We start from the raw sequence: 53886 nt of genomic DNA on the forward strand, positions 1-53886 counted from the left end.
ATCATAGCCGCGGCGGATAAATGGTCGGCTGAAAACCCCTCTAATTAATGCATACGCCATCATCAGCGATGGCGTATGCCACCGCGTTGGTGCGTTTGCTCCATAAGGCCGGGTATTTGCTCAATCGGTGTCTGTGTCGTCCCCGTCGAACCATGCGAGGAACTGTTCAACGTCGCGGCACCACCGCGCCCAAGCACGGTCAACCTCTTCCGGTGTCATGGTTTCTTCCTCCATGTCCGTTACCCTGTCCGCCAATCAATGAGCGCCAGCGCGAGGGATCGACGCCGGGACGGTCGAAACCCGTAGGGGTTCGATCCGAAGGACGAGAGCCCGGTGGCGGAGCCACGCGCCCATCAACCGTCTTCATCTCATTCCTCCCGCACTAAGGGGGAGGGGGAAGAGACGTCTCTGAAGGCAGCCAAAGCCCGGAACGCTTCGTGAGCCTCCTCGCGCGACTCGTAGACGGCACGCGCGCAATTTTCTTCCGCCGTCGTTAGCTGACCGATCCATTTTGCGCGCTTCAGGATCTTGCGCAGAGTCCGGCTAGTGGCTGGTTCTTGCTGGCGCCGGCTTCGTGCTTGAGCAGCCATGTACCCGCGAATGATGGGGCCGAACTTCCGCTCCATCTGCGCAACCTCGTGAATGAAGCCGGGCTCGTGTTCGCTAGCGTCGTGATGCGTGACCGACATCGCCGTTTCGGCCAGTCGGCGCACGAGATGCTGGAACGGGGTTTTGGGCTCACGAAGCTCAGTGGCCTCGTTCGCGTCGATCCACTCAGCCATCACGCGATCCCCTGCGTATGAGTGAGGGAACGAGACGCGAGGGGACTAGGCTCAAGCACTTGCAGGATCGCCCTCCGCAGCTTCGGGCAGGTCTTCCGTGCCTCCATGACAACGACAGCGTTGCGCAGTACGGCTGCGTAGTGATCCCGCTGGCGTTCGGCATCGGTCGGGGCCGGATCGTTCTCAGCGGCGTCGAGTGTCTGCCAGCGCAGGAGCCGGGTCAGTGCACTGACGACGAACCGGGCCGAAGCGCCCGAGTGGCGCTGCGCGTCGAAGAGACCGACCAGAGCCACCACATCGCGCTCAAGCATGATGCGGTCGCTATCGCGTCGGCCGGGCAGGGCGCGTAGCTCGCGTTCGGCGAATTCAATGAGATTGCTCATAGCGTGAACCTCTCTCGGTCGCAGTCGAGGCAAGGCTTGCCGTCGCCATCCTCACGGGCCGACTTGCAGAATTCGGCGCATTCCTGCGGGTTGGCCGGGCCATCTGTGAGCAGGCGCATCAAGCGAGCGTTCTCAGCCTCAACCGCAGCCTTGTCCTTCAGGACGAGGCGATAGAACTCGTCGTGGCGCGCGGCGCTGTTCACCCGGTGCCACACCTGCCAGATCAGAACGTCGGCGGCGTCAGAATGCCCGGCCGCGTCCAGCGCATCGATCACACCGCGCAAGTAGCCCCAATGGGTCGCGGTGTGCTTATCGACCTTCGTCTTGCGGTCGAAGGCGCCGAGCTTCTGAAGGGTGTCATTGGTCGGATGCTCGGTGAAGCCATCCATGACAGTGAGCAGGCGGCGGACGCCATCTTTGCTCAGCGAGTTGGAGAAGCCGCCGACAAGAGGCTCCTCCACGCGGCACATCTGGTCAGCAAGCCACTTGAGGGCGGCATTGGCTTCGGGGCCCATCCCTCAAGCCCCCTGCGTATGAGTGAGGGAACGGGGCGGGGTGGGATCGGACAACCGATTTGCGACCAGCGCCCCGCCGGCTGGCGTAGCTAAGATGCCGAAGCCTGCCGATGATGCTTGGCGGAGAGCGAAACACCCTCGGCCTCCAACGGCCCACAAGGCAGTGCCATTGCTCGGCGAGACGCCTTCGGAGCCGTCTGGCCGCAGGAACCGAATTTTGCGCGTGAACAGCACGAGGTCGGCGCGGACCCATGCTCGCCAGAACCACGGCGCCGACGTGCGATCAGGGGTGAGTGCGATGCCGTCGCCGTGATCGAAGAACCGATCCAGCCACGGCGCAATGCCGTTTCGACCCCCGAAGGGCGGGTTCATCCATACGAAGCCGCCCCACAGCGCAGCGAGGCCATCGCCATGTAGTCTCTCGTCGGCGGGAACATGGTCTTGGCCGAAGCGAGCCGGGGCAACGTCGAGATCGAAGCGGCAGCCTAGCGCCCCGAAGACGGCAGGCGGCGTGTACCATTCGTCCGACTGGCCAGGCGTATCCCAATACCCCATCCCTCAACCCTCCTGCGTGCGAGCAAGGGAACGGGGCGGGGCGAAGGCGTCAGCAGCACGATCCTGAGAAGCGGCCTTACGATCTTGGTGAGATGCGATGCCCGCGCGCTCAAGCGCTCGATACCAAGCATAGCTATCGAGCCGCTGGCACAGGAACGCGGCATCAGCCGCGGCCAGATCATCGCCGGCCGCCACGATGTCCATCAGTTCGTCGATCTTGCTCATGCGACAAGCTCCAACTGCTCGGGACGGCGTTCCCAGCCGCCGGGGGTCTGCATGGCGTCCCAGCGGTCGGCCATGGCGCGAGGGGTGTTCTGCGGGCGGTTGTGGTTCTGCGCGATGTCGGTGCTATCGACCGAGGCAAACGGCCAGCCCATGCCGCTCAACTGCATGCCCCGGAGCATGTGGACGTTCGGCAGATGCCGATGCTCGCCAGCTAGCGCGTTCCAACACTCGTCCATGCGGCGCCGCCACGGGTCCGACAGCACAACGGCATACTCAGCGGTCGAACCGATGCAGACGCGCGGCCAGTCGGCGCAGAGTTTCAGGAGCCGGTGCAGCGGTTCGTCCATGTGCCAGACGGGCGCGCCGCGATGGCCGAAAGGCCATTCTCGGATAAGAGCGTCCTGCAACTGCGAGCCGCCGTCGATCACGTCGGGGATTACCGCCCACGTGGTCGGGTAGCCGAGCCATTTGTCAGCCCACGCATAGTAGGCAGGCCAGTCGGTGTCCTTGTTGTGCTTCCATTTCGAGAAAGCGCCGTTGTCGAGCATCACGCTCTGGCCGATCTGGTGACAGCGCGCGACATCCTGCGGCGCCGCGTGCGACACGCAGAAGTGCCGGCCTGCGAGTTCGTACAGCGCGGAGACCGGAGTGATCGGCGTGCCGTGATAGTGGATCACGGGCGCACCAAATGGGGTGATACCGGGTCCCACTTTTCGCTAGGCGTGCGGGTCCCACCGGCAAGCCGGTGTTGATTTGATGGGGGTTTTAGGCCGGACTGGCGTCCCCGGGAGGAATCGAACCTCCGACCCCAGGTTTAGGAAACCTGTGCTCTGTCCGGCTGAGCTACGGAGACGTTGCCCCGACACCTAACATCGAAGTGGGACAGCGCCAACCCGATGGTCAATCGACCGAGAGGCGCGATACCGCCGATCGCGCTGGAAAAACGGCCGGGTTCCGGAGAATCGGCCCCGGATCTGCAGGCGGACCGCGGTGAGGCCCTGAAGGCCGCCATGCGATCTGCCAGAGTGGGGCGGCGTCGGGCCCGAAACTCAGACCGTGCGCTCGATCATCATCTTCTTGATCTCGGCGATGGCCTTGGCCGGGTTGAGGCTCTTCGGGCAGGTATTGGCGCAGTTCATGATCGTGTGGCAGCGGTAGAGCCGGAACGGATCATGCAGCGCGTCGAGGCGCTCGCCGGTGTTCTCGTCGCGCGAATCGATCAGCCAGCGATAGGCCTGGAGCAGGGCCGCCGGGCCGAGGAACTTGTCGCCGTTCCACCAATAGCTCGGGCAGGAGGTGGTGCAGCAGGCGCACAGGATGCACTCGTAGAGGCCGTCGAGACGGGCGCGGTCCTCCGGCGTCTGCTTCCACTCCTTCTCGGGGGAGGGCGTCTCGGTCTGGAGCCAGGGCTCGATCGAGGCGTGCTGAGCGTAGAAGTTCGTCAGGTCCGGCACGAGATCCTTGAGGACCGGCATGTGCGGCAGCGGGTAGATCCGCACCGCCCCGTCCTTGTCCTTGCGGGTCAGGAAGGGGAGGGCGTTGTCGGGAGTCCGGCACTCGTCGATGCCCATGGTGCAGGCGAGCGCGTTCTGGCCCTCGATGTTCATGGCGCAGGAGCCGCAGATGCCTTCGCGGCAGGAGCGGCGGAAGACCAGCGTCGGATCGACCTTGTTCTTGATCCACAGCAGCGCGTCGAGCACCATCGGCCCGCAATCGTCGCGATCGACCCGGTAGGTGTCGATGCGCGGATTCTTCCCGTCATCGGGGTTCCAGCGGTAGATGCGGAACACCTGCACGTTCTTGGCGCCGTCCGGAGCGGGCCAGGACTTGCCCTCGGTCAGCTGGGAGTTCTTGGGAAGGTTGAACTGGGCCATATCCCTGTACCTTTGAGGTGCGGCGAAGATGCGGTGACCTGCGCCGGCTACGGCTCGTCTCGAAAACTCGTCATGGGCGGCCGAGCCGGTCGGCCACCAAGCGCTCGGCCTCGGCGCGGGACGGCGGCTTCCCGCCCGGTCCCGCTCGGCGGAACCGCACGGGCTCGACCCTGGGGTCGATCAGGCGGAGCCGACCCTCGGTGGCCGCGCGTGCCGATCGGTCGATCCCGCGCTGGACCATCCTCCCGAACTCGCGGCGCGCTTGTTCGACCCGCTCCGGAGCAGCGGCCGCGGCGAGCGAGGCATGGCCGAGATCGGAGCGCCCGAACATCAATACACGCGTGCCTTCGGCTCGATGTACTGGATCTCGTTCGACATGGTGTAGGTGTGCACCGGGCGGTAATCGATATTGACCGCGTGGGCATTCGGATCGAGCCACGCGAGCGTGTGCTTCATCCATTCCTTGTCGTCGCGCTCGGCGTAGTCCTCGCGGGCATGCGCTCCGCGGCTCTCCTTGCGGTTGGCCGCGGAATCCATGGTGACGACCGCCTGACCGATCAGGTTGTCGAATTCGAGCGTTTCGAGAAGGTCGGTGTTCCAGACCAGCGAGCGGTCGGAGACCTTCACGTCGGCGACGCCGCGCCAGACATCGTGGATCAGGCCCTGGCCCTCTTCCAGCACCTCGCCGGTGCGGAAGACCGCGCAGTTGTTCTGCATCGTCCGCTGCATCCGGTCGCGCAGTTCCGCCGTCGGCGTGCCGCCATCGGCGTAGCGGAAGCGGTCGAGGCGGCCGAGCGCCTTCTCGGCCGAATCCCGCGGCAGCTCCGGCTGGCGGGCGTTCGGCTCGACGATGTCGGCGCAGCGCAGGCCCGCGGCGCGGCCGAACACCACGAGGTCGATCAGCGAGTTGGAGCCGAGGCGGTTGGCGCCGTGCACGGAGACGCAGGCCGCCTCGCCGAGCGCCATCAGGCCCGGCACCACCGTATCCGGATCGCCGTTCTTCAGGGTGAGCACCTCGCCGTGATAGTTCGTCGGGATGCCGCCCATGTTGTAATGGACCGTCGGCAGGACCGGGATCGGCTCCTTGGTGACGTCGACGCCCGCGAAGATCTTGGCGCTTTCCGAGATGCCGGGCAGGCGCTCGTGCAGGATCTTCGGGTCGAGATGGTCGAGGTGCAGGAAGATGTGATCCTTGTTCTTGCCCACGCCGCGGCCGTCACGGATCTCCATGGTCATTGAGCGGGAGACCACGTCGCGGGAGGCGAGATCCTTGGCGGAAGGGGCGTAGCGCTCCATGAAGCGCTCGCCCTCGGAGTTGGTCAGGTAACCGCCCTCGCCCCGGGCGCCCTCGGTGATAAGGCAGCCGGCGCCGTAGATGCCGGTCGGGTGGAACTGCACGAACTCCATGTCCTGCAGCGGCAGGCCGGCGCGCAGCACCATGGCGTTGCCGTCGCCGGTGCAGGTATGGGCGGAGGTCGCCGAGAAATAGGCACGGCCGTAGCCGCCGGTGGCCAGAATGGTCTGCTGGGCGCGGAAGCGGTGGATCTCGCCGGTGGCCTGATCGATGGCGATGACGCCGCGGCAGCGCCCGTCATCGTCCATGATCAGGTCGAGGGCGAAGTACTCGATGAAGAACTGAGTCTTGTTCTTCACTGCCTGCCCGTAAAGCGTGTGCAGCATGGCGTGACCGGTCCGGTCCGCCGCGGCGCAGGTGCGCTGCGCGGTGCCCTTGCCGTAATCGGTGGTCATGCCGCCGAAGGGCCGCTGATAGATCTTGCCTTCCTCGGTCCGCGAGAACGGCACGCCCCAATGCTCCAACTCGTAGACCGCCGCGGGCGCGTTCCGCACGAGGTACTCGATCGCGTCCTGGTCGCCGAGCCAGTCCGACCCCTTCACGGTGTCGTACATGTGCCAGCGCCAGTCGTCCGGGCCCATATTGCCGAGCGAGGCCGAGATGCCGCCCTGGGCCGCCACCGTGTGGGAGCGGGTCGGGAACACCTTGGTGATGCAGGCGGTGCGCAGACCCGCCTGCGAGCACCCGACGGTGGCGCGCAGGCCGGCGCCGCCCGCGCCGACGATCACCACGTCGAAGGTGTGGTCGGTGATGGCGTAGGCCGGGGCGCCGCTGCCGTTCGATCCGTTGGAAGCCATTGGAGTCGTCCTCAGCTGAAGGATGCCGTCAGGCGAGCCCGCCCAGGCTCACGCGGATGATCGCGTAGAGACAGGCGGCGGCGACCGCGACGGCGTAGAAGGTGTTGGCGATGAGCGCCGCGTATTTGAGACCGTGGCTGTGCACGTAGTCCTCGATGACGACCTGCATGCCGAGGCGCATGTGCAGGGCCACCGAGACGACGGCGAGGATCAGGATGATCGCCACGAGCGGATGCGCCACGAGGGCGACCGCCTCCGGATAGGTCCGGCCGGCCATCTTGGCGATGATCACCACGAAGGCGAGCATCAGGAGCGCGTTGGCGGCACCGGTGACGCGCTGCATCCAGAAATGCTCGGCGCCGTGGCCGGCAGCCCCGAGGCCCTTCACCCGAGCCCGGGGGGTGCGCATCGAGAGCGCGGTGTTCTGGCGGTTGTCGACCTGGGACATGGCAGCGGCTCTCAGCGCAGGACGAGGGCGAGCGCCCAGATGACGACGGTGAGGATCACCGATCCGATCAGCGTCGCGCGGGCGAGGCCGAGGCGCCGGTCGCGGTCGAAGCCGTAGCCCGCATCCCAGACGAAGTGGCGCAGGCCGCCCAGCATGTGGTGCATCAGCACCCAAGTGTAGCCGAACAGGACCAGACGCCCGATCCACGAGCCGAAGAACCACGCCACGAAGTCGTAGGCCCTCGGGCCGGAGGCGAGCGCCACCAGCCAGATCGCCACCAGGGCGGTGCCGCCATAGAGCGCCGTGCCGGTGACGCGGTGGAACACCGACATCGCCATGGTCCAAGTCCAGCGGTAGATCTGGAGATGGGGCGAGAGCGGCTGAGCGACCGTCGGTCTCACGGTTGGGGCCATCGCGATCAGTTTCCTCGCGTCCGGGACAGGTTCGAAGACGAGCTCGAACTTTGGATTGTTTCGAAAGAAGGGTTAGGGCGCCCGGCATCGGCGGGCAATGCCCCGTGCTGCGCTGCAGCATGAGACGAAATAACGAACAGGCCGATCTGTCTCATGCTCACGCCAGCCTCCCGGTCAGGCGAAACCAGAGATAGGCCAGAGGCGCGGCAACGATCAGGGAGACGAGACCGCTCGCCGCGGTCAACTTGGTCGCATCCCGCAGGGAGAGTCCGGCGAGATCCATGGTCATGACGATCGGCGGCGCCTGATAGGGCAGGAACAGCGTCGAGTAGCCGACCACCTGCACCATCAACACGCTCAGCAGGTCGAGGCCGCTGCTGCCCGCGAATTCTCCGGCCAGCGCGGTGTAGAGCGCGGGTGCGCCGTTGGCCGTGCCGACAAACAGGAAGCCGATCGACAATCCGACGAGCGTCGCGAAATTGGTTGCATCCGCCCCCGGCTGCAGCGGCGCGACCGCGAGCAAAGCGTGACCGATCCGGGCCCCGAGCCCGGTCTCGTTGACGATGGCGGTCAGCCCGAACAGGGCGGCGACGTAGAAGCAGGTCCGCAGCGGGATATCCGAGAAGCTGGTGCTGGGAAGCATGCCGATTCTCGGCATCAGACAGATCACCGCGGCGGCGAGTCCGATCCAGGCCGGGGCGATGCCGTGCCAGCCGTCGGTGAGCCACAGGCCGAGCATGAGGGCGAGGACGACCGCCAGACGCCGCTCCTCACCGGACATCGGGGGAAGCGACACGGGTGCGGGCCGGGTGCCGTCGAGCCGGTCGGGAAACAGCACCACGGTGCAGGCAACGAGGATCGCGCCCTTCACGAGGCCGAGAACGGGTGTGTGCAGGAAGAGGTAGGGCAGGTAGGCGAGGTGGATGCCGAAGAGGGTTTCGGCGGTGCCGGCCATGACGAGGTTCGGCACGTTGGCGGGCAGGATGGCGGCCGAGAGAACCGGCGTGGCGATCCCGAAGGCCAGGATCGCCCCCCTGCGCCCCGGACGTCCGGCCGTGAGGCCGAAGGCGTCGCAGAGCGCGATCAGCACCGGCACCATCACGGCGATGCGCCCGAGATTGGACGGCATGATGAAGGCCAGGGCGAAGGAGAAGGCGACGAGGCCGGCGACGAAGCCCGGATAGGAGGCCGGCAGCCGCGCCGCGAGCATCCGGGCGAGCCGGTCGCCGAGCCCCGTACGGTTCATGGCCAGCCCCACCACCATCCCGCTCGTCACCAGCCAGAAGGCGGAGGAGGCGAAGCCCGAGAACACCGTCTGGGCCGGCGCGAGCTTGAGAAGCATCGCCGCCGCGAAGAACAGCAGGGCGGTCACGACCTCGGCGACGAGACCGGTGGCCCACAGGCCCATGCACAGCACGAGAAGGGCCGCAGTCGCCGCAACCACACCGGTTGCCGCGACCGTGCCCTGTCCCCCCATGATCTGTGCCGCCGCAGCGCTCATGGGCCGCGTTCAAACGTGAATTTGAATCGTTCGCAATTCGGCTTTCGTGGTGGATGCCTTCGCCAAATGCGAAGGCTAGCGATCGGCTCGCGCTCTTGTGAAGTCCGGGAAGGCCGGCATTCGCTGTTTCAACGGCGAACGCGGACGGTTCCACGTGGCCGCGTGAGCCCGTTTCGGCCGCGCTATCGATCACCCGTGCAGGCGATCCGGCCGAGGACTTGGCCGCAGGGAAGCGATTCCCGGAAGGAATCGGGCAGGTCGTCCCGTCGGGATCGGCGCGGCCTCCTTTCCCTCGGAGGGGAGAGAGGGCAGCGTGGCGGCCACCCATGATGCGATTCGATCTCGTCGACCTGAACCTGTTCCGCCATATCGTCGAGGCGGGCTCCATCACCCATGGCGCCGAACGGGCGAATCTCGCCCTGGCCGCCGCCTCCACCCGCATTCGCGCGATGGAGGTCTCCCTCGGCGCCGCTCTGCTCGTGCGCGGGCGCCTCGGCGTCAGCCCGACCCAGGCCGGCCGCACCTTGCTGGGTCATATCCGCGACATCTTGGGCCAGATCGAGCGGATGCAGGGCGATCTGTCGGTCTTCGCCGGCGGCGCCGTCGGCCAGATCCGGGTCCTGTCGAACACCAACGCGCTCACCGAATTCCTGCCCGAGGCGCTCTCGGCCTATCTCGCCCTCCACACCGGCGTGAGCGTCGACATCGAGGAGCGCACGTCGGACGAGATCGTCGGGATGGTGGCCGACGGCGCCGCCGATCTCGGCATCGTCGCGGGCACGGTCGATACCGGACGGCTCCAGACCTTCCCGTTCCGCCACGACCGCTTCGTCGCCGTGGTCGCCCCCGATCACCCGCTCGCCCGGCGGACGGACATCGATTTCGCCGAGGTCTTGGAGCACGACCTCGTCGGACTCGACCGGCCGAGCGCCCTGACCCGCTTCCTCGCCGACAAGGCAGCCCGGATCGGGCGGCCGATGCGGCTGCGGGTGCAGCTCAGGAGCTTCGACGCGGTCTGCCGCCTCGTCGAATGCGGGGTCGGCCTCGGCATCGTACCGGAGACGACGGCGCGCCGGGCCAAGCGCATCACCGACATCGCCCTCGTGCCCCTGCGCGACCCCTGGGCCGTCCGCGACCTGATGCTGTGCCTGCGCGATCTCGACGCGCTCCCGCCCTTCGCCCAGGATTTCGTGGCGCATCTGCGCGCGGTGGGGACCTAGAGCATCGTGTCGGATATCGGATCCGGCACGATGCTCTCGGTTATTGTGACGCATCGGCTTTTTCCGAAAGCCGGCTCCCACCTTTCGGGCCGATGCTCTACGGATCAGCCGAGAATCGTATCGACCAGAAGCTTCCCGTTGAGCACGACGATCAATCCGGCGATGGCCCAGGACAGCACGCCGAGCCAGCGCGGGACCGTGAACGCCCCCATCAATCCGCGGTCGGAGACGAAGCGCACCAGCGGGATGACCGCGAAAGGCAGCTGCATCGACAGCACCACCTGACTGAGCACGAGGAGCTTCGCCGTTCCCTGATCGCCGTAGAGCGCGGTCACGGCGACCACCGGGACGATGGCGATGCCCCGCGTCACGAGGCGGCGCGCCCAATCCGGCAGGCGCAGGCGCAAGAAGCCCTCCATGACGATCTGGCCGGCGAGCGTCGCGGTGACCGTCGAGTTGAGGCCGGACGCCAACAGGGCCACGGCGAACAGCGTCGAGGCGAGGCCGACGCCGAGCAGCGGGGACAGCAGCTCGTGGGCCTGCTCGATCTCCTCCACATCGGTGCGCCCGGTCGCGTGGAACACGGCGGCCGCCAGGATCAGGATCGCGGCGTTGACGAAGAGCGCGAGCATCAGGGCGATGGTCGAGTCCGCAACCACGAAACGCAGGGCTTCGCGGCGCCCGCCCTCCGTGCGGGGATAGGCGCGGGTCTGCACGATGGCCGAGTGGAGGTAGAGATTGTGGGGCATCACGGTGGCGCCGATGATGCCGATGGCGATGTAGAGCGCGGCCGGGTTGGTCACGATCTCCCGGGACGGCACGAAGCCGCCGAGCACCGCCTGGACCGGCGGCGCGGCGAGGACGATCTGGACCGCGAAGCAGACGAAGATGATCGTCAGGAGCCCGATCACGAAGGCTTCGAGGGCGCGAAACCCCTTCCGCAGAAGCAGGAGCACCACGAAGACGTCGAGGGCGGTGATGACGGCGCCGAGAGTCAGCGGAATGCCGAACAGGAGCTTGAGGGCGATGGCGGTGCCGATGACCTCGGCGAGGTCGCAGGCGATGATCGCCGCCTCGCAGATCAGCCAGAGCGCGAAGCCGACCGGACGCGGGTAACGTGCGCGGCAGGCCTGGGCGAGGTCGAGGCCGGTGGCGATGCCGAGCCGGGCGGCCAGCGCCTGCAGCACGATCGCCATGAGGTTCGACAGCAGGATGACGGCGAGCAGGGTGTAGCCGAACTGGGCGCCGCCCGCGATGTCGGTGGCCCAGTTGCCGGGATCCATGTAGCCGACCGAGACCATGTAGCCCGGGCCGAGGAAGGCAAGGAATCGCCGCAGCCACGATCCACCGGCGGAGACCGGCACGCTGCCGTTGAGCGCGCCGAGACTCGGCCCCAGGGCGGGCGCCTCCGGTGCGGGCCGTCGAACTCGATCCATCACGGTGTCCACGCGCATCGCGGCCCTCGGTCTTCATCCACCCCGCGCCGCGGATCCCCGGCCCGGCCGCCGCCGGGCGGAAGAGATGCGGGTCGAGCGCGACGCGGAAGCAGGGAAGCGGCCCGGCACGCAGGCCGAGCCCTCTTATAGCCAAAGCTATAAAGCTGCGCCGGTGCTTTCATCAAGGGGGCGAACGAAAGCGCCGCAGGATTCCCGCTTCGCCCCGGCTTGGGGTAGAGAGGGCTGAGATGCGGCATCCGTGCCGCTGCGGATCCGGCCCCGAGCGAGGAGAGCGCCGTTCATCATGCAGGAATCGCCGCGCGAGTCCGCTGGGCCCGACGACGGGGCACCGCTCGTCGATCCGGAGGTCCATGTCGAAAGCTTCCGCCAAGCGCGCGAGGCGCGACGACTGGAACTCGTGGAGGATTACGTCGAGCTGATCGCCGATCTGATCGGCGATGGCGGCGAGGCGCGGCAGGTCGACATCGCCGCCCGGCTCGGCGTCGCCCAACCGACCGTCGCCAAGATGCTCAAGCGTCTGGCCGAGGATGGGCTGGTGCAGCAGCGGCCCTATCGCGGCGTGTTCCTCACGGCGGCGGGACAGGCGCTGGCGGCCCAGTCGCGGGAGCGCCACCGCATCGTCGAGCGATTCCTCTGCGCCCTCGGCGTCAGCACGGAGACGGCCCGCCGCGACGCGGAGGGCATCGAACACCATGTGAGTGCCGAGACCCTGGACGCATTCCGCCGCTTCGCCGACGCGCGCCTCGGGTCGTGAGGAAAGAAACCGGATGGAACTGAACCAGCAACTGGCGGCACTCGCCGCCGTCAGCGCCCGCCACGATGCCGCAGTGACCAACCTCGCCGAGAGCGTGGCCGATCTCGGAGCCAAGCAGGTCGCCCATCAGATGGCGGTGGGCTTCCTGGCCAGCGTGCTGCGCTCGATCGATTCCGACCATTACGACGAGCGATTGGAGGGCTACCTCGCCATGCTGCGCGACGCCCTGTTTCGCGACGATCCCGACGCGGTGCTCGCCAACACCGTGCTGGAAACCCTGGAACGGTCGCTGCGCCCCGCGCAGGAATCGGACGAGTCGTGAGAGCCGCCGACCGATCCGCATGATCGGCGCGGGATCGTGATCGGTCCGCGATCCCCGTTCGTCTCGCCCTCGCTTGGTCCGGGCGCGACGGCGTGGCACAACCGCCCCATGGCCGATCGGACCACCCATCCCTATTCCATCGACGTCAGGCCCTGCTGGCGGGCGCCGGACCGCTACGTCTGCTCGATCCGCGAGAAGGGGACGCCGCGGCGCTACGGCCCACAGACCTACGCCACCTTCGACGAGGCGCGCCGGGCCGCCCAGGAACGGCTGCGTCAGCTGGTCTTCGAATGGCAGCTCGTCGGGCCGGAGCCGCGATAGACGATCAACCGGAGCTCGCTCCGTCGCCGCCGGATCCATCGCCACTCGAGCCGTCGCCGCTGGCATCGCCACCGAACTCGGCTCCGCCACCGATCCGGATCTCCTCGTCGTCGATCCAGGCGAAGAGCAGGCCGAAGGCGCCGTGCAGCGCCATCAGCGCGACGGTCGCGATGAGCCATGACACGCTCACCGGCACGCCGGGAGCGCCGAGCAGGAGCGCGGACAGCACCTGCGCCGCGAGCAGGCACAGCGCGTTGACGCAGAGAACAGAGTGGATGAGCAGGCAGAGCGGACGCTCCATGACGGCGTCGCCGCCGGTCCAGATCGTCAACCACACCGGCGCGCTTTCGCGCTGACCGCGCCGAGGCCGAAACGGTCCCTAGGCCCGCTCGCCGTCGGCGGACTGGGCATACTGGACCAGGGCCGCCATCTGGGCCGGTGCGCGAAACACGCGGCCATCCTCCGTCTCCACATAGACGTCCGAGGCGCCCATGCTGGCGAAGGTCATGGCCCGCTCCGCCGCCCGGACGCCGACGGCGTGCGGCTCGGCGGACGACGATCCGGCTGGGCCGGTCCAATGTACAGTGTAGCGCATGGTTCGCTGCTCCTCTCATCACGAGCATACGCGAGGAAGACCAGACGCGCGAGAGCGCTACCAGGATCGCGAACCGGCAGCCTGAGCAAGAAACCGTCAATTACCGTTCATACGGACACGGAAAGTATCATCTATTGTCGATGCGGTTGCGCCGCCTCAAACCAGCACTCGGCCACTGAATGCACTGCACAATACACGCTTCAGACTGCTGAAGATTGATTCTTCCACTTGATGCCGGGCCACATCTCTGCAACCATTAGAACAACGCATATTAACCGTAGCCAGGGGAGATTACCGTGTTGATCGTTGTCTACTGCGTTGCCGTCTTCGCAGCCTTCATCCTGATGCGTTTGGTTAGAGAGATCAGCAAAACATTCCATCATGACAGCAACGGCGCAGATCTCATGCTGGCTGAAATCGGCCGGAAGCGGCTGGAATTTTCATAAACCGCCGCTCGTAGGCAGCGGCACTCGAATTCTGCGAGGTCTTCACCAAGACAGCCCCGGCCTCGAAGCGGTCGAGCCGGCCTCGGAAGCGTGCGGCCCCGAAGACCGCACGCTTCGCGGCGATCAGTACACGTCGGCCTGATAGCGGCCCGCCTTCTTGAGCGCGGCGAGGTAGGCCACCGCCTCGTCGGGGTTCTTGCCGCCGTGGCTCGCGGCGACGTCGATGATCGCCCGCTCCACGTCCTTGGCCATGCGCTTGGCATCGCCGCAGACGTAGAAATGGGCGCCGCCCTCCAGCCACTTCCACAATTCGGCGCCGTTCTCGCGCATCCGGTCCTGAACGTAGGTCTTCTCGGCACCGTCGCGGGACCAGGCCAGCGACAGGCGCGTCAGCACCTTGTCGTCCTTCAGCCCGTTCAGCTCGTCCTTGTAGAAGAAGTCCGAGGCCTGCCGCTGATGGCCGTAGAACAGCCAGTTGCGGCCCGGCGCCTGCGTGGCGGCGCGCTCGCGCAGGAAGGCGCGGAACGGGGCGATGCCGGTGCCCGGCCCGCACATGATGACGTCCTTCGAGAGATCCTCGGGCAGGGCGAAGCCGTGCGCCTTCTGAAGGTAGATCTTGACCTTCGTCTGCTCGGAAAGCCGTTCGCCGAGATGGGTCGAGGCCACACCGAGGCGCAGCCGCGAGCGGTGGTTGTAGCGCACGGCGTCGACCGTCAGCGAGACGCGGCCGGTATCCATCTTCGGCGAGGACGAGATCGAGTAGAGCCGCGGCTGCAACTCGTCGAGCGCTTCGAGGAAGACTTCCGCGTCGGGTCGGGCGCCGGGGAATTTGTGAAGCGCACCGAGCACGTCGAGATAGGCGGCGTCGCCGTCCGGATCCTCGCCGGCGGCGAGCGCCTGCGCCTTCTTGCGCTGCTCGCCGGAGGTGAGGAGCGAGAGGAGCTGGTAGAGATTGTCCGGCGCCGCACCGAGCGCGTACTCGGTCAGCAGGCGATCCCGCAGGGTCTTGGACCCGATCTTCCGTTCGGGACGGGCGCCGAGCTCGGCGATCACCGCATCGACCAGAGCCGGCGCGTTGGCCGGAAACAGCCCGAGGGAATCCCCGACCACGTACTCGATCGGCGTGTCCTTCAGGTCGATCTCGATATGCCACGTCTCCTTCTCGCCGCCCGGTGCATTGAGGCGGGTGCGCGAGAGGAAGGTGGCCTCGACGGGGTTCTCGCGGCAATAGCCCAGCGGCCCGAGCTCCGGCTCCTTCTTGTCCGAAGCCTCGCCGGCGCCTTTCGCGGCGGGTGCGGCTCCACCGGCGCTGCCGAATTCCTCGTCGAGCTTCTTGAGCATGCGCATCGTCTCTTTGCCGCCCGGCTGGCAAAGGTTCAGGCGCTCCTCGCTCTTGAGGAAGATGGCATTGGCGTAGTCCGCGCAGTTGTAGCCGCATTGGCCGCAATCCTGCTGCGCCATGGCGGCCATCAGCTTCTGCGGCTCGGACTTGTCCTTGGCGAGGTCCATGCGGTCGGTGATCGGCATCGACGGGTCGTGCCAGGGCGCGTCGTCGTTGTCGGCGAGCCGGGGACCGGTGGCCGGGGCCTCGCCCGGTGCGAGGGCGGTCGCCCCCTCGACGGCGGGGCCGAGCAGGGCGGCGAAGTAGCCCGACAGCCAGGAGCGCTGGTCGGCACTGAAGGGGGCGCTCTCGGGGATCAGGACGAGCGGGGGCGTGACGTGCTGGGTCATGGCGATTACCGGATGAACGGACGAAATGCGTATCGGACGGCGCCCTTCCCACCGGCGGGGCGAGGGGTCGGCGCCGTCCGCGTCATGCGGCGGCCTTCAGGACCGGCTGCTCCTGCGCCGCGTCGCGCAGGGCCTCGGGCCCCTTGCGGGCGGTGAAGGTCTGGAAGCTCTCGTCCTTGCTCTCGCGCAGGGCGAGATAGGTCTTGAGCAGGGCCTCGACGCGGGTTGGCGCGTCCTCGGCCTTCACGGCCTTCCAAATCTCGGTGCCGATCTTCGGGTTCTCGGCGAAGCCGCCGCCCACGACGATGTCGTAGCCCTCGACGGTGTCGCCTTCTTCCGAGACCACGACCTTGGCGCCGATCAGGCCGATATCGCCGATGTAATGCTGAGCGCAGCTGTGGTGGCAGCCGGTGAGGTGAACGTTCACCGGCACGTCGAGGCCCGGCACCGCCCGCTCGACATGGTCGGCGATGATCATCGCGTGGCCCTTGGTGTCGGAAGCGGCGAACTTACAGCCGCGCGCACCGGTGCAGGCGACGAGCCCGGAGCGGATGCCGGCGGCCTTCGTGGTGAGGCCGAGCGCTTCCACGCGGGCCTCGACCTCGGCGACCTTGTCGTCCGGCACGCCCGAGAAGATGAAGTTCTGCCAGACCGTCATGCGGAACTGGCCGTCGCCGCACTCGGCCGCGACCTTCGCCAGCCCCCGCATCTGGTCGCTGGTCATCTTGCCCACGGGGAGCACCACGCCGACCCAGTTCAGACCGGGCTGCACCTGGGCGTGCACGCCCACATGACTGAAGCGGTCGGTCGGCCGGCGGGGCGCGACATGGGCGGCCTCGACCCGGTCGAGCTTGCGCCCCAGCTTCTCCTCGACGGCGGCGAGGTACTTGTCGAAGCCCCAGGCGTCGAGGACGTACTTCATCCGCGATTTGTTGCGGTTGGTGCGGTCGCCGTTCTCGATGAAAACCCGGATGATCGCATCCGCCACCTTGTTGCAATCCTCGGGCTTGAGGACGATCCCGGTGTCGCGGGCCAGGTCCTTGTGACCCGAGATGCCGCCGAGCACGAGGCGCATCCAGACGCCCGGCGCGACCGCAGCCCCCTCCAGCACTTCGATCGCCTGGAAGCCGATGTCGTTCGTCTCCTCCAGAGCCGGCGTCACGCCGCCGCCGTCGAAGGAGACGTTGAACTTACGCGGCAGGCCATAGAGCGAGCGATCGTTGAGGATCCAGTTGTGCCAAGCCTTGGTAAGGGGCCGCGTGTCCAACAGCTCCTGCGCGTCGATACCGGCCGCCGGCGAGCCGGTGACGTTGCGGATGTTGTCGGCGCCCGCACCCTGCGCCGTCAGGCCGAGATCGGTCAGCCCGTCGAGGAAGGGCTGTGCATGCTCGGGGGCGATCTCACGCACTTGCAGGCCCGCGCGGGTGGTGACGTGGCTGTAACCGCCGCCATGGGCGTCCGCGAGATCGGCAATTCCGGAGACCTGCCAGTGCTGGAGGATGCCGTTGGGCACCCGGATCCGGCACATGTAGGAGACCTGGTTCGGCGCGACCCAGAACATGCCGTGATAGCGCCAGCGGAAATTGTCCTCTGGCTTGGGCTGCTTGCCGGTGGCGGCCTCCGCCTTCAGGCGATTGTGCCCGTCGAACGGATTCTCGGCCCGCTTCCACTTCTCCTGGTCGCACAGCTTGCCGCCGCCCTTCACGGTGCGGTCCTGCGCCTTGATGTGGATCGCGTCCGGGCCGGTCGGCTCGGTGACGGTGGCGCCCTGAGGCTGCCCGATCGCCAGACCGCCGGTCATCCGGGCGGCGGCGATGCCCGAGGCGAAGCCTTCGAGATAGCGCTTCTGCTCGGCGTTGAAGTCGTCTTCCATCGCTGCCTCACTCACGCTGCGAGGGTTTTCGGGGCCGGGCCGAACATCAGATCGTCCCGGTCGTTCGGATCGAGCGGCGTGCGGTCGCGGATCAGTGCCTTGCAGCGCGCCTGCTCGGAGATGTCGCCGACGAAGACCGCGCCCGCGAGGCACCCGTCGGCGATGATCAGCTTGCGGTAGAGCCCGGCCGCCGCATCGTGCATCACGACCGCTTCCGCGCCCTCGGGGGTATCGACAATGCCAGCGGAGAAGACCGGCAGGCCCGACACCTTGAGGCTCGTGGCAAGCGACGTGCCGGGATAGGTCGCGGCCTCGCCGAGAAGGTGGCGCGCCAGCACGTCGGCCTGCTCGTAGGCCGGCTCGACGAGGCCGTAGACCATGCCGCGATGCTCGGCGCATTCGCCCAACGCGAAGACGTCGGGATCCGAGGTGGTCATGCGGTCGTCGACCGTGATGCCGCGCCCGCAGGCGAGCCCGCAGGACTGCGCCAGGGCCGTCGAGGCCCGGATGCCCACCGACATCACGACGAGGTCGGCGGGGATCACGCTGCCGTCCTTCATGCGCAGACGCTCGACACGACCGTCGCCCTCGATGGCGGCGGTGTTGGCCGACAGCACCATCTTGACCCCGCGCGCCTCCATCGCGGTGCGCACGAGGCGGGCCGCGGCGTGGTCGAGCTGGCGCTCCATGACCCGGTCCATGACGTGGACCAGCGTGGTGTCGACGCCGAGCCGGGCGAGCCCGACGGCGGCCTCCAGCCCGAGCAGGCCGCCGCCGATGACGACGGCCTTCGCATGCTCCACGGCGGCCTTGCGGATCGCCGCGACATCGGAGAAATCGCGGAAGGTCAGCACCCCGGGCAGGTCGATGCCCGGCAGCGGCAACCGGATCGGCAGCGAGCCCACCGCCAGCACCAGCCGATCGTAGGGCAGGACATGGGCGGAGCCGACGACGGCCAGGCGGTTCGCCCGGTCGATCTCGGTGACGGGTGCCCCGGTGATGAGGCGCAGGCCGTGCTCCTCGTACCAGGGGAGGGGGCGGAAACCGCAGGCCGCCTCGTCCACCTCCCCGCCGAGCAGCGAGGACAGCAGGACCCGGTTGTAGGCCGCCACCGGCTCGGCGCCGACCACCGTCACGTCGAACCGCCCCGGCGCCCGCTCGGTCAGGCGCTCCAGGAAGCGCAGCGAGGCCATGCCGTTGCCGACGACGACGAGCCTTTCCTTCGGTTTTTGAGTTTCTGTCGGCATCGCGATGCTTTTTTGGATGTCCTGCCCTGGCCCTCATCCCGAGGTGCCGGAGAGAAGCGGAGGCCTCGAAGGAGGCCACCAGATCTCGCGGTGATCCCCGGAGCCCTCCTTCGAGGCCCGCCCGGAGGCGGGCATCTCAGGATGAGGGGACCCGGTCGGATGGGGCGCGGCTCAAGCCGCCATGGCCGGCTTGGCGTGGCGGGCGTAGAGGAATTCGAGCACCGCGGCGCGGGCATGGACGTAGGTGGTGTCCTCCACGAGATCGAGGCGGCGGCGGGGACGGGGCAGGGGCACCGGCAGGATCTCGCCGATGGTGGCCGAGGGACCATTCGTCATCATCACGATGCGGTCGGACAGGAGTACGGCCTCGTCCACGTCGTGGGTGATCATGATGACGGTGTTCCGCAGCCGCGTCTGGATCTCCATGAGCTGATCCTGGAGATGGGCGCGGGTCAGCGCGTCGAGCGCGCCGAACGGCTCGTCCATCAAGAGCACGGTCGGCTCCATGGCGAGCGCGCGGGCGATGCCGACGCGCTGCTTCATGCCGCCGGAGATCTCCGCCGGGCGCTTGTCGGCAGCGTGCATCATGTTCACCAGGGCGAGGTTGTGCTCGATCCACTCAGCCCGCTCCGTGCGGGACTTCTTGCCCTTGAGCACCTTGTCGACGGCGAGCGCCACGTTCTCGCGCACCGTCAGCCAGGGCAGGAGCGAGTGGTTCTGGAACACCACGGCGCGGTCGGGACCGGGGGCGTTCACCTCCTTACCGTCGAGGAGCACGCCGCCGGTCGAGGCCTTGAGCAGGCCGGCGACGATGTTGAGCACCGTCGACTTGCCGCAGCCCGAATGGCCGATGATCGAGACGAACTCGCCCTTGGCGATGTCGAGGTTCACGTCGCGCAGCACTTCCGACGTCTTGCCGCCGCGGCGGAACGAGATGCCGACCTGGGAGAGGGAGAGATGGGCCATGGCGACGCTCCTCAGGCTGCGCTGGTGCCGCGGGTGACGAGCACGCCGACGCCGGCGACCAGACGGTCGAGGACGAAGCCGATGAGCCCGACATAGACCAGGGCGACGATGATCTCGCTGATATGCGACGAGTTCCACGCGTCCCAGATGAAGAAGCCGATTCCGACGCCGCCGATCAGCATCTCGGCCGCGACGATGGCGAGCCAGGACAGACCGACGCCGATGCGAAGACCGGTGAAGATGTACGGCGCCGCCGAAGGCAGCATGATCTTGTAGAAGAACTCGATCGGGTTCAGCCGGATGACCGCCGAAACGTTGCGGTAGTCCTGCGGAATGTTGCGGATGCCGACCGCGGTGTTGATGATGATCGGCCAGATCGAGGTGATGAAGATCACGAAGATCGCGCTCGGCTGGCCGTCGCGGAAGGCGGCCAGCGAGAGCGGGAGCCATGCCAGCGGCGGGATCGTGCGCAGCACCTGGAAGATCGGGTCGAGGCCGCGCATCGCCCATTCGGACTGGCCGACCAGAGTGCCGAGCAGCACGCCCGCGATCACCGCCAGCGAGAAGCCCAGAGCCACGCGCTGGAGGCTGGCCGAGATGTGCCAGAAGAGGCCCTTGTCGGTGCCGCCGTTGTCGTAGAACGGATCGACGATGATGTCCCAGGCTTCCGTGACCACCCGGGAGGGCGGCGGCAGGCCGGCGGTGGGGGAGGAGCACAGCACCTCCCAGAGAAGCAGGAAGCCCGCGAGCACGACGAGCGGCGGTACGATGCGGGCCGCGACCCCGCGAACGCTCGCCATGGTGACGAGCGGCGTGCGGGCCTTGGTGGCGGCCCGCGCGCGCGAAGCGGTGGAGAGGGTTGCTCCGGTGGCCATCACGCGACCTTCTTGATGCCGAGACTGGAGAGGTAGGCGGCGGGGTTCGCCGGATCGAAGACCTTGCCGTCGAACATCGTCTCGACGCCGCGGGAGGTGGAGGTCGGGATGCTCGCGACACCGAGCGCCTTGGCGGCCTCGCGCCACAGATCCTCGCGGTTGACCTTGCCGATCAGGGCCTTGGTGTCGGTGGCCGGATCGAACTTGCCCCAGCGGATGTCCTCGGTGAGGAACCACAGGTCGTGGGACTGGTAGGGGTAGGACGCGTTGTCGGCCCAGAACTTCATCGTGAAGGGGCTGTTCTCGACGACCTTGCCGGTGCCGTAATCGAACTTGCCCTTCATGCGGTCGATGACGTCGGCCACCGGCACGTTGATCCATTGGCGCTTGGCGACGATGGCGGCGAGCTCGTCACGGTTCTCCGGCTTCTCGCACCATTGCTGGGCCTCCATCACCGCCATCAGCAGGGCCTTGGCGGCGTTGGGATACTTGTCGACCCAGGCCGCGCGCATGGCGAAGGCCTTCTCGGGATGGTCCTTCCAGAGTTCGCCCGTGGTGACGGCGGTGTAGCCGATGCCCTGGTGGATGAGCTGCTCGTTCCACGGCTCGCAGACGCAGAAGCAGTCCATCGTGCCGACCTTCATGTTCGCCACCATCTGCGGCGGCGGCACCACGATGGTCTCGATGTCCTTGTCGGGGTCGATGCCGCCGGCCGCGAGCCAGTAGCGGATCCAGAGATCGTGCGTGCCGCCGGGGAAGGTCATCGCGGCCTTCACCGCCTTGCCGGAGGCCTTCTTGGCCTCCAAGGCGACTTTGAACGGCTTGGTGTCGAGGCCGATCTTCTGGTCGATGTATTCCTTGGAGATCGAGATGCACTGACCGTTCAGGTTCAGGCGGGCCATGATGTACATCGGCACCGGGACGTTGTTCTGCGTCACGCGGCCGGCGGAAATCAGGTAGGGCATCGGCGTCAGGATATGCGCGCCGTCGATGCCGTTGCCCTCCGAGCCCAGCACGAGATTGTCGCGGGTGGTGCCCCAGGAGGCCTGCTTGAGCACCTCGGTGTCCGGCATGCCGTACTTGGCGAAGATGCCCTTCTCCTTGGCCACGAAGAGCGGCGCCGCGTCGGTCAGCGCGATGAAGCCGAGCTTGGCGCCCTTCACCTCCGGCCCCGCGCCCTGCGCGAAGGCACCACCCGGAAGCGCCGCGCGGGCCGCGCCGGCGAGCGCGAGCGCGGCGGCCGCGCCCTTGATGATACCGCGGCGGGTCGTGTTGCCGTGATCGATCGTCATCCGCTTCCTTGTCCCCAGCGCGCCCTCGGCGCATGAAAAAAGCCGCCGTCCGGGATCGCCTGCGCGATCGAATCGTCGCGTGCGAAAAATCCGGATCAGCGGCTCTGCTGACGGTCGGGCCCATCGCCTTTGACGGGCCCATGCGGGAGGACTTGCAGGGACCGTGCCAAGCGGGCCGGAGGCCTGTTCACAAGTCTCATGACGCGAGGCGGCCGTTGACGTGGCAACCGGGGTTTTCCCGTTTCCCCGCACCCGCCTAGGAGGTCTGCACGATGCGATCGCCACGGAGACCTGCGCCACGCCGATCGCGTGGGGGTGAAGCCTCACACGGGGCCCCACCCAATTGCTCAGTTTAGAGGCATTCAATTTGCACTGCACAAAATGCAGGCGGTTGGAGGCGAGGCACCGAGGGGCTCGGCAGCCTGCCGGACAAGGCGCAGAACTCCGCGCGTGAAAAAATCGTCAGATGCCGGTCGCCGCGTCGAACAGATCCGGCCGATAGAGTGCGGCCGCGCGTTCGGCGAGACCGCTGTCCGGCGCCTGTCCGCTGGCCACCATCTGTGCCGCGAACCAGCGGGCATGGTCGGGGTTCGGTCGATGAACTGCCGCGTCGAGGCGCAGATAGTCGGGCGCGGTCCGCACGGTGCCGGCCGCGTCGAGGATCATGGTGCCGCCGAGGGTGCGGGCGAGGAGGGCCTTGTCGGGACCGAGGCCGGCCCGATCGGCGAGGAGGGCGGCCAGAGCCGGGCGGTTCTCCGGGTCGGCACACCATAGCCCGGCCCGGTGGACGGCACGGATCAAAGCGGGGGCGAAGGCCGCATCCCGTTCGGGCAAAGCGAGCACCTTCTCCGGGCAGTCGGGAGCAATCTCGCAGCCGAGCGCGGCGATACGACCGAGGCCGGCGGCGACCGCGATGGCGTTCCAGGGCGCGCCGACGCAGAAGCCGTCGATCAGGCCTCGGCGCAGGGCATCGACCGTATCGGGCGGCGGCACCACGACGACGCGAACATGGTCGTCGAGATCGAGCCCGCCGGCCTGCGCGAACAGGCGGAGCTGATACGAATGCGAGGAGTAGGGATGGACCGTGCCGAGCGTCAGCGGACGCCCTTCCGCGGCGCGGGCACGGGCCACCGCCGCGAAGGCCGTGGCCACTTCGGCGAGCGCGTCACGCTTCGGCGCCATCTCGGCCCAGAGCGCGTTGGAAACGGTCACCGCGTTGCCGTTGAGGTTGAGCGCCATCGGCACGCAGAGATCCGCCTGCGGCCCCGACAGCCCGAGCGCGCTGGCGAGCGCCAGCGGCCCCAGCATATGCGCGGCGTCGAGATGGCCCAGAGCCAGCCGGTCGCGGAGCGTCGCCCAGGACGGCTCGCGCGACAATTCGAGGTCGAGTCCCTCGTCCCGCGCGAAGCCGAGTTCCGCGGCGGCAACCACGGGAGCCGCGTCCGCCAGCGGGACGTATCCGATCGTCAGCGTCATCCGAGCAGGTCCGCGGCGGTGACGATGGCGCGAGCGATGTCGACGATCTTGCGCTTCTCGTTCATGGCCTGCCGCCGCAGCAGCTTGTACGCCTCGTCCTCGCTCAGGGATTTCCGTGCCATGAGGATCCCCTTGGCACGTTCGATCAGCTTGCGGTCGGCCAGTTCGGAGCGCGCCTCCTCCAGCTCTCGCTGGAGCCGGGCGAAGGCGTTGAAGCGCAGGATCGCGATGTCGAGGATCGAGCGGATGCGGTCGGTCCGCAGGCCGTCGACCACGTAGGCCGAGATGCCGGCATCGACGGCGGCCTGCATCATGGTCTGGTCGGAGCGGTCGACGAACATCGCCACCGGCCGCTCCGCCTGCCGGGACAGGCCGGACATCTGCTCCAGAACGTCCCGGCTCGGGCTTTCGAGATGGATCACGATCACGTCGGGCTTGAGCGCCGCGACGCGGGCCTGAAGGCCCGGCCCGTCGGGGATCACCGCGACGGAATCGACCCCCGAGGCACGCAGGCCTTCTTCCAGGATCGCCGCGCGGGCGGGGCTCGGGTCGATCACGGCGACGGTGAGGCTGGTCTCGGTCATCGAGGCCCGGTTCTGAGGAGTCCGGTGGTCGGTGGGGGGCCGGACCGGGCAGGCAAGCCACATGCCCGCCACCGCAAAATCCGCGCGATTCCGTAACAGATCCGAAAAGCGGCGGCCCCGCTTCTGCCGCAAACCGGGCAGAACACTGAAGCCACACGCGATGTCATCGGGAGGGCTCATGCGCACCGTCGATCCGCTCCGTCAACCGGAGGGAACCGCGACGCATCGCTCGGTGGTGCCGCCCTTCCTGCCGACGCTCGGGCTCGCCCTGGTCGCCGGCCTGCTGTCCCTCGTTTGCCGTGAGCCGACAGAGGCGACCAAGGCCGCGCCGGAGCGTCCGCCGGTGATGTCGCTCGCGCCGGGGCTCTCGACCTTCGATCCGGGCCGGGCGCTGCTGACCGCCGAACTCGATCCGGTGCCGGCGAGCGAAGCCTTCGCGCGCCTGACGCCGCTGGTCACCGGCAGCATCGAGCCGGGCACCCGCCCGGCGCGCTTCGCCAATACCAGCCGAGCCGAGCGCCGCAAGGCACCGCCGAGCCGGATCGCCGTGAGCCATCCTCCCGCCGGCCAGCCCGTTGCCGCGACGCAGACGGCGACCAAAACCGTCGCAACGCCGGCGCCGTCGCCCTTCGCAGAGGTCGAGACCGAGAACAGCCGCTTCCTGCCCCGCGGCGCGCTGCCCTTCGCCGACACGGCGGACGCCGTGCTCGATACCGCCCGCGGCCTCGGTGACCGCGTCACGACCCTCGGCAGCTCGGTCAGCACGCTCGTGACGGCTCTGCGCTGACCGCATCCCGGCCCGCCAGTCGGGCCGGTTTGTCGCATTTGCTCGCCTCGACGCCTTGCGAAGCGGAGTGCTCGCGCCACTTCGCCGGACGAGGCGCCACGGCGCCCGCAGCGAGACCCCGGCCCGCATCCCCCCGTGCCGTCCGGCTCGAAGGACCGGACGGAGATCTGAGAATGGCGGGACGAATCGAGGATTACGCCCTGATCGGCGATGGGTGCACGGCGGCCCTGGTCGGGCGCGACGGCAGCATCGACTGGCTGTGCATGCCCCGTTTCGACGCTTCGGCCCTGTTCGCGAGTCTGCTCGGAACCGAGGAGCACGGCTTCTGGAAGCTCGCCCCGGTCGCCGAGAACGTCGAGCATTCCTGGCGCTACCGTTCCGGCTCCCTTGTCCTGGAGACGACCCATAGGACCCGCGAAGGCGAGGTTCGGGTGACCGACTTCATGCCCGTCGGCGACGGCTCCCACGTCATCCGCCTCGTCGAGGGCGTGCGTGGGCGGATGGCCATGCGCATGGATCTCGCCGTGCGCTTCGATTACGGCTCGGCGGTCCCCTGGGTGTCGCGCAGCGAACTCGGGGACCTTCGCGCCATCTCCGGCCCACACAAGGTGGTCCTGCGCACCAACGCGCCTCTGCGCGGTTCATCGCACCAGACCACGGTCTCCGAATTCACGGTCTACAAGGGCGACGCGATCCGCTTCGTGATGAGCTACGGCGCCTCGCACGAGGAAGATCCGCCACCGATCGAGCCGCGGCGCTGGCTCGACGACACCAACCGGTTCTGGCGCGACTGGTCGGACCGCTGCACGCTCCAGACGCCGTGGAACGACATCTTCCGGCGCTCGCTGCTGACGTTGAAGGCCCTGATCTACCGGCCCACGGGCGGGATCGTGGCCGCGCCCACCACCTCGCTGCCCGAGGATCTCGGCGGGGTGCGCAACTGGGATTACCGCTTCTGCTGGCTGCGCGATTCGACCTTCACGCTGCTCGCGCTGATGGATTCGGGCTATATCGACGAGGCCCGCGCGTGGCGCGATTGGCTGACCCGGGCGGTCGCCGGCAACCCGGAACAGGCGCATATCCTCTACGGCATCGGGGGCGAGCGGCTGTTGCCGGAGATCGAGCTCGACTGGCTCCCGGGCTATGAAGGCTCGAAGCCGGTGCGCGTCGGCAATGCCGCCATCGCCCAGTTCCAACTCGACGTCTACGGCGAGCTGTTCGACGCGCTGTTCCAGGCCCGGTCCCGCGGCATGTCCGACGACAAGGAGGGCCGGCGGGTCGGCCAAGCGCTCATCAAGCATCTGGAGCGGGTCTGGCGCGAGCCCGACGAGGGCATCTGGGAGGTGCGCGGGGGGCGGCGTCACTTCGTTCATTCGAAGGTGATGGCCTGGGTCGCCTTCGACCGGGCGGTGCGCAGCGTCGAGACCTTTCGCAAGGACGACCCAACCGCCGCCGAGCTTCCGGTCAACCATTGGCGGGCGATCCGCGACGAGATCCATGCCGAGGTCTGCGAGCACGGCTTCGATCGAGAGCTGAACAGCTTCGTTCAGAGCTACGGCAGCAAGGCGCTCGACGCGAGCCTGCTGCTCATCGCCCATATGGGCTTCCTGCCGCAGGACGATCCGCGGGTGATCGGCACCGTCGCGGCGGTCGAGAAGCATCTGATGCGCGAGGGTTTCATCCTGCGCTACGAGACGGAAGGGCAGGAGGCCGACGGTCTGCCGGGCAACGAGGGCGCCTTCCTGCCCTGCAGCTTCTGGTATGCCGACAACCTGATCGGCCTCGGCCGCTGCGAGGAGGCCCACGCCCTGATCGAGCGGCTCATCGGCATCTGCAACGACCTCGGATTGGTCTCCGAGGAGTACGACGTGCGCGCCAAACGCCAGGTGGGCAACTTCCCCCAAGCGTTCACACATGTTGCACTCGTCAACACGATCCTCAATTACAGCCGCGCGATCGGTCCTTCAAAGGAACGGGGCAGCGGCACGGACCATTCCGAGTCGAGGGCAGGCGAATCCATCGCGGCGCAATAGGCGCATCCACGCCTCCGTGGCCGATGGAAGCGAGAGAGACGGTAAGACTGATGAGCGGTGCAGATACGAGCCCCAAGGCGGCCCTGAGCGAGGGCGACAAGCTCGCGATCGACACGATCCGGACGCTGGCCATCGATGCGGTGCAGAAGGCCAATTCCGGGCATGCCGGCGCGCCGATGGCGCTGGCGCCCGTGGCCTACACCCTGTGGAACCGGTATCTGCGCTACGATCCGGCCAATCCGCACTGGCCGAACCGCGACCGGTTCGTGCTCTCGGCGGGCCACGCCTCGATGCTGCTCTACGCGCTGCTGCATCTGGCGCGGGTCGCGGAGGGCAATGGCGCCAACGCCCCGGCCGTCTCCCTAGACGACATCAAGAAATTTCGGCAGCTCGACAGCCGCACGCCGGGCCACCCCGAATACCACTTCACCACCGGCGTCGAGACCACGACCGGCCCCCTCGGGCAGGGCGTGGCCAACTCGGTGGGCATGGCGATCGGCGCCCGCTTCAAGGGTGAGCGCCTGAACCGGCCCGACCTGCCGCTGTTCGACTACAATGTCTACGCCATCTGCTCGGACGGCGACCTGATGGAGGGCGTCAGCCAGGAGGCCGCCTCGATCGCCGGCCATCTGCGCCTCTCCAACCTGTGCTGGATCTACGACAACAACACCATCACCATCGAGGGCCATACCGAGCTGGCCTTCTCGGAGGAGGTCGCGACCCGCTTCCTGGCCTATGGCTGGCAGGTGCTGCGGGTGGCCGACGCCAACGACACCCACGCCATCGCCTCGGCACTGGAGACCTTCCTCCAGTCGAGCGACCGCCCGACGCTGATCGTCGTCAATTCGATCATCGGCTACGGCGCGCCGAAGAAGCAGAACACCTCCAAGGCCCACTCGGACGCCTTGGGCGAGGACGAGGTGAAGGGCGCCAAGCGCGCCTATGGCTGGCCGGAGGACGCGCAGTTCCTCGTGCCGGACGGCGTCTACGACACCTTCGCGGACGGCATCGGCAAGCGGGGCGCGGCTCTGTTCGCGCAGTGGCAGGGCTTCTTCGACGCCGCCAAGGCCGCCGATCCCGAGCATGCCGAGGAACTTACGGCCCTCCTCGAAGGCCGCCTGCCCGAGGGATGGGACCGGGACATTCCGGTGTTCGAGGCCGATGCCAAGGGCCTCGCGACCCGCGAATCCTCCGGCAAGGTCCTGAACGCCATCGCCCAACACGTGCCGTTCGTACTCGGCGGCTCGGCGGATCTCGCTCCCTCCAACAAGTCGAACCTCACCTTCGAGGGAGCGGGCTCGCTGACCCCGTTCGAGCCGGGCGGGCGCAACATCCATTTCGGCGTGCGGGAGCATGCCATGGGCTCGATCGTCAACGGGCTCGGCCTCGTGGGGTTGAGGGCCTACGGCGCGACCTTCCTGGTCTTCGCCGACTACATGCGCCCGCCGATCCGGCTCGCCTCGCTGATGGAGCTGCCGGTCTTCCACATCTTCACCCACGACTCGATCGGCGTGGGCGAGGACGGGCCGACCCACCAGCCGGTGGAGCAATTGCTCTCCCTGCGCTGCATTCCCGGCCTCGTGACCCTGCGCCCGGCCGACGCCAACGAGGTGGCGGAAGCCTACCGGGTGATCTTCTCGCTGAAGAATCAGCCGGCGGTGCTGGCGCTCTCGCGCCAGCCGCTGCCGACCCTCGACCGCACGAAATACGCCCCGGCTTCCGGCACCGCGAAGGGCGCCTACGTGCTCGCCGATTGCGACGGCACCCCGGACGTCATCCTGATCGGCACCGGCTCGGAAGTGCAGCTCTGCGTCTCCGCCTACGAGACGCTGAAGGGCGATGGGGTGAAGGCCCGGGTCGTCTCGATGCCGTCCTGGGACCTGTTCGAGCGACAGGACGAAGCCTATCGCGACAGCGTGCTGCCGCCGGACGTGCTGGCGCGCGTGGCGGTGGAGCAGGGCAGCGTGATCGGCTGGGACCGCTATGCCGGCTCCGCGGGCGCCATCGTCGGCATGCACACCTTCGGCGCTTCGGCCCCGATCAAGGATCTGCTCGGCAAGTTCGGCTTCACGGCCGAGAAGGTGATCGAGGCCGCCCGGGCCCAGGCGAAGCGCCACAAGAAGTAGCCCGTCGCGGCAACAGCATCCCCTCTCCCCGCAGGCGGGGGGAGGGCTTCGGCGAACGCGTTGTCGCCGAAGCGAGGCGGAAGGCCGAGTGTGAAGGGCCTGTCCGACGGAGCCTCGTCCCTTCAGGCCGCCTCACGACCGTTCGGCCATACCCCTGCTTCCAGCGTGGACGACGAGGTCCATGCGGCCTCTCCCCGCCTGTGGGGAGAGGGAGGGAAGGGGCCTCAGCTTGCCTTGGTCTTGCGCGCCGTCGCCTTGGCGGGAGCCTTAGCGGCGGCCGGTTTCGCGGCGGTCTTGCGCGCCGCCGGCTTCTTCGTCTTGGGCGCGGCCTCGGCCGAATCCGCCGCCTTAGCCGTCCGGCTCCGCGCCGCACTCTTGCGGACGGGCTTCTTGCTGCCGCCCGCGGCGCGCTTGGCCTCGATCAGTTCGATCGCCTGCGCGAGCGTCAGGCTCTCGGCCGCGACCGATTTCGGCAGCGTGGCGTTGACCGAACCGTCGCTGACATAGGGCCCATACTTCCCGGCCTTGACCACCAGGTCGAGGCCGCCGGGATCCTTGCCGACGACACGCCCCGGATCGGCCGCGGCCCGGCCGCCGCGCCCGCCCCCCTGCTCCTTGGCGACGATGAGGTCGATGGCGCGGTTGGTGCCGACCTCCAGCACATCGTCGTCCTTGCCGAGATTCGCGTAGGTCTTCCCGTGCTGCACGTAGGGGCCGTAGCGGCCGATATTGGCCAGGATCGGCTCGCCGGTCTCGGGATGCCGGGCCACCTCGCGCGGCAGCGACAAGAGCCTGAGGGCGATGTCGAGGGTCACGGAGGCGGGCGTCATGCCCTTGGCCAGCGAGGAGCGCTTGGGCTTCTCCGCCCCCTTCTCGGACGAAGCCTCGCCGAGCTGCACGAACGGACCGAACCGACCGTCCCGCAGGCTCACCGGCAGGCCGGTGGCCGGATCCTCGCCGAGCACCCGTACGCCCGGCTGGCCGCCCTCCATGGACGAACCATCCCCCTCTCCCTCGACCGCAGAGGCCGAGAGTTGGCGGGTATACTTGCATTCGGGATAGTTCGAGCAGCCGATGAAGGCGCCAAACTTGCCGAGCTTGAGCGAGAGTTGGCCCGAGCCGCAGGTCGGGCAGGTGCGCGGATCGGAGCCGTCGCCCTTGTCGGGGAAGATGTGCGGGCCGAGGAGCCCATTGAGGGCCTCCAGCACTTCCGCGACGCGCAATTCCTTCGTGCCGCCGATGGCGGCGGAGAAGTCGCGCCAGAAATCCCGCAGCACCGTCCGCCAGTCGATCTCGGCATTCGAGACCCGGTCGAGCTGTTCCTCGAGGCTCGCGGTGAAATCGTACTCGACGTAGCGCTTGAAGAAGCTCTCGAGGAAGCCGGTGACGAGCCGGCCCTTGTCCTCCGGCTGGAGGCGCTTCTTCTCGATCTTGACGTATTCGCGGTCGCGCAGGGTCTGCAGCACCGCCGCGTAGGTCGAGGGGCGGCCGATGCCGAGTTCTTCCATCCGCTTGACGAGGCTTGCCTCGGAGTAGCGCGGCGGCGGCTCGGTGAAGTGCTGGGTCGAGGCGATGCGCTCGCGCTTGAGCGGGTCGCCGCTCCGCATCGCGGGCAAGCGCTTGCCGTCCTCGTCCTCCTCGTCGTCCTTGCCCTCCTGATAAAGCGCGAGGAAGCCGTCGAAGGTCACGACCTGGCCGGTGGCGCGCAGATCGAGGCGGCGCGGCCCGACCTGGGCGGCGATGTCGACGGTTGTGCGCTCGAACTCGGCCGATTCCATCTGGCTCGCCACCGTGCGGGTCCAGATCAGTTCGTAGAGCTTGGCCTGCTCCGGCTCGAGGAAGCGAGCCACCTGCTTGGGCAACCGCCCCATATCGGTCGGGCGCACGGCCTCGTGGGCCTCCTGCGCGTTCTTGGCCTTCACCGTGTATTTCCGCGGCGCATTCGGGACGTAGTTGTCACCGAATTCGCGGCCGATCACCCGGCGGGCATCCTGGATCGCCTCCGGCGCCATGTCGACGCCGTCGGTTCGCATATAGGTGATGATGCCGACCGTCTCGCCGCCGACATCGACGCCCTCGTAGAGCTTCTGGGCGACCCGCATGGTCTGGGCCGGCGCCATCCCGAGCTTGCGGGAGGCCTCCTGCTGCAGCGTCGAGGTGGTGAAGGGGGGTTGCGGGTGGCGCTTGGCCGGCTTGGCCTCGACGCTGGAGACCTGGAAGGTCGCGAGTTCAAGATCGCGCTTGAAGGCCGCCGCCTCCTCGCCGTTGCCGATATCGAGACGCTGGATGCGCTTGCCGTCGGCCCCGACGAGGCGGGCCTCGAACACGCCGCCGCCCTCGGTCGCGAGCGTCGCCACGATGGACCAGTACTCGCGCGGCTTGAAGCGCTCGATCTCCATCTCGCGCTCGACCACGAGGCGCAGGGCCACCGATTGGACGCGGCCGGCCGATTTCGCGCCCGGAAGCTTGCGCCACAGCACGGGGGAGAGGTTGAAGCCGACGAGGTAGTCCAGCGCCCGGCGGGCGAGATAGGCATCGACCAGAGCCTGATCGATCTCGCGGGGCTTGCGCATCGCCGCGTCGACCGAAGCCTTGGTGATGGCGTTGAAGGTCACCCGCTCGACGGGAATCCCCTTCAAGGCCTTCTTGGCCGAGAGCGCCTCGATGACGTGCCAGGAGATCGCCTCGCCCTCGCGATCCGGGTCGGTCGCCAGGATGAGCTTCTCGGCTCCCTTCACGGCGCGGGCGATCTCGCTGACGCGTTTCGAGCCGCGATCCTCCAACTCCCAGATCATGGCGAAGTCGGCCTCGGGATCGACCGAGCCATCCTTGGCCGGCAGGTCGCGGATGTGACCGAAGGAGGCGAGAACCTCGTAGTCGCTCCCCAGATATTTGTTGATCGTCTTGGCCTTGGCCGGCGACTCGACGACGACGACTTTCATGAACCTCTGCCTCTCGCCAGAGCCTCACCGCGGGGACGGTTGTGGGGATCAAGCGCCGACCGGACATCCGTCGACGGCCGGGGCTCGCGCCGCGCAGAAGTGGGTGAGCGGCGGCGGGTTGTCAAATCGGGCCGAACGGCTCCGCTCGACGGCCACACCGGCACTCGGCCGGTCTGCGCGGTAGCCCGCGATCCCGCAGAACGACCCGAACGCGCCTCCTCGGCGCACGAATACAATTCTCGACGAGGCAACCAAAATGATCGCACGCAATCGAATGATTGTTGCGACATAGATCTGAGCAAAAAATTTCCTCTTCCGTTGGATTAAATTTCGAGTATCTATGATGTTCAAGCGATTCGGCCGTCAGTGCTTTGCCAAATCTGCGGCTTCGCGAATGTATTCGCGAAGAGGGCTGAATTTTTGCCGGAACGCGGCAATCGGTCCATCGCGTCTACGACGTCATCGTTGAGTGCTGCGTCCGCCCGAGCGGATTGTCGGCTCGGATGAACAGGCCGGGAGCGCATCCCCCGGTCTTCATCCTGCGTAAAGCGCCGACGGCCTGACCGCCGGCTCGTGCGTCGCGTTCGGCCGACCCCGCACATTCGGTGCTCCGAATGCCATGGCGGCCGCCTATCCGTCGGACACCGATCGGGACAAGAAGTGGGACGAACCCGCGCGGTCCCCCCAGTCAGTCTCGGTGTATTCGGCCAGTAACTCCAGCACGTAACACCGAAACGTCACTCCACTAAGGGACGCGACACATGCGCAATCTCGGTCTGTTCGCGACGGCCTTCATCGTCGCCACGGGGGCCTTCTGGCTCACCATGCTGACGATCCCGCCGACCACGGAGGCCGCCCCCCACGGCAACCTCGACATCAAAGCCCTGACCGTGAAAGCAAATCCGCCGATGGCCCTGGGCTACGACGCGAACTGAGATCGATCAGCCCGGTGGCCCGGGCTGATCCTCAGATGCCCGCGTACCACTCGTAGCCGCGGTCCTCCCAATAACCGCCACCGCCTTCGCCGATGCCCTTGAGGCTGTCCCGCACCTCGATGCGCATGACATACTTGGCCTGCTTGTAGCCGAGCTGACGTTCGACCCTGAGGCGTAACGGCGCACCGTTCGAAACGGGCAGCGCCTTGCCGTTCAGGTCGTAGGCCAGAATCGTCTGCGGATGGTAGGCATCGGTCAGGTCGATGCTCTCGTAGTAGCGGATCGGCGTGCCCGTCGGTTCGTCGGCATCCGGCGCCTCGGCCCCGGCCGCCTTCGAATCGCTGGCTTGGTTCTCGTCGCCCTCGGCGCGGGCGGTCATGCCGGGATTGGCGTTCTCGCTCTCGCCGCTCATCGAATATTCCATCGTGTCGGCGCAGTGGAAGACGATGTAGCGCGCCTCCGGCTTCAGGCCGGCACGCTTGAGCACCTCGGCCAGCGGCACCCCGGTCCATTTGCCGATGGCGCTCCAGCCCTCCACGCAATCGTGCCGCGTGGTCTGGGTTCGGGCCGGCAAGGCGCGCAGATCGGCCAGGGACAGATCCTGCGGGGTCTCGACGAGGCCGTCGACGCGCAGCTTCCAGTTCCCGAAATTCTGCCCAGCCAGGCTTTTGTAATCCCGGTCCTGCGGATCCACCGTGCCGTTCGGCTTGAACCAGGGCGAGATTTCGGAATCCGGAAATTCCTTGGCGAGCGAGGCGGGCGTCAGCAGCAGGCGCTGGACGAAGAGGTTGGCGTCCTCCCCGAGCCGCAGGGTCTGGCGGCCGGTCGGCGTCACGGCGAAGCGGTCGCAACCGCCGAGCGCCGAGACGCCGAGGAGGCCCGCGGCGGCGGAGAGGAAGCCGCGACGGTGGGGGGCGGGAATGCGCAGGCGGGGCTTCATCGGATCTTTTCCGGACCGGCGGGCAGCTTGCGGCGCTCGATGACGTACCAGCCGGTCAGCATGCTGCGCATGTTGTTCCAGACGCCGGAGGCGAGCACGAGCAGGACGTGGACGATCACGAACAGCACGAGGAGATTCGTGACGATGAAGTGGATCGTGCGCGCCGATTGCCGGCCACCGAACAGATCCGGGAGCGGCACCACGGCATTGACGCCCGGCGACATCGAGAGCCCGGTGACCAGCATCAGCGGCAGCAGGATCAGCACCACGACGAAGTAGGTGAGCTTCTGCAGCACGTTGTAGCGCTTGGCTTCGTCACCCTCGGGGAAATGGAGCGTCAGGTGCTCGCGGATCGAGGATCCGAAGCCGCGCATCTGATCGCCGTCCGGGATCAGCCGCCGCCGCAATTGTCCGGTGCCGATGCCGTAGATCAGGTAGATCAGGCCGTTGATGACGAAGGCCCAGGCGAACAGGAAGTGCCAGCGTCGCCCGGTGGCCAGATCCTGATGCGCCGGCACGGTCATCCAGGCCGGGAAGGCGCGCCCCGTGGCCTCGCCGTTGAACGTCGACAGGCCGAGCCAGCCGCTCGTGTCGAAGGACTTCCCGGCGACGTAGGTAACGCCGCGGGCCGAGCCGTCGTCGCGCTGGTCGTCGGTGATCGCGACGAACGGCGTGTCGAATGTCGAGGCCGCCCCCCAATACAGGGCCGGATGAGCATTGAAGATCTGCAAGCCGCTCATCAGCAGGATGGCGAGGCAGACGACGTTGATCCAGTGTGCGAACCGGATCACCAGCGGATGGCGGAACATCCAGCGACGACGCACCGTCTCGACGACGTCATCTTTCGCGAGCGCTGATCCTGCGGCCACGGCGAAGCGTCCTTTCCCCAACTCACACGACAACGCCCGCCCGGTCGAACCGGACGGGCGTCAAGACGCTAACCCAACGCGCGGCGCTGGGCGACGAGACTACATGCCGCCCTGGCCGCTCATCCCGCCCTGCGAATCCATGCCGGAGTTCATGCGGCGGGACTTCATCATCTTCTTGCTCTTCATGGGCTTCTTCATCTTCTTGGAGCTGCGCTTCATCGGGCGCTGCTCCTGGCCCATGTCGTCACCCATCTGGCCCTGCTGCATCTGGCCGCCCATGCTCGGGTCCATCCCGGCGCCGGGCTGCATGCCCTGCGCGAAGGCTCCCGACGACAGGCCGAGACCCAGCGAGAGGGCACCGGCCGTGAGGAGAAGTCGAGCGTTCATGGCATTCCTTTCGTTGCGGCGGGCGGGGTGACTGCGCACTGAGAGAGCGAGGTCCCCGCGTCGCCCACGGACAGGCAGGCAACCGCCCGAGGCCCGAAACGTTCAAATTTTTCCCGTTCACGGCCTCGCGAGCATCAATAAATTCTCTCTGTCGCGGCGGGATTGGCTGAATGGTTTCATGCGTACGGCCGCGAGGGCAGGGTGCGCCGCTCTTCGTTCCGGGAGCCCTCGGACCAGCCGATGCCTTGCCGGGGGCGGCGCTCGCACCTATAGGCTCGGCCGAAGCCGGAACCACTGCATGACCGCCGAGACCGCCCCCGCCTTCCCGCACCGGCACCTGCTCGGCATCGAGGGTTTGAGCCGTCCGGACATCGAAGCCTTGCTCGCCCGCGCCGACGACGCGGTCGCCCTGTCGCGGCAGGTCGAGAAGAAGCGCACCACCCTGCGCGGCCGGACTCAGATCAACCTGTTCTTCGAGCCCTCGACGCGCACGCAATCCTCGTTCGAGCTCGCCGGCAAGCGGCTCGGCGCCGACGTGATGAACATGTCGGTCGCCTCTTCCTCGGTGAAGAAGGGCGAGACGCTGATCGACACCGCGGCGACGCTCAACGCCATGCGGCCCGACATCATCGTGGTTCGCCATCACGCCGCGGGCGCCGTGCATCTCCTGGCCCGAAAGGTCGATTGCGCGGTGGTGAACGCGGGCGACGGCGCCCACGAGCATCCGACCCAGGCGCTCCTCGACGCGCTGACGATCCGCCGCAACAAGGGCGGCATCGAGGGGCTGACCGTGGCGATCTGCGGCGACGTCCTGCACTCGCGCGTCGCCCGCTCGAACATCATCCTGCTCCAGGCCCTCGGAGCGCGGGTGCGGGTGATCGGCCCCTCCACGCTGCTGCCGACCGGCATCGAGCGCTTCGGCGTTTCGGTGTTCACCAATATGCGCGAGGGGCTGAAGGGCTGCGACATCGTCATGATGCTGCGCCTCCAGCGCGAGCGCATGAACGGCTCCTTCGTCCCCTCGGTGAAGGAGTATTTCCGGTATTACGGCTTGGACGGGGAGAAGCTCGCCTTGGCGAAGCCCGATGCCCTCGTCATGCATCCCGGGCCCATGAACCGCGGTGTGGAAATTTCATCCGAAATCGCCGACGGCGCGCAATCGCTGATCCGCGAGCAGGTCGAGATGGGCGTCGCGGTGCGCATGGCCGTGCTCGAAGCGCTGGCGACGCATCTGCCGAACGGCTGATCCCGGTCACCCGCGACCGTAAGGGCAGCCGAAGCGGTTCCGGATTTCACACGCATTCGAGGCCGCCCGGCCGAGTCGCCGTGAGAGACGAGTCTCAGACCGGCCGGCCGCAGCCTGTCCACGCGCTTCAGGTGATCACGTGACCGGGCGTGATCGTCTCTTGGACAGGAATTCCAGGAGGGCGATAGCGGGCGGCATTGGCCGCACCGGCCACCAGGATTTCGGCCGCCAGGATCAGCATCAGCACGTGGTGACGGCGCAACCGGCTCTGCGGCGCGGCGCGGGGCGTCTCCAGCAGCGGCGGATGAGTCACGGCACGTCTCCGGCTTAGTTAACGAAGCCTTAACATCGTTGGCCGCGCAATGCTCCCGGTCTCCGCACTCGACCGTGGGGATGGTTAACGACGGCGGTGGACAAGTCGCCCGCCCGCGGCCTAAGCCGGCCTGCCCGAGCGCCGGAGGCTTCGACGATGTGGGACAGCGTGTTCCCGGGGCTGCGCCCCGGCCTCAGGTCGACCGACGCGGATCTCGCCCGGGCCGAGACCGAACTCGGTTTTGCCCTGCCGGCGAGCTACCGGAGCTTCGCGCGCGAATGCGGCGCCGGGCGGATCGGCGGCCACCTCCGGCTGTTCACCCCCGTGCCGGTGGAGGCAGCCGACCTCGTCGCGCGTGCCCACCTCATCGCCCACGGCATCGCACTCGCTCTCGACGGCCTGCGCGGCGGCGGCGACGGCGAGCCCCACCGCTTCACCGTGGAGGGGGATGCCGATGCGAGCCTGATGGAGCGGGCCTGCTTCTTCGGCGAGACGGCGCGGGGCGACTTCCTGTTCTTCGACGTGACGCCGGGCTTTCCGGAATACGACATCTGGGTGCTGAACGCCGATCTGGAGACCGTGCATTTCGGCGGCGCCGACCTGCCCACCCTCGTGCGCGGGCTCCAGGGCCTCGAAGTGCTCCATATCCTCGGCGAGGGGGCGGGTCCGTTGCCGGCGACCTTCGAGGGCGACGATGCGGCGGCCCTCGAACAGCTCGGAGCCGCTCAGGCGTGAACCGGAACGAGATCGCCGCCTTCGCCGAGGCCTCCGCCGGGCAACCGCGCCTGATCGGGCTCGATCTCGGCACCAAGACCATCGGGGTCGCCCTGTCGGATGTCGGCCGCCGGATCGGCTCGCCCCTGGAGACGATCCGGCGGGTCAAGTTCACGCCGGACGCGCAGCGCCTCGCCACGCTCTGCGCACATCACGGGGTCGGCGGATTGGTGATCGGCCTGCCCCTCAACATGGACGGCACGGAAGGGCCCCGCGCCCAGTCGAGCCGGAGCTTCGCGCGGAATCTCAAGCCGATCCTGCCCCTGCCGGTGCTCTTCTTCGACGAGCGGCTCTCCACCGCTGCCGTCACCCGCACCTTGCTCGAGGCCGATGCCTCGCGGGCGCGCCGGGGCGAGCTCGTGGACAAGCTCGCTGCCGCCTACATTCTTCAGGCTTGCCTGGACGTGATGGGCGGTCTGGCGCCCCATGACGGGTTCGACGACGAGGCGGAGTGATCCGCGCCGTCGCCCGGACGGGCCGCGCGGGTCTCTCGGTGTACTTCGAGCCCGTGCCTTCAGCCCCGCTGCAGCACCCGTCGCGCACCGTAGCCGGCGGCGGCCCACAGGAAGGCCGAGACCGTGCGGACCGGGAAGAAGGTCGGCATGTCGGCGGCGACCGGCGCCGGCCAGGGCAGACCGACCTTGGTCACGACCCAGGCGAACAGGACGGAGATCGCCAGCGCGGCGATGGCGGCGATGAACACCTTCCCGAACTGATCGGCCTTCCAGCCGAGGATGACCGCGACCGCGATCAGCACAGGGTCGAAGCCGGCGAGGATCCAGACCGAGACGGGATAGACGGGGACGACGGGGGGACCGTTCATGTGGGTCTCAAGCCCACCAGGCCGCAGGAAGTTTCATCCGCCCGGCCGCCTCCTCGACGACTTGGGCCGCCGCGAACAACGTCTCCTCGTCGAAGGGGCGGCCGATGAGCTGGAGGCCGAGCGGCAAGCCTTGCGAATCGAGCCCCGCCGGCACCGCGATGCCGGGCAAACCCGCCATGTTCACGGTCACGGTGAACACGTCGTTGAGATACATCTGCACCGGGTCGGCGCTCGCCATCTCGCCGAGGCCGAAGGCGGCCGACGGGGTGGCGGGGGTGAGGATCGCATCGACGCCGTCGGCGTAGGCGCGCTCGAAATCGCGCTTGATCAGCGTGCGGATCTTCTGCGCCCGCACGTAATAGGCGTCGTAATAGCCCGCCGAGAGAACGTAGGTGCCGATCATGATGCGGCGCTTCACCTCGCGGCCGAAGCCCGCCGCGCGGGTGTTCTCGTACATCCCGGCAATGTCCTTGCCGGGGACGCGCAGGCCGTATCGCACGCCGTCGTAACGGGCGAGGTTCGAGGAGGCCTCGGCCGGGGCGACGATGTAATAGGCCGGCAGCGCGTATTGCGTGTGCGGCAGCGAGATCTCCTTGATCGTCGCGCCGGCGGCCTTCAGCCACTCCGCGCCCTGGTCCCACAGCCGCAGGATCTCTTCGGGCATGCCCTCGACCCGGTACTCCTTCGGGATGCCGATGGTGAGACCCTTCACGCCGCGCGTGACCGCCGCCTCGAAATCCGGGACGGCCCTGTCGACTGAGGTGGTATCGCGCGGGTCGTGCCCGGCCATGGAGCCGAGCAAAATGGCGCAATCCTGCACCGTGCGGGCGATCGGGCCCGCCTGATCGAGGGAGGAGGCGTAGGCAATGATGCCCCAGCGCGAGCAGCGCCCATAGGTCGGCTTGATGCCGACCGTGCCGGTGAAGGCGGCGGGCTGGCGGATCGAGCCGCCGGTGTCGGTGGCGGTGGCGCCCAGGCACAGATGCGCGGCGACCGCCGCCGCCGAACCGCCGGACGAGCCGCCCGGCACGATGGCGGCGTCCGAGCCGTTCCGGCGCCAGGGCGAGATCGTCTTGCCGTAGGCGCTGGTCTCGTTCGACGAGCCCATGGCGAACTCATCGAGGTTGAGCTTGCCGAGCATCACGGCGCCGTCACGCCAGAGCTGGGTCGAGACGTTGGATTCGTAATGGGGCTCGAACCCTTCGAGGATCTTGGACCCCGCGGTGGTGTGCACCCCTTGCGTCGCGAACAGGTCCTTGATGCCGAGCGGCAGCCCTTCGAGGGGACGGGCCTCGCCCTTGGCGATCTTCTCGTCCGACACCTCCGCCATCTTCAGGGCGCGGTCCGGGGTCGCCACGATATAGGCGTTCAGCGCACGCGCCTTCTCGATCGCGTCGAGATGCGCCTGCGCGATCTCGCGGGCGGAGAAGCGCTTTTCCTTCAGGCCGTCGCGGGCCTCGGCCAGGGTGAGTTCGTTGAGTGCCGTCATGCCCGTTCCAGATCGCGGTGCCGTATCCCGCAGGCGCGTGTCTCGCCGGGGCCGAAGAACTTCAGCCCCGCACTTCCCGAAAGGTTATTCGACGACCTTGGGAACCAGGAAGTAATTGTCTTCGGTGTCGGGGGCGTTAGCGACGATGTCGCTCGCCCGGCCGCCGTCGTTGACGACGTCCTCGCGCTTCTTCATGCGCATCGGCGTCACCGACGTCATCGGCTCGATGCCGGTGACGTCGACCGCGCCGAGTTGCTCGACGAAGGCCAGGATGGCGTTGAGCTCGCCCTGAAGCGGGCCAACCTCCTCATCCGTGACCGCGATGCGCGCCAGGTGCGCGATGCGCCGTACCGTCTTCTCGTCGACCGACATGCCGCCCGTGAACGTTCGAAAAGGCCCGGCGGACAAGGTCCACCCGGCATCGGCCGGGCTATAGCACCCGCTTTCGCGGGCCGGCAACGGCAGGCGCGCGGGATGGGGGTACCGCGCGACACGGGCGGCTCCCGGCCGCGCGGCGGCCGGGGCTGCGCGCGTCGATGGCGGTCAGTCCCGCCGGGCGTTGACCAGGAGGCCGAGGCCGAAGCCGACGAGGCCGGCGACCACCAGCGAAACGTGGGGCCACTCCGCCGAACGCTCGTGCCCCTCACGGACGGTGCGGCGACCGCGCTCGTAGGCGTCCTCGGCGTAGTCGTAGGCCTCGTCGGCGGCGTGGCGCACGGCGTCCTTGGCCTGTCCGTAGAGATTTTCCGCCGCTCCGCCGGTCTCGCGCAGACGGCCCTCGACCGAATCGCTGTGCCGGCCGGTCAGGTCGCCAACCGCGCCCTGAACCTTGCCGCCGATTTCGCGCGCGGCGCCGGTGATCCTGTCGGTGTCGACCATGGTCGTTCTCCTGTTGTTGTGGGGGCCTGCCGGGCGAACGGCGCGGGCGAAAGCCGGACGGTCGTTGATGGCGCCGTGTCGCCGCGAGCGGCGGTGCCTGAACGGCCCGCATTCGGCCCGGTTCCGATGTCGGCGGGAAAGACCGCGCCGGCCCGTTCAAACCCGGTTCAACCGTGCCGGCCTAGCGAGAGGGCAGCCGGCGCGGCATGCGGGTGCGCCCGTCCGGGGCCGCCCACCGCGGGCCGGCGGCCACCCTCCGGCCCACCGGCCGGATGTCGGGAGATCGACATGCGCGCGTCCCGTATCGCCACCTACGCCACCGCCTTCGCCCTGCTCGCCGTCCCCGCTTTCGCCCAAGCGCCGAGTCCGGCCGCACCGACGGCGCCCAAGCCCCCTGCCGCCGCGACGGCGACGCCGCCGACGGCACCGGCCAAACCGGAGATCGCCGGGGAAAAATCCACGCTGATCGACCTCAACACGGCCTCCGCCCAGGAACTCAGCCAGCTGAAGGGCATCGGCGAGGCGCGCTCGGCGGCGATCGTCAAGGGACGCCCCTATCGCGGCAAGGACGATCTCGTGAACAGGAAGATCCTTCCGGAGTCGGTCTACGCCGAGATCAAGGACCGGATCATCGCCCGGCAAAAGTAACTCCACCGCCCCGGCCGGACCTTCCGGGGACGCTGCGGCGGTGATAGAGCCTCGAGCCGAAAGGCGACCGCCTGGCCTTCGAAAAAGGCCAGGCGGGAGAAGCCCCTAGGGTGCCGTCCTGTATCCGTTCCTCAGGACGCGGCTGCGGGCGCCGCCGCAGCCCCTCATCGATCCCCATCCGAGATCCAAGTCCGAGCGATGGCCGCCTCCCATTCCCGCATCCGCCTGCATCGCGGCGATCTTCCGGCCGGCTTCGATCCGGGTCCCGCCATCGCCATCGACACCGAGACGCTCGGTCTCAATCCGCACCGCGACCGTCTCTGCGTCGTGCAGATATCCTGCGGCGACGGCAGCGCCGAAGTGGTGCAGATCCGGCCCGGCGATGCGGCCGAGCGGTTGAAGCAGGTGCTGGCGGATCGGCAGGTACTCAAGATCTTCCATTTCGCCCGCTTCGACCTCGCGGTTCTGTATCGCGCCTTCGGCGTGATGCCGGGCCCGGTCTACTGCACCAAGATCGCCTCCAAACTCGCCCGCACCTATACCGACCGGCACGGGCTGAAGGACGTCGTGCGCGAATGCGTCGGTGTCGACCTCTCGAAGCAGCAGCAATCCTCCGATTGGGGCGCCGAAACGCTGAGCCAGGCCCAGATCGACTACGCGGCCTCGGATGTGCTCCATCTCCACGCGGCGCGGGACCGACTCGACGCCATGCTGGCCCGCGAGGATCGCACCGAAATGGCTCAGGCCTGCTTCGACTTCCTGCCGACGCGGGCCCGGCTCGATCTCGCCGGCTGGCCCGAGACCGATATTTTCGCGCATTCTTGAACCGCGGACGTGATGCGGCCGCGCAACGGGCGCGGCCGGACTGCGCAAGGGGCGGGTTTCCGCGGGCTTTCGCGGGTGCGTCGGTGCGGGGGCGCACGCGGGCGCCGTTGATCATTTCTGCCAATCGAGGCCATAACTTCGCCACTGCGGCGGGCCATCCGGCCGGCCTGGCGCGATCGCTGACGCGCCGACCCTCTTCGGGAACGCGATGCAGGTGGCCGACACCCTCCGGACAGACACGGGTTCCAACGCGCGAGCCGCGAACGAGAACGCGCGCCGTCGCCGGGCGCACAAACGGGCGCACCGTCACAGCATCCAGGTGCGGGCGCTTCGCCGCGTCATCCCCGTGGCGGCGGGCCTCGCCGTGCTCGGCCTCGCGGGCTTCGTGCTCTGGGGGCCCCTCGCCGGCGCGCTGCCCGCCGTCGAGTTCGGGCCGATCTCCGTGTCCGGCACCAAAGTCACCATGGAAAGCCCGCGCCTGTCGGGCTTCCGCAAGGGAGAGCGCGGCTACGAGGTCACGGCCTCGGCGGCGCAGCAGGATGTCCGCAAGCCGAGCATCATCGAATTGCAGGCCATGAAGGGCTATGTCGCCACCGACGACAGGGGCGGACGCGCCTATCTCCAGGCGCAGGGCGGCGTGTTCGATTCCACCCGTGAATCCCTCAACCTGGAGAACGACATCCGCCTCTGGACCGACAAGGGCGAGGAGATCCGCCTCTCCGTCGCGACCGTCGATTTCAAGGCTGGCAGCGTGCATTCCACGAAGCCCGTCACCGTGACCGTCCCGTCGGGCTCGATCGTCGCCGACAGTCTCGACGTGATCGAGAACGGCCGCGTCGTGTCCTTCGTCGGTCGGGTCCGCGCGGTGTTCCACGGGGAGGAGGGTAAGCCGTCCGCCGTGGCGACGGCGCCCGAGCGTATCCGCACCTCTGCGGCCGAGGCGTCGGAGACGCCCCGATGAATCGCCCCGCAACCCGTGCGTTGCTCGCGGCCCTCGCCCTCGCGCTCACCGCCCCGACGGCGGGCGCCGTCGCGCAGGCGCCCGCCGCCAGGGACGCGGCGAAGGATGCCGGAAAGTCCGCCCCGCTCGGTACCGTCGGCGGCGGCAAGGGGCCGATCAAGATCGACGCGGACCGCCTCGACGTGTTCGACAAGGAGAGCAAGGCGATCTTCGCCGGCAATGTCGTGGCCGTGCAGAATGACAGCACGATCCGCTGCTCGTCGCTGACCGTCCATTACAAGCGGGACCGCGACAAGGACCCCGGCAAGGATTCGGGCAAGCCCGCCGATGCCGCCGAAGCGGAAAAGCCCAAGGACGCGAACGCGTTGGCCGGCAACGGCATCCGCAAGGTCGAGTGCGCCGGTCCCGTGACGGTTTCGCAGAAGGATCAGGTCGCCACCGGCGACAATGCGGTGTTCGATCAGGAAGCCAAGCGCATCGTCCTCACCGGCAACGTCGTGCTCAGCCAGTGCCAGAACGTCACCCGCGGCTCGCGTCTCGTCTACGATATGGCGACCGGCCGGGCGAACATGGACCCGGTGGCGGGTGGGCGCGTCTCGGCGATGTTCGTGCCGGGGCAGGGCGGCGACGCCCAGGGGAAGGCCGGGGGCGGTGGATCGAAGGGCTGCGCCCAGCCGGCGGTCGCGGCCAAGCCCGGCGCCAAGGCCGCCGAGAAAGCCGCCGCGGATCGGCCCGCTGCCAAGACGCGGGCGCAGGCGAACTGACCGTGACAGGTGCCGCGATGCCGGTGGCGGCCCCGCTGCGCGCGGGCGCCGACGCGAAGACGACCGGACGAGGCCGGGGCGGCTCCCTGTTCGGGCGCCTCTTCGGTCGCGGGCGACCCGCGCACCGTGCCGAGGCGGGCAATACGGCGGCGGAGGGCGGGCCGGGCGTTCTCTACGTGCGGGGCCTGCGCAAGAGTTACGGTGCCCGTACCGTCGTCCATGAGGCGGGCCTCACCGTCCATAACGGCGAGGCGGTGGGGCTGCTCGGTCCCAACGGCGCCGGCAAGACGACGATCTTCTACATGATCACCGGCCTCGTCCCGGCCGATCGCGGCTTCATCAGCCTCGACGGGATGGAGATCACCCATCTCCCGATGTACCAGCGCGCCCGCCTCGGCATTGGTTACCTCCCCCAGGAAGCGTCGATCTTCCGCGGCCTCACGGTCGAGGACAATATCCGCGCGGTGCTCGAGGTCGCCGAGCCCGACCGGAAAGCCCGCGAGCGCAAGCTCGAATCGCTGCTCGAGGAGTTCGACATCGCGCGTCTGCGCAAGTCGCCCTCCATCGCGCTGTCGGGTGGCGAGCGGCGGCGCTGCGAGATCGCCCGCGCGCTGGCCTCCTCGCCGACCTTCATGCTGCTCGACGAGCCGTTCGCCGGCATCGACCCGATCGCGGTCGGCGACATCCAGGATCTGGTGAAGCACCTGAAGCAGCGCGGGATCGGCGTGCTCATCACCGACCACAACGTGCGCGAGACGCTCGGCCTGATCGACCGAGCCTATATCGCCCATTCCGGCCGCATCCTGACGGAAGGCACGCCCGAGCAGATCGTGGCGAACGAGGATGCCCGTCGATTGTATCTGGGTGAGGATTTTCGGCTTTAGACTCAACCCTTTCGCGCCTCACTTGCCGAGACGGCCCAGAACGCCCGCTTCGTCATTGCGAGGCGGAGCCGAAGCAATCCAGAGCGCGGCGCGAAAGGAATGAGCGAGCGGGTGCCATCGGGATGCGTCAACCGACGGTTTACATCATGGCCAGCGGGCGGAACGGCACGCTTTACACCGGCGTGACCGCAAACCTCGCCCGTCGAGTCTATGAACATCGGGAAGGTCTGATCCAGGGCTTTACGACGCGATACAGATGTAAACACCTTGTTTGGTACGAGGTGTTTTCAACTATGATCGAAGCCATTTCGCGCGAAAAGCAGATCAAGGCCGGATCCCGGGCGGCGAAGCTTGCAAAAATTGAAGCGCTCAATCCCGAATGGCGCGATCTTTACGGCGATCTTGCTTGATGCAATGCGTCTCATGCACGCTTTTCAGCAGCGCGGCGCCCTGGATTGCTTCGGCTCCGCCTCGCAATGACGAAGTTGGATCTCCGAACCGGCTTTTCATCGTTGGATGTTGGTAACCGTCTTCCGACGGACTCCGCATTCGCCCACACGAACGCAATACTTTGTTGGCGCCGGCCGGTTCTCTTCACATGGGGTGCCCGTTTGAGGTCGTTCCCTGTGGCGCCGCTGCCGCTGCGACTGGTTTTCCCAAAAGCTTGCGTCAAACACGCTTTGACGGACGGACGGGGAGCAGCTAGACCTATTCAATGAAGGAGCAAGAATTGTGCCGGAAACGGCGCGATCCTCGCCGGATCGTGATTTCTCAACGCTGATCGAAGGTTAGGCGTCCCCATGAGTCTGCTGCAACGGCTGGAGATGCGGCAGGGCCAGGCCCTGGTGATGACGCCGCAGCTTCTGCAGGCGATCAAGCTGCTGCAACTCTCGCAGCTCGACCTCGCAGCCTATGTCGATGCCGAACTCGAACGCAATCCGCTGTTGGAGCGCCTCGAGGGCGAGGCGGGCGCCGAGCGGGAAGCCCCGGAGGCGGCGGAGCCGAGCGGCGATTTCGAGAGCGGAGAGGCGCCGGAGCCGGAATCCTGGCTCGCGAACGACATGACGTCGAGTCGCAGCGAGATGGAGGGGGATCTCGACACCCGCCTCGACAACGTCTTCGCGGACGAGAACCCGACCCCGCGCGAGCAGGGCAGCGGCGACATGCTCTCGCTCACCCCCGCGCCCTACGGCAATACCGGCGGTAGCTTCGACGGCGAGTTGCCCGACTTCGAGGCGAGCCTCACCGCCGAGACCTCCCTGCGCGAGCACCTCGCTGGGCAGCTCGACCTCGCCACGGCCTCGGCGACCGATCGCCTGATCGGCAGCTTCCTGATCGATGCTGTCGATGAGGCTGGCTATCTGCGCGAGACGATCGATGCGGTGTCCGAGCGGCTCGGCGCCCGGATCGACGACGTGGCCCGCGTGCTCAAGCTCGTGCAGAGCTTCGATCCGCCCGGCGTCGCTGCGCGCGATCTCGCCGAGTGCCTCGCGATCCAGCTGCGCGAGCAGAATCGGTTCGACCCGGCGATGGAGGCGCTGGTCTCGCGCCTCGACCTCGTCGCCAAGCGCGATTTTCCCGCCCTGCGGCGGCTCTGCGGCGTGGACGACGAGGATCTCGTGGAGATGCTGGCGGAGATCCGCCGCCTCGACCCGAAGCCCGGCCGCGCCTTCGGTGCCCAGGCCGTCGAGGTGCTGGTCCCCGACGTGTTCGTCCGCGCCGCGCCCGACGGCTCCTGGCTGGTCGAGCTCAATTCCGAGGCCCTGCCGCGCGTCCTGGTCAATCAGAGCTATTACGCCCGCGTCTCGAAGGGCGCGGTGGCGGAAGGAGACAAGGCGTTCCTGTCCGAGTGCCTTCAGACGGCCAACTGGCTCACCCGGAGCCTCGAACAGCGGGCCCGCACCATCCTCAAGGTCGCGACCGAGATCGTTCGCCAGCAGGATGCCTTCTTCCTGAACGGCGTTGCCCATCTGCGTCCGCTCAATCTGAAGACGGTCGCCGAGGCGATCGGCATGCACGAATCCACCGTCTCGCGGGTCACCTCCAACAAGTCGATCGGCACCAGCCGCGGCACGCTGGAGATGAAATACTTCTTCACCGCCGCGATTCCCGGCGCGGCGGGGGCCGCCGCCCATTCCTCGGAAGCCGTACGCCACCGCATCAAGCAGCTCGTCGATGGGGAAGCCGCCGACGTGCTCTCCGACGACGCTCTGGTGCAGCGTCTGCGCGACGAGGGCGTGGACATCGCCCGCCGCACCGTGGCGAAGTACCGGGAATCCTTGCGCATTCCCTCCTCCATCGAGCGCCGCCGCGCCCGGATGGCGCATGCTGGACGGTGAGGAAGGCGTCGCTCCGTCAAGGTCGGGGCGCCCTTCCTGAGAGATCCCGCATCGCCATTCCGGGGCCGCCCAGCGGACCCCGGATCTCAAGGCGCGCAACCCACCCGGGGCGCAGGAAGCCGGGCTTCAGGCACACCATCGCGGCCCTTCGTGAATGCCGGGTTCGCCCGCGGCACCTCGGAACGTTGCGGGCCTGAAACGGGGCTCCGACCTGCACGCGCCCCGTCTCCCGCGTCCTGCGCCGGCTCGGCTTCTCGTTGACTTGCCGAGTCCCGCTTTCTAACTCTCGAAGCCTCGGGAGGAGATCGGAGACATCAATGGCAGGTTTGCGGGTGACGGGGCATGGCCTCGATCTCGGAACGGCTCTGCGGGGCCGCGTCGAGGACCGGATGGCGGCGACGCTCGCGAAATACCTCGATCCTCATATGAGCGGCACCTGCACGGGCCATGTCACGCTCCGGCGCGACGGCGCCGCCTACCGCACCGATTGCGTGCTCCATCTCGCCACCGGCCTGACCTTGGAGGCCTCGGGCAACGCCCACGATGCCCATGCGAGCTTCGATCAGACCGCGGATCGGCTGGAGAAGCGCCTGCGCCGCTACAAGCACAAGCTCAAGGACCACGGCGCCGCGAGCCAGAACGGCGCCGCGATCGAGGCGGCCTACGCCGTCTTCGCCGCTCCAGAGGAGGATGTGGACGACGAGCCCGCCGAGGATGAGACGGAGACGGGCGAGCACCCGCCGGTCGTCGCCGAGAGCACCCGGACGCTGCGCCGCCAATCGGTCAGCGAAGCCGTCACCGCCCTCGACCTCACCGGCGCGCCGGTCGTGGTTTTCGTTCACGCTGGCACCGGGCGCATCAACGTCGTATATCGGCGCAGCGATGGCGCGATCGGATGGGTCGATCCTCCGGACGAGCGCGCCTGAGGCACGCCGCGTCCGAGGCGTCCTTTCCCGAGCGCCGGGCCGATCAACGGCCCGGATGCCTCGCATATGAGTGCGGAATCGATGGATGGATTCCGACTACAAGGCGTTTTGTCTTCATGCCGATCCTGGATTTTCTGAGTCAGGACGCCGTCGTCCCGTCGCTGCGCGCACGGGACAAGAAGCATGCGCTGCAGGAACTTGCCGCGCATTCGGCCCGGCATCTGCCGGACCTGTCGGAGCGCGACGTGTTCGAGACGCTGCTTCAGCGCGAGCGCCTCGGCTCCACCGGAATCGGTGACGGCGTCGCGATTCCCCACGGCAAGCTGACGCGGCTCAACAAGTTGTTCGGGCTCGTCGCACGGCTCGAGAAGCCGGTGGATTTCGATGCCCTCGACGGCCAACCGATCGATGTGGCGTTCCTGCTGCTCGCCCCGGAGGGGGCGGGAGCCGATCATCTCAAGGCTCTGGCCCAGGTCGCCCGCGTTCTGCGCGAGCCTGGCATGCTGGAGCGCATCCGCACCGCCCGCGACGCGACCGCGCTCTACGCGCTGCTCGCCCATGGTCCCACGACCCAGGCGGCCTGACATGAGCGTGACGACCCGCTCGGGCCTCGCGGCCTGCCTCCTCGTCGCGAGCCTCGCGCCTGCCCTTGCCCAGGGCGATGCGACCTGTGCCCGCGACGTGCTGGTGGCGAACTCGATGCAGCGCCAAGCCATCGACCAGTTGGAGAGCGCGGGCGAGGACGACGCGAGTCGCTGCCGGGTGTGGCGGCGCCACGTCGACACCATGCGCCGGATCGCAGGTGTCTACGGACGCTGCCTGTCGGGGCCGGAGCGTGGCGAACGGATCGGCCAGGTCCAGAGCAGCGAGAAGGAATTCAGCGGTCTCCTGCGCAGCCGCTGCAAGGGACTGTAATTCGACGTAACGGCGTGCTGGACCGGGCTTTACGAGCGTTCTTCCCGCCTGCGGCGTAACGCGACGCCCGTCGGCTGAAAAGCCGGCAGCCCGCCTCGTCCCGATTCCTCCAAACGGATTGCGCGACAACGCTCAAGCTCGGCTGGCCCCGCCTGCGAAATCGTGCATGATCGGCCGCCGCGCCGGCCTTCCGCGACACCGGATATCCGGTCCGGCGCCACATACGGAAAAACCCGCCCGGTGCCTGCTTTCCCCTTCACCGCCATCGTCGCCCAGGAGGAGATGAAGCGGGCCCTGCTGATTGCGGCGGTCGATCCGACGGTCGGCGGCGTCCTCGTCTTCGGTGACCGCGGCACCGGCAAGTCGACGGCGATCCGGGCCCTCGCCGCCCTTCTGCCGAAGATCCGCGCCGTCGTGGATTGCCCCTATTCCTGCTCACCCGATTCCCCGGCCAGCGACTGCCCGCATTGCGCGCAAGCGGGCGGCAAGGCACGGGGTAAGAGCCACACGATCCCGGTGCCGGTGGTCGACCTGCCGCTCGGCGCCACCGAGGATCGGGTGGTCGGCGCCCTCGATCTGGAACGGGCGCTGACACGGGGCGAGAAGGCGTTCGAGCCGGGCCTGCTGGCGCGGGCCAATCGCGGCTTCCTCTATATCGATGAGGTCAACCTGCTGGAGGACCACCTTGTCGACCTGCTCCTCGACGTGGCGGCCTCCGGCGTCAACACCGTCGAGCGGGAGGGCCTGTCGCTGCGCCATCCGGCCCGCTTCGTCCTGGTCGGCAGCGGCAATCCGGAGGAGGGCGAGCTGCGCCCGCAGCTCCTCGACCGCTTCGGCCTCGCCTGCGAGGTCGGCACACCCACGGAGATCGCCACGCGGATCGAGGTGGTGCGACGCCGCGATGCCTACGAGCGTGACCCGGACGGTTTCTGCGCCACCCATGCGGCATCCGAGCGGGCGTTGCAGAAGCGGATCGTCGCCGCCCGCGAGCGGCTCGGGACGGTCGCCGTCCCGGATGCGGTCCTGGAGGCGGCGGCGAAGCTCTGCCTCGCCCTCGGCACCGATGGGCTGCGCGGCGAACTCACCCTGATGCGCACCGCCCGCGCCCTCGCCGCCCTCGACGGTGCGGAGACGGCCGGCATCGACCATCTCCGTCAGATCGCGCCGAGCGCCCTGCGCCACCGCCTGCGCCGCAACCCGCTGGACGAGTCGGGCTCGACCGCCCGCGTCGCCCGCGCAGTGGCGGAAGTCCTTCCGGCGTAACGGGCTTCCAAAGGGATCATCCCTTGGGCGGGACCGGGCGAAGCCCGGTGAGGCGCTCAGTCCGCCGCGTCGATGTCCTTGTCGAGGATCAGCTTCGACTCGACCGTGGTGTCGGCCTTGAGCTGGTAGACCAGCGGGATACCGGTGGCGATCTCCAGGCTGGCGATGGTCTTGGTGGTCATGCCGTCGAGGACCATCACCAGGGCGCGCAGGGAGTTGCCGTGGGCGGCCACCAGCACCCGCTCGCCGGCCATGACGCGCGGCAGGATGGTCTGGATGTAGTAGGGCAGGACGCGGGCGGCGGTGTCCTTCAGGCTCTCGCCGCCGGGAGGGGGCACGTCGTAGGACCGGCGCCACTCATGCACCTGCGCGTCGCCCCAGCGCTCGCGGGCGTCATCCTTGTTGAGGCCGGAGAGATCGCCGTAATCGCGCTCGTTGAGGGCTTCGGAGCGAATCGTCTCGATACCGGACTGACCCATCTCTTCCAGGATCAGGGCGCAGGTGTTCTGAGCCCGCTTGAGATTCGAGGTGAAGGCCACGTCGAACTGCGAGCCCTGGGCCTTGAGCCAACGCCCGGCATTGCGAGCTTCCGAGACGCCGAGTTCGGTCAGGTCCGGATCGCGCCAGCCGGTGAACAGCTTCTTGAGGTTCCATTCGCTCTGGCCGTGGCGAGCGAGGACGAGCGTGCGCTCCATGGGAGGTCCATCTTGTTGGAAGATCGGGCAGGGCCGTTGCGGCGCTGCTTAGCAGAGCCCATGCCGACGCCCAAGCTCGCGCCGCCTCCCCAAAAAGGCCAGCCGCTACGGATGTCCTTCGCTGTCAGGCGACAGGTCCGCGCTCACAGCCCCAACACGTCGTCCATACTGTAGAGGCCCGGAGGCTGGTCGAAGGCCCATTGCGCGGCCTTCAGGGCCCCGCGGGCGAAGATCGCCCGGTCCTCGGCGTGATGGGAGAGGGTGATGCGCTCGGAGGGGCCGGCGAAGATCACGCTGTGATCGCCGACGACCGTGCCGCCGCGCAACGTCGCGAAGCCGATATCGCCGGGCCGGCGGGCCCCGGTATGGCCATCGCGGGTCGAGACGCGGGCGTCGGAAAGCGCCACGTCGCGCCCTTGCGCCGCCGCCTCGCCGAGCAGCAGGGCGGTGCCGGAGGGAGCATCGACCTTCATGCGGTGGTGCATCTCCAGTACTTCGATGTCGAACTCTTCACCCAAGGTTGCCGCAACCTTGCGCACGAGGCCGGCCAGCAGGTTGACGCCGAGCGACATGTTGCCCGAGCGTACGAGGCGGGCGTGGAAGCTCGCCGCCTTCAAGCGCTCCAGGTCGTCCTCCGAGAAGCCGGTGGTGCCGATGACGTGGACGATGCGCGCCTGAGCGGCGAGTTCGGCGAAGGCCACCGTGGCGGCGGGCGCCGTGAAGTCGAGCACCCCGTCGGCGGCCACGAACAGCGGCAGCGGATCGTCCGTGACGGGCACGCCGAGCTCGCCGATTCCCGCGAGCAGCCCGGCGTCCTTGCCGAGAACAGACGAGCCCGTCCGCTCGACGGCACCGTGCAGGGTGCAGCCCTCGGCCTCGGCCACCGCGCGGATCAGCATCCGGCCCATGCGCCCCTCGGCGCCCACGACGATCAGCTTCATGATGTCCAGTGCCCGTTCCGGCCGTGGCGAGCGGCCCCGTCCGCGTGCTTCTAGAACCGCGTCGGAGGCACTTGCAATCGCGATTGGGCCTCCACCCCGCCGCGCGTGCGGTGGGACCTGGACATTCCCGTCAGCGCCGGTCGAACGGCGCCGCCGCATGCGTCGCGAAGATCGGGCTCGCCCGTAGGCGGAACGAGACGCCCGAGCCAAGCACTCAGCCGCGATGGGCGGCGGCGATCAGCGGACCCAGGACATCCGCCACGCCATTCACGGTGATCTGCGTGCCGACGCAGAGGAGCAGGAAAGCCGAGAGCCGCCCGAGCACCCGCGCCCGGACCGGACCGATCAGAGTGACGACCCGGTCGGCGGAGCCGTAGGCGAGGCGGACCATTCCGGCGATGGCGACCGCCGCGAGCGAGGCGCCGATATAGAAGCCGATCCGGTCCGGCCCCTCCGCCGGGCGGTTGGCACCGAGGGCGATGGCGACCGCGATGGTGCCGGGCCCGGTGGTGAAGGGGAGGGTGAGGGGAAAGAAGGCGACCTCGGCCAAGCCCTCGCTGCGCCCGTCGCCGCTGCCCGGGCCGATTCCTCGGCCCGGCTCCGGTCCGGCCTCGGCTTGCCGGCGCGCTTCCCGCGCTTCGGGCGCCGAGAGCAACGTCCAGGCGGAGGCCGCGACCACGAGGCCGCCGGCGATGCGGAGCGCCGCCAGGGAGACACCGAAGAAGTTGAGGATCGGCGCGCCGGCCCAGAGGGCCGCGAGCATCACGAGGGCGGCGTAGAAGCCGATCCGGCGGGCGAGTTCGGCCCGCTCCGCCGCGCTGCGCTCCGCCGTCACCTGCGCGAAGATCAGGGCCGAGCCGACCGGATTGACGATGGAGAACAGGCCGGAGAGCGCGAGCAGGAAGCTCGTGAGGGCGATGTCGGGGCTCATCGGGCAGTCTCGGAGAATGGCTCGGCGGGGGTCTTGCGCGGCGGCGGCCCCGGCGGCAAGCGGGGCGCGCGGCCTCAGCCGGGCTGGCCGGCCGGGACGAGGACGCGGGCGGGGACGCGGGCTTCCAGGCGGCGCACCTGCCGCACGGTGACCGGGCGGTAGAGCTGCTTGGTGGCGTCGACCACGTGCAGCCCGGCGAAGGGGAGGGCGAGGCCGGTGCCGAGCCGCTCCCAGGCGCCGGCGGTGCCGAGCCAGAACCGGCTGCGGATCGGCGGCATGTACAGGGCCTCGGCCCAGCCCTCCGGTGAGAACAGGGTCTGGCGCATCAGCCGCCCGAGCTGCGAGCGGCTATAGGGCTGCCCGTGCCCGAAGGGCGTCGCATCGCGCCGCGCCCAGACGCCGGTGCGGTTGGGGACGACGAGGATCAGCCGCCCCCCCGGCGTCAGCACCCGCCAGACCTCCGAGAGCAGCTCACTCGGGCTCTCGACCGCCTCCAGGGCGTGGACGAGGATCACCCGGTCGACCGCAGCTTCGGGCAGGGGCAGCATGGTGGGATCGGCCAAAGCCGTCACCGAGCGCCCGCTGGAGGGCCAATTCACCACCCCCTGGGTCGCCGGCATGAAGGCGAGGGTGCGCTCGGCGATGACGTGGACCGGGCCGAGATAGGGAGTGACGTAGCCGAGCCCGAGCACGCGCAGACCCGAGACCGAGCCCAGGAAGCCGTGGATCGTACGGGCGACGACGCGATGGGTGACGACGCCGAGGGGGCTGGCGTAGAAGGCGCGCAAGTCCGTGACGTCGAGGCGCATCGGGTGGGGTGCCGGCACGACCGATCCTTCGCGGGAAACGGGGACGACGCGCTCGCGGGACGCCCGGAACCCGCCCCCGGCACGGCGGGCGCCCCCGCGAGAGACCATCCATTCGGCATCAATGGGGATCGAAGCCGCATCCGGCAAGCGCGGCGCGCCCAAGGATGTGGACGGGATGCGCAACCGGGACCGACGCGGTTTGCCGCCGAAGCCGACGGCACGGCCGGGGCCGGCGGACGGAACCGGGCGCGGCGTCGCGCGGTTCCCAGGCCACGCCCGGCCGAGCTTGGCGCGGCGCGGGGCTCGGTTCGGCGCGAAGGGCCGCTATTCTGTTGGCCCGAATCGGCCGATCACCGCCTGACGAGGGAACGGCGCCGGCCGCCCCCCACACGTGACGGGAGTTTCTCCGATGCCGAATGCCGCCCCCGAGATCCGA

At 68.3% G+C, this 53886-nt stretch carries 60 protein-coding genes and 1 tRNA gene (1 of these 61 only partly in view); 24 read left to right on the forward strand and 37 right to left on the reverse strand.

The genetic code is table 11. From position 1 onward, the window contains the following. Window positions 1-368 precede the first annotated feature (368 nt). From MFF26_RS10560 to MFF26_RS10620, 13 genes are all read right to left on the reverse strand, one after another. Window positions 369-782: a hypothetical protein gene (locus tag MFF26_RS10560; protein ID WP_238307966.1), complete on the reverse strand. Its 414-nt coding sequence runs from the start codon at window positions 780-782 to the stop codon at window positions 369-371. Beyond that, window positions 782-1165, reverse strand: a complete 384-nt coding sequence (locus tag MFF26_RS10565; RefSeq protein ID WP_238307967.1) for a hypothetical protein — start codon at window positions 1163-1165, stop codon at window positions 782-784. Before MFF26_RS10565 ends, MFF26_RS10560 begins: the two co-directional genes overlap by 1 nt. Continuing rightward, window positions 1162-1680 carry a hypothetical protein gene (locus tag MFF26_RS10570; protein ID WP_238307968.1) on the reverse strand — a complete coding sequence of 173 codons (519 nt, stop codon included), beginning with the start codon at window positions 1678-1680 and terminating at the stop codon, window positions 1162-1164. Before MFF26_RS10570 ends, MFF26_RS10565 begins: the two co-directional genes overlap by 4 nt. A 3-nt stretch (window positions 1681-1683) precedes the next feature. Further along, window positions 1684-2235, reverse strand: coding sequence for a methyltransferase domain-containing protein (locus tag MFF26_RS10575; protein WP_238307969.1), 552 nt, complete (start codon window positions 2233-2235; stop codon window positions 1684-1686). Window positions 2236-2238: 3 nt separating this feature from the next. Then, on the reverse strand, window positions 2239-2460 hold the full coding sequence (locus MFF26_RS10580) for a hypothetical protein (RefSeq protein ID WP_238307970.1): 222 nt from the start codon (window positions 2458-2460) through the stop codon (window positions 2239-2241). Then, a complete protein-coding gene (locus MFF26_RS10585) occupies window positions 2457-3137 on the reverse strand; it encodes a hypothetical protein (protein ID WP_238307971.1) in 681 nt (226 codons plus the stop codon). Before MFF26_RS10585 ends, MFF26_RS10580 begins: the two co-directional genes overlap by 4 nt. Window positions 3138-3236: 99 nt before the next feature. Further along, window positions 3237-3313, reverse strand: a tRNA-Arg gene (locus tag MFF26_RS10590). Window positions 3314-3509: 196 nt separating this feature from the next. Further along, window positions 3510-4334: a succinate dehydrogenase iron-sulfur subunit gene (locus MFF26_RS10595; protein WP_137827698.1), complete on the reverse strand. Its 825-nt coding sequence runs from the start codon at window positions 4332-4334 to the stop codon at window positions 3510-3512. Window positions 4335-4404: 70 nt separating this feature from the next. After that, a complete protein-coding gene (locus tag MFF26_RS10600; RefSeq protein ID WP_137827697.1) occupies window positions 4405-4665 on the reverse strand; it encodes a hypothetical protein in 261 nt (86 codons plus the stop codon). Beyond that, window positions 4665-6485 carry a succinate dehydrogenase flavoprotein subunit gene (sdhA, locus tag MFF26_RS10605; RefSeq protein WP_137827696.1) on the reverse strand — a complete coding sequence of 607 codons (1821 nt, stop codon included), beginning with the start codon at window positions 6483-6485 and terminating at the stop codon, window positions 4665-4667. The genes MFF26_RS10600 and sdhA overlap by 1 nt, the downstream gene beginning before the upstream one ends. Window positions 6486-6513: 28 nt before the next feature. Next, window positions 6514-6933: a succinate dehydrogenase, hydrophobic membrane anchor protein gene (gene sdhD, locus MFF26_RS10610; RefSeq protein WP_137827695.1), complete on the reverse strand. Its 420-nt coding sequence runs from the start codon at window positions 6931-6933 to the stop codon at window positions 6514-6516. Window positions 6934-6944: 11 nt separating this feature from the next. Next, window positions 6945-7346 (reverse strand): succinate dehydrogenase, cytochrome b556 subunit, encoded by a 402-nt coding sequence (sdhC, locus tag MFF26_RS10615; protein WP_137827694.1) that lies wholly within the window; start codon window positions 7344-7346, stop codon window positions 6945-6947. A 157-nt stretch (window positions 7347-7503) separates the two neighbouring features. Next, window positions 7504-8847: an SLC13 family permease gene (locus tag MFF26_RS10620; RefSeq protein ID WP_137827693.1), complete on the reverse strand. Its 1344-nt coding sequence runs from the start codon at window positions 8845-8847 to the stop codon at window positions 7504-7506. Between the two features lie 329 nt (window positions 8848-9176). Here MFF26_RS10620 and MFF26_RS10625 point away from each other — a divergent pair, with 329 nt between their 5' ends. After that, on the forward strand, window positions 9177-10067 hold the full coding sequence (locus tag MFF26_RS10625; RefSeq protein ID WP_238308024.1) for a LysR family transcriptional regulator: 891 nt from the start codon (window positions 9177-9179) through the stop codon (window positions 10065-10067). A gap of 104 nt (window positions 10068-10171) precedes the next feature. On the opposite strand, the gene MFF26_RS10630 is transcribed toward MFF26_RS10625, so the two are convergent. After that, entirely contained in the window at window positions 10172-11503 is a 1332-nt protein-coding gene (locus MFF26_RS10630) for an Nramp family divalent metal transporter (RefSeq protein WP_137827785.1), read from the reverse strand. 304 nt (window positions 11504-11807) lie between these two features. On the opposite strand from MFF26_RS10630, the gene mntR reads away from it, so the two are divergent. The 3 genes from mntR to MFF26_RS10645 all read left to right on the forward strand — a co-directional run bounded on the left by mntR (window position 11808) and on the right by MFF26_RS10645 (window position 12921). Next, entirely contained in the window at window positions 11808-12278 is a 471-nt protein-coding gene (mntR, locus tag MFF26_RS10635; RefSeq protein ID WP_137827692.1) for a manganese-binding transcriptional regulator MntR, read from the forward strand. Window positions 12279-12291: 13 nt separating this feature from the next. Continuing rightward, a complete protein-coding gene (locus MFF26_RS10640) occupies window positions 12292-12600 on the forward strand; it encodes a hypothetical protein (protein ID WP_137827691.1) in 309 nt (102 codons plus the stop codon). A 108-nt stretch (window positions 12601-12708) separates the two neighbouring features. Beyond that, on the forward strand, window positions 12709-12921 hold the full coding sequence (locus MFF26_RS10645; RefSeq protein WP_137827690.1) for a hypothetical protein: 213 nt from the start codon (window positions 12709-12711) through the stop codon (window positions 12919-12921). Between the two features lie 4 nt (window positions 12922-12925). On the opposite strand, the gene MFF26_RS10650 is transcribed toward MFF26_RS10645, so the two are convergent. Both MFF26_RS10650 and MFF26_RS10655 read right to left on the reverse strand, forming a co-directional pair. Then, window positions 12926-13258, reverse strand: a complete 333-nt coding sequence (locus tag MFF26_RS10650; RefSeq protein WP_137827689.1) for a hypothetical protein — start codon at window positions 13256-13258, stop codon at window positions 12926-12928. A 42-nt stretch (window positions 13259-13300) separates the two neighbouring features. After that, the gene (locus tag MFF26_RS10655; RefSeq protein WP_137827688.1) at window positions 13301-13516 is read right to left on the reverse strand and encodes a hypothetical protein; all 216 of its coding nucleotides are present in this window, start codon (window positions 13514-13516) and stop codon (window positions 13301-13303) included. Window positions 13517-13815: 299 nt separating this feature from the next. Here MFF26_RS10655 and MFF26_RS10660 point away from each other — a divergent pair, with 299 nt between their 5' ends. Beyond that, window positions 13816-13962, forward strand: coding sequence for a hypothetical protein (locus tag MFF26_RS10660; protein WP_171015386.1), 147 nt, complete (start codon window positions 13816-13818; stop codon window positions 13960-13962). A gap of 123 nt (window positions 13963-14085) precedes the next feature. On the opposite strand, the gene MFF26_RS10665 is transcribed toward MFF26_RS10660, so the two are convergent. From MFF26_RS10665 to MFF26_RS10700, 8 genes are all read right to left on the reverse strand, one after another. Next, on the reverse strand, window positions 14086-15693 hold the full coding sequence (locus tag MFF26_RS10665) for a sulfite reductase subunit alpha (RefSeq protein WP_137827687.1): 1608 nt from the start codon (window positions 15691-15693) through the stop codon (window positions 14086-14088). 82 nt (window positions 15694-15775) lie between these two features. Continuing rightward, window positions 15776-17566, reverse strand: a complete 1791-nt coding sequence (locus MFF26_RS10670) for a NirA family protein (RefSeq protein WP_137827784.1) — start codon at window positions 17564-17566, stop codon at window positions 15776-15778. 11 nt (window positions 17567-17577) lie between these two features. Beyond that, window positions 17578-18813, reverse strand: coding sequence for an NAD(P)/FAD-dependent oxidoreductase (locus MFF26_RS10675; RefSeq protein WP_137827686.1), 1236 nt, complete (start codon window positions 18811-18813; stop codon window positions 17578-17580). Window positions 18814-18984: 171 nt separating this feature from the next. Continuing rightward, entirely contained in the window at window positions 18985-19779 is a 795-nt protein-coding gene (locus tag MFF26_RS10680) for an ABC transporter ATP-binding protein (RefSeq protein WP_137827685.1), read from the reverse strand. 11 nt (window positions 19780-19790) lie between these two features. Then, a complete protein-coding gene (gene ntrB / locus MFF26_RS10685) occupies window positions 19791-20654 on the reverse strand; it encodes a nitrate ABC transporter permease (RefSeq protein ID WP_137827684.1) in 864 nt (287 codons plus the stop codon). Then, the gene (locus tag MFF26_RS10690; RefSeq protein WP_137827683.1) at window positions 20654-21946 is read right to left on the reverse strand and encodes a CmpA/NrtA family ABC transporter substrate-binding protein; all 1293 of its coding nucleotides are present in this window, start codon (window positions 21944-21946) and stop codon (window positions 20654-20656) included. The genes ntrB and MFF26_RS10690 overlap by 1 nt, the downstream gene beginning before the upstream one ends. Before the next feature lie 462 nt (window positions 21947-22408). Beyond that, complete coding sequence (locus MFF26_RS10695; protein WP_137827682.1) at window positions 22409-23422, reverse strand: CmpA/NrtA family ABC transporter substrate-binding protein; 1014 nt, start codon at window positions 23420-23422, stop codon at window positions 22409-22411. Further along, a complete protein-coding gene (locus MFF26_RS10700; protein ID WP_137827681.1) occupies window positions 23419-24006 on the reverse strand; it encodes an ANTAR domain-containing response regulator in 588 nt (195 codons plus the stop codon). Before MFF26_RS10700 ends, MFF26_RS10695 begins: the two co-directional genes overlap by 4 nt. A gap of 178 nt (window positions 24007-24184) precedes the next feature. Here MFF26_RS10700 and MFF26_RS10705 point away from each other — a divergent pair, with 178 nt between their 5' ends. From MFF26_RS10705 to tkt, 3 genes are all read left to right on the forward strand, one after another. Further along, window positions 24185-24793, forward strand: coding sequence for a hypothetical protein (locus MFF26_RS10705; RefSeq protein WP_137827680.1), 609 nt, complete (start codon window positions 24185-24187; stop codon window positions 24791-24793). A gap of 173 nt (window positions 24794-24966) precedes the next feature. Then, a complete protein-coding gene (locus MFF26_RS10710) occupies window positions 24967-26826 on the forward strand; it encodes a glycoside hydrolase family 15 protein (RefSeq protein ID WP_137827679.1) in 1860 nt (619 codons plus the stop codon). A 50-nt stretch (window positions 26827-26876) separates the two neighbouring features. Then, complete coding sequence (gene tkt / locus MFF26_RS10715; RefSeq protein WP_137827678.1) at window positions 26877-28952, forward strand: transketolase; 2076 nt, start codon at window positions 26877-26879, stop codon at window positions 28950-28952. A 224-nt stretch (window positions 28953-29176) separates the two neighbouring features. Here tkt and topA read toward each other — a convergent pair whose 3' ends face one another. Further along, window positions 29177-31894: a type I DNA topoisomerase gene (topA, locus tag MFF26_RS10720; RefSeq protein ID WP_137827677.1), complete on the reverse strand. Its 2718-nt coding sequence runs from the start codon at window positions 31892-31894 to the stop codon at window positions 29177-29179. A 761-nt stretch (window positions 31895-32655) separates the two neighbouring features. Between topA and MFF26_RS10725 the strand changes: the two genes are divergently transcribed. Then, a complete protein-coding gene (locus MFF26_RS10725) occupies window positions 32656-32829 on the forward strand; it encodes a hypothetical protein (protein WP_171015381.1) in 174 nt (57 codons plus the stop codon). 31 nt (window positions 32830-32860) lie between these two features. Here the strand turns inward: MFF26_RS10725 and MFF26_RS10730 are convergent, their stop codons facing one another. The 3 genes from MFF26_RS10730 to MFF26_RS10740 form a co-directional block, all read right to left on the reverse strand. Further along, window positions 32861-33769: a molybdopterin-dependent oxidoreductase gene (locus MFF26_RS10730; protein ID WP_137827676.1), complete on the reverse strand. Its 909-nt coding sequence runs from the start codon at window positions 33767-33769 to the stop codon at window positions 32861-32863. After that, the gene (locus MFF26_RS10735; protein ID WP_137827675.1) at window positions 33766-34638 is read right to left on the reverse strand and encodes a cytochrome b/b6 domain-containing protein; all 873 of its coding nucleotides are present in this window, start codon (window positions 34636-34638) and stop codon (window positions 33766-33768) included. Before MFF26_RS10735 ends, MFF26_RS10730 begins: the two co-directional genes overlap by 4 nt. Window positions 34639-34737: 99 nt before the next feature. Then, window positions 34738-35025, reverse strand: coding sequence for a hypothetical protein (locus tag MFF26_RS10740; protein WP_137827674.1), 288 nt, complete (start codon window positions 35023-35025; stop codon window positions 34738-34740). Between the two features lie 298 nt (window positions 35026-35323). Between MFF26_RS10740 and MFF26_RS10745 the strand changes: the two genes are divergently transcribed. Then, window positions 35324-36271, forward strand: a complete 948-nt coding sequence (locus MFF26_RS10745) for an aspartate carbamoyltransferase catalytic subunit (protein WP_238307972.1) — start codon at window positions 35324-35326, stop codon at window positions 36269-36271. Between the two features lie 127 nt (window positions 36272-36398). Here MFF26_RS10745 and MFF26_RS10750 read toward each other — a convergent pair whose 3' ends face one another. Next, entirely contained in the window at window positions 36399-36584 is a 186-nt protein-coding gene (locus MFF26_RS10750; protein WP_137827672.1) for a hypothetical protein, read from the reverse strand. 156 nt (window positions 36585-36740) lie between these two features. Between MFF26_RS10750 and MFF26_RS10755 the strand changes: the two genes are divergently transcribed. Both MFF26_RS10755 and ruvX read left to right on the forward strand, forming a co-directional pair. Next, window positions 36741-37319, forward strand: coding sequence for an SMI1/KNR4 family protein (locus MFF26_RS10755; protein ID WP_137827671.1), 579 nt, complete (start codon window positions 36741-36743; stop codon window positions 37317-37319). Beyond that, window positions 37316-37813 carry a Holliday junction resolvase RuvX gene (ruvX, locus tag MFF26_RS10760; RefSeq protein WP_137827670.1) on the forward strand — a complete coding sequence of 166 codons (498 nt, stop codon included), beginning with the start codon at window positions 37316-37318 and terminating at the stop codon, window positions 37811-37813. The genes MFF26_RS10755 and ruvX overlap by 4 nt, the downstream gene beginning before the upstream one ends. A 59-nt stretch (window positions 37814-37872) precedes the next feature. Here the strand turns inward: ruvX and MFF26_RS10765 are convergent, their stop codons facing one another. The 4 genes from MFF26_RS10765 to MFF26_RS10780 form a co-directional block, all read right to left on the reverse strand. Then, window positions 37873-38181, reverse strand: coding sequence for a hypothetical protein (locus MFF26_RS10765; RefSeq protein WP_137827669.1), 309 nt, complete (start codon window positions 38179-38181; stop codon window positions 37873-37875). Between the two features lie 7 nt (window positions 38182-38188). Further along, window positions 38189-39670, reverse strand: a complete 1482-nt coding sequence (gatA, locus tag MFF26_RS10770; protein WP_137827668.1) for an Asp-tRNA(Asn)/Glu-tRNA(Gln) amidotransferase subunit GatA — start codon at window positions 39668-39670, stop codon at window positions 38189-38191. A gap of 84 nt (window positions 39671-39754) precedes the next feature. After that, complete coding sequence (gatC, locus tag MFF26_RS10775) at window positions 39755-40042, reverse strand: Asp-tRNA(Asn)/Glu-tRNA(Gln) amidotransferase subunit GatC (protein ID WP_137827667.1); 288 nt, start codon at window positions 40040-40042, stop codon at window positions 39755-39757. 171 nt (window positions 40043-40213) lie between these two features. Then, window positions 40214-40549 carry a CsbD family protein gene (locus tag MFF26_RS10780; protein WP_137827666.1) on the reverse strand — a complete coding sequence of 112 codons (336 nt, stop codon included), beginning with the start codon at window positions 40547-40549 and terminating at the stop codon, window positions 40214-40216. Between the two features lie 288 nt (window positions 40550-40837). Between MFF26_RS10780 and MFF26_RS10785 the strand changes: the two genes are divergently transcribed. From MFF26_RS10785 to bchI, 11 genes are all read left to right on the forward strand, one after another. Continuing rightward, complete coding sequence (locus tag MFF26_RS10785; protein ID WP_137827665.1) at window positions 40838-41197, forward strand: ComEA family DNA-binding protein; 360 nt, start codon at window positions 40838-40840, stop codon at window positions 41195-41197. Between the two features lie 198 nt (window positions 41198-41395). Further along, on the forward strand, window positions 41396-42022 hold the full coding sequence (locus MFF26_RS10790; protein ID WP_137827664.1) for a ribonuclease D: 627 nt from the start codon (window positions 41396-41398) through the stop codon (window positions 42020-42022). Between the two features lie 208 nt (window positions 42023-42230). Then, window positions 42231-42983, forward strand: a complete 753-nt coding sequence (locus tag MFF26_RS10795; RefSeq protein ID WP_137827663.1) for a lipopolysaccharide-assembly, LptC-related protein — start codon at window positions 42231-42233, stop codon at window positions 42981-42983. After that, complete coding sequence (locus MFF26_RS10800) at window positions 42980-43747, forward strand: LptA/OstA family protein (RefSeq protein WP_137827662.1); 768 nt, start codon at window positions 42980-42982, stop codon at window positions 43745-43747. Before MFF26_RS10795 ends, MFF26_RS10800 begins: the two co-directional genes overlap by 4 nt. Before the next feature lie 17 nt (window positions 43748-43764). Then, window positions 43765-44631 (forward strand): LPS export ABC transporter ATP-binding protein, encoded by an 867-nt coding sequence (gene lptB / locus MFF26_RS10805; RefSeq protein WP_137827783.1) that lies wholly within the window; start codon window positions 43765-43767, stop codon window positions 44629-44631. 122 nt (window positions 44632-44753) lie between these two features. After that, the gene (locus MFF26_RS10810; RefSeq protein ID WP_137827661.1) at window positions 44754-45041 is read left to right on the forward strand and encodes a GIY-YIG nuclease family protein; all 288 of its coding nucleotides are present in this window, start codon (window positions 44754-44756) and stop codon (window positions 45039-45041) included. A 390-nt stretch (window positions 45042-45431) separates the two neighbouring features. Next, complete coding sequence (gene rpoN / locus MFF26_RS10815) at window positions 45432-46970, forward strand: RNA polymerase factor sigma-54 (protein WP_137827660.1); 1539 nt, start codon at window positions 45432-45434, stop codon at window positions 46968-46970. 317 nt (window positions 46971-47287) lie between these two features. Continuing rightward, window positions 47288-47896 (forward strand): ribosome hibernation-promoting factor, HPF/YfiA family, encoded by a 609-nt coding sequence (gene hpf / locus MFF26_RS10820; RefSeq protein ID WP_137827659.1) that lies wholly within the window; start codon window positions 47288-47290, stop codon window positions 47894-47896. 116 nt (window positions 47897-48012) lie between these two features. Continuing rightward, a complete protein-coding gene (ptsN, locus tag MFF26_RS10825) occupies window positions 48013-48480 on the forward strand; it encodes a PTS IIA-like nitrogen regulatory protein PtsN (protein ID WP_137827658.1) in 468 nt (155 codons plus the stop codon). Between the two features lies 1 nt (window position 48481). After that, window positions 48482-48811, forward strand: coding sequence for a hypothetical protein (locus tag MFF26_RS10830; RefSeq protein WP_137827657.1), 330 nt, complete (start codon window positions 48482-48484; stop codon window positions 48809-48811). Window positions 48812-49051: 240 nt separating this feature from the next. Continuing rightward, window positions 49052-50074: a magnesium chelatase ATPase subunit I gene (gene bchI / locus MFF26_RS10835; RefSeq protein ID WP_137827656.1), complete on the forward strand. Its 1023-nt coding sequence runs from the start codon at window positions 49052-49054 to the stop codon at window positions 50072-50074. A 56-nt stretch (window positions 50075-50130) separates the two neighbouring features. On the opposite strand, the gene MFF26_RS10840 is transcribed toward bchI, so the two are convergent. The 4 genes from MFF26_RS10840 to MFF26_RS10855 form a co-directional block, all read right to left on the reverse strand. After that, complete coding sequence (locus tag MFF26_RS10840; RefSeq protein ID WP_137827655.1) at window positions 50131-50769, reverse strand: 2,3-bisphosphoglycerate-dependent phosphoglycerate mutase; 639 nt, start codon at window positions 50767-50769, stop codon at window positions 50131-50133. A gap of 143 nt (window positions 50770-50912) precedes the next feature. Next, window positions 50913-51710, reverse strand: coding sequence for a 4-hydroxy-tetrahydrodipicolinate reductase (dapB, locus tag MFF26_RS10845; protein ID WP_137827654.1), 798 nt, complete (start codon window positions 51708-51710; stop codon window positions 50913-50915). Window positions 51711-51924: 214 nt separating this feature from the next. Beyond that, entirely contained in the window at window positions 51925-52641 is a 717-nt protein-coding gene (locus MFF26_RS10850) for a MarC family protein (RefSeq protein WP_137827653.1), read from the reverse strand. A gap of 74 nt (window positions 52642-52715) precedes the next feature. Beyond that, on the reverse strand, window positions 52716-53450 hold the full coding sequence (locus tag MFF26_RS10855) for a class I SAM-dependent methyltransferase (protein WP_238308025.1): 735 nt from the start codon (window positions 53448-53450) through the stop codon (window positions 52716-52718). Between the two features lie 409 nt (window positions 53451-53859). On the opposite strand from MFF26_RS10855, the gene gloB reads away from it, so the two are divergent. Beyond that, a protein-coding gene (gene gloB / locus MFF26_RS10860) for a hydroxyacylglutathione hydrolase (protein WP_137827652.1) crosses the window boundary here: on the forward strand, window positions 53860-53886 show its 5' portion. 753 nt of this gene lie beyond the right edge of the window; 27 of the gene's 780 nt are visible here — the first part of the coding sequence; the start codon lies at window positions 53860-53862; its stop codon lies off the right edge, out of view.

This window comes from Methylorubrum suomiense (assembly GCF_022179765.1).
GTDB classification, from domain to species: Bacteria; Pseudomonadota; Alphaproteobacteria; order Rhizobiales; family Beijerinckiaceae; genus Methylobacterium; species Methylobacterium suomiense.

Coding starts and splice junctions, on each gene's coding strand:
- sdhA (WP_137827696.1), bottom strand. CDS start 6,485: ATGGCTTCCAACGGATCGAACGGCAGCGGCGCCCCGGCCTACGCCATC.
- MFF26_RS10575 (WP_238307969.1), bottom strand. CDS start 2,235: ATGGGGTATTGGGATACGCCTGGCCAGTCGGACGAATGGTACACGCCG.
- MFF26_RS10680 (WP_137827685.1), bottom strand. CDS start 19,779: ATGGCCCATCTCTCCCTCTCCCAGGTCGGCATCTCGTTCCGCCGCGGC.
- MFF26_RS10630 (WP_137827785.1), bottom strand. CDS start 11,503: ATGGATCGAGTTCGACGGCCCGCACCGGAGGCGCCCGCCCTGGGGCCG.
- MFF26_RS10560 (WP_238307966.1), bottom strand. CDS start 782: ATGGCTGAGTGGATCGACGCGAACGAGGCCACTGAGCTTCGTGAGCCC.
- MFF26_RS10840 (WP_137827655.1), bottom strand. CDS start 50,769: ATGGAGCGCACGCTCGTCCTCGCTCGCCACGGCCAGAGCGAATGGAAC.
- MFF26_RS10730 (WP_137827676.1), bottom strand. CDS start 33,769: ATGAAGCCCCGCCTGCGCATTCCCGCCCCCCACCGTCGCGGCTTCCTC.
- gatA (WP_137827668.1), bottom strand. CDS start 39,670: ATGACGGCACTCAACGAACTCACCCTGGCCGAGGCCCGCGACGGCCTG.
- MFF26_RS10600 (WP_137827697.1), bottom strand. CDS start 4,665: ATGTTCGGGCGCTCCGATCTCGGCCATGCCTCGCTCGCCGCGGCCGCT.
- topA (WP_137827677.1), bottom strand. CDS start 31,894: ATGAAAGTCGTCGTCGTCGAGTCGCCGGCCAAGGCCAAGACGATCAAC.
- MFF26_RS10830 (WP_137827657.1), top strand. CDS start 48,482: ATGAGCGTGACGACCCGCTCGGGCCTCGCGGCCTGCCTCCTCGTCGCG.
- rpoN (WP_137827660.1), top strand. CDS start 45,432: ATGAGTCTGCTGCAACGGCTGGAGATGCGGCAGGGCCAGGCCCTGGTG.
- hpf (WP_137827659.1), top strand. CDS start 47,288: ATGGCAGGTTTGCGGGTGACGGGGCATGGCCTCGATCTCGGAACGGCT.
- ptsN (WP_137827658.1), top strand. CDS start 48,013: ATGCCGATCCTGGATTTTCTGAGTCAGGACGCCGTCGTCCCGTCGCTG.
- MFF26_RS10670 (WP_137827784.1), bottom strand. CDS start 17,566: ATGGAAGACGACTTCAACGCCGAGCAGAAGCGCTATCTCGAAGGCTTC.
- MFF26_RS10705 (WP_137827680.1), top strand. CDS start 24,185: ATGCGCACCGTCGATCCGCTCCGTCAACCGGAGGGAACCGCGACGCAT.
- MFF26_RS10675 (WP_137827686.1), bottom strand. CDS start 18,813: ATGCCGACAGAAACTCAAAAACCGAAGGAAAGGCTCGTCGTCGTCGGC.
- MFF26_RS10810 (WP_137827661.1), top strand. CDS start 44,754: ATGCGTCAACCGACGGTTTACATCATGGCCAGCGGGCGGAACGGCACG.
- MFF26_RS10790 (WP_137827664.1), top strand. CDS start 41,396: ATGGCCGCCTCCCATTCCCGCATCCGCCTGCATCGCGGCGATCTTCCG.
- lptB (WP_137827783.1), top strand. CDS start 43,765: ATGCCGGTGGCGGCCCCGCTGCGCGCGGGCGCCGACGCGAAGACGACC.
- MFF26_RS10570 (WP_238307968.1), bottom strand. CDS start 1,680: ATGGGCCCCGAAGCCAATGCCGCCCTCAAGTGGCTTGCTGACCAGATG.
- MFF26_RS10565 (WP_238307967.1), bottom strand. CDS start 1,165: ATGAGCAATCTCATTGAATTCGCCGAACGCGAGCTACGCGCCCTGCCC.
- MFF26_RS10665 (WP_137827687.1), bottom strand. CDS start 15,693: ATGACCCAGCACGTCACGCCCCCGCTCGTCCTGATCCCCGAGAGCGCC.
- gatC (WP_137827667.1), bottom strand. CDS start 40,042: ATGTCGGTCGACGAGAAGACGGTACGGCGCATCGCGCACCTGGCGCGC.
- MFF26_RS10755 (WP_137827671.1), top strand. CDS start 36,741: ATGTGGGACAGCGTGTTCCCGGGGCTGCGCCCCGGCCTCAGGTCGACC.
- MFF26_RS10740 (WP_137827674.1), bottom strand. CDS start 35,025: ATGAACGCTCGACTTCTCCTCACGGCCGGTGCCCTCTCGCTGGGTCTC.
- MFF26_RS10780 (WP_137827666.1), bottom strand. CDS start 40,549: ATGGTCGACACCGACAGGATCACCGGCGCCGCGCGCGAAATCGGCGGC.
- tkt (WP_137827678.1), top strand. CDS start 26,877: ATGAGCGGTGCAGATACGAGCCCCAAGGCGGCCCTGAGCGAGGGCGAC.
- MFF26_RS10800 (WP_137827662.1), top strand. CDS start 42,980: ATGAATCGCCCCGCAACCCGTGCGTTGCTCGCGGCCCTCGCCCTCGCG.
- MFF26_RS10695 (WP_137827682.1), bottom strand. CDS start 23,422: ATGACGCTGACGATCGGATACGTCCCGCTGGCGGACGCGGCTCCCGTG.
- MFF26_RS10725 (WP_171015381.1), top strand. CDS start 32,656: ATGCGCAATCTCGGTCTGTTCGCGACGGCCTTCATCGTCGCCACGGGG.
- MFF26_RS10625 (WP_238308024.1), top strand. CDS start 9,177: ATGCGATTCGATCTCGTCGACCTGAACCTGTTCCGCCATATCGTCGAG.
- MFF26_RS10640 (WP_137827691.1), top strand. CDS start 12,292: ATGGAACTGAACCAGCAACTGGCGGCACTCGCCGCCGTCAGCGCCCGC.
- MFF26_RS10620 (WP_137827693.1), bottom strand. CDS start 8,847: ATGAGCGCTGCGGCGGCACAGATCATGGGGGGACAGGGCACGGTCGCG.
- MFF26_RS10850 (WP_137827653.1), bottom strand. CDS start 52,641: ATGAGCCCCGACATCGCCCTCACGAGCTTCCTGCTCGCGCTCTCCGGC.
- ntrB (WP_137827684.1), bottom strand. CDS start 20,654: ATGGCCACCGGAGCAACCCTCTCCACCGCTTCGCGCGCGCGGGCCGCC.
- MFF26_RS10655 (WP_137827688.1), bottom strand. CDS start 13,516: ATGCGCTACACTGTACATTGGACCGGCCCAGCCGGATCGTCGTCCGCC.
- MFF26_RS10580 (WP_238307970.1), bottom strand. CDS start 2,460: ATGAGCAAGATCGACGAACTGATGGACATCGTGGCGGCCGGCGATGAT.
- MFF26_RS10745 (WP_238307972.1), top strand. CDS start 35,324: ATGACCGCCGAGACCGCCCCCGCCTTCCCGCACCGGCACCTGCTCGGC.
- mntR (WP_137827692.1), top strand. CDS start 11,808: ATGCAGGAATCGCCGCGCGAGTCCGCTGGGCCCGACGACGGGGCACCG.
- MFF26_RS10645 (WP_137827690.1), top strand. CDS start 12,709: ATGGCCGATCGGACCACCCATCCCTATTCCATCGACGTCAGGCCCTGC.
- MFF26_RS10795 (WP_137827663.1), top strand. CDS start 42,231: ATGCAGGTGGCCGACACCCTCCGGACAGACACGGGTTCCAACGCGCGA.
- MFF26_RS10700 (WP_137827681.1), bottom strand. CDS start 24,006: ATGACCGAGACCAGCCTCACCGTCGCCGTGATCGACCCGAGCCCCGCC.
- dapB (WP_137827654.1), bottom strand. CDS start 51,710: ATGAAGCTGATCGTCGTGGGCGCCGAGGGGCGCATGGGCCGGATGCTG.
- MFF26_RS10785 (WP_137827665.1), top strand. CDS start 40,838: ATGCGCGCGTCCCGTATCGCCACCTACGCCACCGCCTTCGCCCTGCTC.
- MFF26_RS10690 (WP_137827683.1), bottom strand. CDS start 21,946: ATGACGATCGATCACGGCAACACGACCCGCCGCGGTATCATCAAGGGC.
- MFF26_RS10595 (WP_137827698.1), bottom strand. CDS start 4,334: ATGGCCCAGTTCAACCTTCCCAAGAACTCCCAGCTGACCGAGGGCAAG.
- MFF26_RS10765 (WP_137827669.1), bottom strand. CDS start 38,181: ATGAACGGTCCCCCCGTCGTCCCCGTCTATCCCGTCTCGGTCTGGATC.
- MFF26_RS10710 (WP_137827679.1), top strand. CDS start 24,967: ATGGCGGGACGAATCGAGGATTACGCCCTGATCGGCGATGGGTGCACG.
- MFF26_RS10855 (WP_238308025.1), bottom strand. CDS start 53,450: ATGCGCCTCGACGTCACGGACTTGCGCGCCTTCTACGCCAGCCCCCTC.
- sdhD (WP_137827695.1), bottom strand. CDS start 6,933: ATGTCCCAGGTCGACAACCGCCAGAACACCGCGCTCTCGATGCGCACC.
- sdhC (WP_137827694.1), bottom strand. CDS start 7,346: ATGGCCCCAACCGTGAGACCGACGGTCGCTCAGCCGCTCTCGCCCCAT.